Origin of the sequence: Variovorax sp. 3319 (assembly GCF_031456585.1) — a bacterium.
Lineage (GTDB): Bacteria > Pseudomonadota > Gammaproteobacteria > Burkholderiales > Burkholderiaceae_C > Variovorax > Variovorax paradoxus_P.
In genome coordinates, this window is record NZ_JAVDUZ010000009.1 from 1 (window position 1) to 55,205 (window position 55,205).

The 55,205-nt window shown below is 64.4% G+C and carries 52 protein-coding genes and 1 tRNA gene (1 of these 53 running past the window's edge); 21 read left to right on the forward strand and 32 right to left on the reverse strand.

Annotation, left to right across the window (positions count from 1 at the left end; genetic code table 11):
- Positions 1–537, reverse strand: a 537-nt coding sequence (locus J2X67_RS18215) for an ESPR domain-containing protein (protein ID WP_309955016.1), incomplete at its 3' end; no start/stop codon positions are given.
- A gap of 268 nt (positions 538–805) precedes the next feature.
- Between J2X67_RS18215 and J2X67_RS18220 the strand changes: the two genes are divergently transcribed.
- Positions 806–1,150, forward strand: a complete 345-nt coding sequence (locus tag J2X67_RS18220) for a hypothetical protein (RefSeq protein ID WP_309955017.1) — start codon at positions 806–808, stop codon at positions 1,148–1,150.
- Between the two features lie 45 nt (positions 1,151–1,195).
- On the opposite strand, the gene J2X67_RS18225 is transcribed toward J2X67_RS18220, so the two are convergent.
- A complete protein-coding gene (locus tag J2X67_RS18225; protein ID WP_309955018.1) occupies positions 1,196–1,657 on the reverse strand; it encodes a GNAT family N-acetyltransferase in 462 nt (153 codons plus the stop codon).
- A 16-nt stretch (positions 1,658–1,673) separates the two neighbouring features.
- Complete coding sequence (locus tag J2X67_RS18230) at positions 1,674–2,729, reverse strand: LysR family transcriptional regulator (RefSeq protein ID WP_309955020.1); 1,056 nt, start codon at positions 2,727–2,729, stop codon at positions 1,674–1,676.
- Between the two features lie 109 nt (positions 2,730–2,838).
- Between J2X67_RS18230 and J2X67_RS18235 the strand changes: the two genes are divergently transcribed.
- Genes J2X67_RS18235 through J2X67_RS18255 form a run of 5 tightly spaced genes read left to right on the forward strand, consistent with a single transcriptional unit; the run spans position 2,839 to position 6,325 of the window.
- Entirely contained in the window at positions 2,839–3,882 is a 1,044-nt protein-coding gene (locus J2X67_RS18235; protein WP_309955022.1) for a cyclopropane-fatty-acyl-phospholipid synthase family protein, read from the forward strand.
- Positions 3,879–4,430 (forward strand): DUF2878 domain-containing protein, encoded by a 552-nt coding sequence (locus J2X67_RS18240; protein ID WP_309955024.1) that lies wholly within the window; start codon positions 3,879–3,881, stop codon positions 4,428–4,430. Before J2X67_RS18235 ends, J2X67_RS18240 begins: the two co-directional genes overlap by 4 nt.
- Complete coding sequence (locus J2X67_RS18245) at positions 4,423–5,229, forward strand: DUF1295 domain-containing protein (RefSeq protein ID WP_309955026.1); 807 nt, start codon at positions 4,423–4,425, stop codon at positions 5,227–5,229. Before J2X67_RS18240 ends, J2X67_RS18245 begins: the two co-directional genes overlap by 8 nt.
- Complete coding sequence (locus J2X67_RS18250; RefSeq protein ID WP_309955027.1) at positions 5,226–5,870, forward strand: DUF6134 family protein; 645 nt, start codon at positions 5,226–5,228, stop codon at positions 5,868–5,870. The genes J2X67_RS18245 and J2X67_RS18250 overlap by 4 nt, the downstream gene beginning before the upstream one ends.
- 44 nt (positions 5,871–5,914) lie before the next feature.
- On the forward strand, positions 5,915–6,325 hold the full coding sequence (locus tag J2X67_RS18255; RefSeq protein WP_309955029.1) for a DUF2177 family protein: 411 nt from the start codon (positions 5,915–5,917) through the stop codon (positions 6,323–6,325).
- A gap of 9 nt (positions 6,326–6,334) precedes the next feature.
- Here the strand turns inward: J2X67_RS18255 and J2X67_RS18260 are convergent, their stop codons facing one another.
- Complete coding sequence (locus J2X67_RS18260) at positions 6,335–6,991, reverse strand: ChrR family anti-sigma-E factor (RefSeq protein ID WP_309955031.1); 657 nt, start codon at positions 6,989–6,991, stop codon at positions 6,335–6,337.
- Positions 6,988–7,548, reverse strand: coding sequence for a sigma-70 family RNA polymerase sigma factor (locus J2X67_RS18265; RefSeq protein WP_309955033.1), 561 nt, complete (start codon positions 7,546–7,548; stop codon positions 6,988–6,990). Before J2X67_RS18265 ends, J2X67_RS18260 begins: the two co-directional genes overlap by 4 nt.
- Positions 7,549–7,773: 225 nt before the next feature.
- On the opposite strand from J2X67_RS18265, the gene J2X67_RS18270 reads away from it, so the two are divergent.
- From J2X67_RS18270 to J2X67_RS18280, 3 genes are read left to right on the forward strand one after another with little or no spacing between them, the layout of a single operon-like run.
- The gene (locus tag J2X67_RS18270; protein WP_309955035.1) at positions 7,774–9,150 is read left to right on the forward strand and encodes an NAD(P)/FAD-dependent oxidoreductase; all 1,377 of its coding nucleotides are present in this window, start codon (positions 7,774–7,776) and stop codon (positions 9,148–9,150) included.
- Positions 9,147–9,941 (forward strand): DUF1365 family protein, encoded by a 795-nt coding sequence (locus J2X67_RS18275; protein ID WP_309955037.1) that lies wholly within the window; start codon positions 9,147–9,149, stop codon positions 9,939–9,941. The genes J2X67_RS18270 and J2X67_RS18275 overlap by 4 nt, the downstream gene beginning before the upstream one ends.
- Entirely contained in the window at positions 9,938–11,203 is a 1,266-nt protein-coding gene (locus J2X67_RS18280; protein WP_309955041.1) for a cyclopropane-fatty-acyl-phospholipid synthase family protein, read from the forward strand. Before J2X67_RS18275 ends, J2X67_RS18280 begins: the two co-directional genes overlap by 4 nt.
- 8 nt (positions 11,204–11,211) lie before the next feature.
- Here the strand turns inward: J2X67_RS18280 and J2X67_RS18285 are convergent, their stop codons facing one another.
- Both J2X67_RS18285 and J2X67_RS18290 read right to left on the reverse strand, forming a co-directional pair.
- Entirely contained in the window at positions 11,212–11,559 is a 348-nt protein-coding gene (locus tag J2X67_RS18285) for a GFA family protein (RefSeq protein ID WP_309955043.1), read from the reverse strand.
- 65 nt (positions 11,560–11,624) lie between these two features.
- The gene (locus tag J2X67_RS18290) at positions 11,625–12,389 is read right to left on the reverse strand and encodes an AraC family transcriptional regulator (protein WP_309955045.1); all 765 of its coding nucleotides are present in this window, start codon (positions 12,387–12,389) and stop codon (positions 11,625–11,627) included.
- Between the two features lie 75 nt (positions 12,390–12,464).
- Between J2X67_RS18290 and J2X67_RS18295 the strand changes: the two genes are divergently transcribed.
- Positions 12,465–13,016 carry a peroxiredoxin-like family protein gene (locus J2X67_RS18295; RefSeq protein WP_309955047.1) on the forward strand — a complete coding sequence of 184 codons (552 nt, stop codon included), beginning with the start codon at positions 12,465–12,467 and terminating at the stop codon, positions 13,014–13,016.
- A 14-nt stretch (positions 13,017–13,030) separates the two neighbouring features.
- Here the strand turns inward: J2X67_RS18295 and J2X67_RS18300 are convergent, their stop codons facing one another.
- Both J2X67_RS18300 and J2X67_RS18305 read right to left on the reverse strand, forming a co-directional pair.
- Positions 13,031–13,990 carry a tripartite tricarboxylate transporter substrate binding protein gene (locus tag J2X67_RS18300; protein ID WP_309955049.1) on the reverse strand — a complete coding sequence of 320 codons (960 nt, stop codon included), beginning with the start codon at positions 13,988–13,990 and terminating at the stop codon, positions 13,031–13,033.
- Between the two features lie 76 nt (positions 13,991–14,066).
- Positions 14,067–14,984 carry a dihydrodipicolinate synthase family protein gene (locus J2X67_RS18305; RefSeq protein WP_309955051.1) on the reverse strand — a complete coding sequence of 306 codons (918 nt, stop codon included), beginning with the start codon at positions 14,982–14,984 and terminating at the stop codon, positions 14,067–14,069.
- 109 nt (positions 14,985–15,093) lie between these two features.
- Between J2X67_RS18305 and J2X67_RS18310 the strand changes: the two genes are divergently transcribed.
- Positions 15,094–15,996 carry a LysR substrate-binding domain-containing protein gene (locus tag J2X67_RS18310; protein WP_309955053.1) on the forward strand — a complete coding sequence of 301 codons (903 nt, stop codon included), beginning with the start codon at positions 15,094–15,096 and terminating at the stop codon, positions 15,994–15,996.
- 52 nt (positions 15,997–16,048) lie between these two features.
- Positions 16,049–17,242 (forward strand): acetate/propionate family kinase, encoded by a 1,194-nt coding sequence (locus J2X67_RS18315; protein ID WP_309955055.1) that lies wholly within the window; start codon positions 16,049–16,051, stop codon positions 17,240–17,242.
- 49 nt (positions 17,243–17,291) lie between these two features.
- Here the strand turns inward: J2X67_RS18315 and J2X67_RS18320 are convergent, their stop codons facing one another.
- The 4 genes from J2X67_RS18320 to J2X67_RS18335 form a co-directional block, all read right to left on the reverse strand.
- Positions 17,292–18,788, reverse strand: coding sequence for an MFS transporter (locus tag J2X67_RS18320; protein WP_309955057.1), 1,497 nt, complete (start codon positions 18,786–18,788; stop codon positions 17,292–17,294).
- Between the two features lie 96 nt (positions 18,789–18,884).
- Positions 18,885–19,814, reverse strand: a complete 930-nt coding sequence (locus tag J2X67_RS18325; RefSeq protein WP_309955060.1) for an SMP-30/gluconolactonase/LRE family protein — start codon at positions 19,812–19,814, stop codon at positions 18,885–18,887.
- A 66-nt stretch (positions 19,815–19,880) separates the two neighbouring features.
- Positions 19,881–22,886, reverse strand: coding sequence for a transglycosylase domain-containing protein (locus J2X67_RS18330; RefSeq protein WP_309955062.1), 3,006 nt, complete (start codon positions 22,884–22,886; stop codon positions 19,881–19,883).
- Positions 22,887–23,055: 169 nt separating this feature from the next.
- On the reverse strand, positions 23,056–24,024 hold the full coding sequence (locus tag J2X67_RS18335) for a bifunctional enoyl-CoA hydratase/phosphate acetyltransferase (protein WP_309955064.1): 969 nt from the start codon (positions 24,022–24,024) through the stop codon (positions 23,056–23,058).
- A gap of 364 nt (positions 24,025–24,388) precedes the next feature.
- Here J2X67_RS18335 and J2X67_RS18340 point away from each other — a divergent pair, with 364 nt between their 5' ends.
- Positions 24,389–24,661: a hypothetical protein gene (locus tag J2X67_RS18340; RefSeq protein WP_309955066.1), complete on the forward strand. Its 273-nt coding sequence runs from the start codon at positions 24,389–24,391 to the stop codon at positions 24,659–24,661.
- A gap of 34 nt (positions 24,662–24,695) precedes the next feature.
- Here the strand turns inward: J2X67_RS18340 and J2X67_RS18345 are convergent, their stop codons facing one another.
- The 12 genes from J2X67_RS18345 to J2X67_RS18400 form a co-directional block, all read right to left on the reverse strand.
- Positions 24,696–25,880 carry a hypothetical protein gene (locus tag J2X67_RS18345; RefSeq protein WP_309955068.1) on the reverse strand — a complete coding sequence of 395 codons (1,185 nt, stop codon included), beginning with the start codon at positions 25,878–25,880 and terminating at the stop codon, positions 24,696–24,698.
- A 213-nt stretch (positions 25,881–26,093) separates the two neighbouring features.
- Positions 26,094–26,630: a hypothetical protein gene (locus J2X67_RS18350; RefSeq protein WP_309955070.1), complete on the reverse strand. Its 537-nt coding sequence runs from the start codon at positions 26,628–26,630 to the stop codon at positions 26,094–26,096.
- Positions 26,627–28,303 carry a DEAD/DEAH box helicase family protein gene (locus tag J2X67_RS18355; protein WP_309955072.1) on the reverse strand — a complete coding sequence of 559 codons (1,677 nt, stop codon included), beginning with the start codon at positions 28,301–28,303 and terminating at the stop codon, positions 26,627–26,629. Before J2X67_RS18355 ends, J2X67_RS18350 begins: the two co-directional genes overlap by 4 nt.
- Before the next feature lies 1 nt (position 28,304).
- Positions 28,305–30,650, reverse strand: coding sequence for an ATP-binding protein (locus tag J2X67_RS18360; RefSeq protein ID WP_309955075.1), 2,346 nt, complete (start codon positions 30,648–30,650; stop codon positions 28,305–28,307).
- Between the two features lie 28 nt (positions 30,651–30,678).
- On the reverse strand, positions 30,679–31,857 hold the full coding sequence (locus tag J2X67_RS18365; RefSeq protein ID WP_309955077.1) for a DNA cytosine methyltransferase: 1,179 nt from the start codon (positions 31,855–31,857) through the stop codon (positions 30,679–30,681).
- Entirely contained in the window at positions 31,850–32,257 is a 408-nt protein-coding gene (locus tag J2X67_RS18370; RefSeq protein ID WP_309955079.1) for a DNA mismatch endonuclease Vsr, read from the reverse strand. Before J2X67_RS18370 ends, J2X67_RS18365 begins: the two co-directional genes overlap by 8 nt.
- A gap of 235 nt (positions 32,258–32,492) precedes the next feature.
- Positions 32,493–32,568, reverse strand: a tRNA-Thr gene (locus tag J2X67_RS18375).
- A 25-nt stretch (positions 32,569–32,593) separates the two neighbouring features.
- The gene (locus J2X67_RS18380) at positions 32,594–33,613 is read right to left on the reverse strand and encodes a class 1 fructose-bisphosphatase (protein WP_309955081.1); all 1,020 of its coding nucleotides are present in this window, start codon (positions 33,611–33,613) and stop codon (positions 32,594–32,596) included.
- A gap of 37 nt (positions 33,614–33,650) precedes the next feature.
- Complete coding sequence (pepN, locus tag J2X67_RS18385; RefSeq protein WP_309955083.1) at positions 33,651–36,365, reverse strand: aminopeptidase N; 2,715 nt, start codon at positions 36,363–36,365, stop codon at positions 33,651–33,653.
- A complete protein-coding gene (locus tag J2X67_RS18390) occupies positions 36,349–37,038 on the reverse strand; it encodes an HAD family phosphatase (protein ID WP_309955085.1) in 690 nt (229 codons plus the stop codon). Before J2X67_RS18390 ends, pepN begins: the two co-directional genes overlap by 17 nt.
- A 3-nt stretch (positions 37,039–37,041) precedes the next feature.
- Positions 37,042–38,146, reverse strand: a protein-coding gene (gene prfB, locus J2X67_RS18395; RefSeq protein WP_125964635.1) for a peptide chain release factor 2 whose coding sequence is annotated in 2 segments (ribosomal slippage) — positions 37,042–38,064 and positions 38,066–38,146 — 1,104 coding nt in all. Because the reading frame shifts where the segments join, the coding sequence is not laid out codon by codon here.
- A gap of 191 nt (positions 38,147–38,337) precedes the next feature.
- The gene (locus J2X67_RS18400) at positions 38,338–39,165 is read right to left on the reverse strand and encodes a MetQ/NlpA family ABC transporter substrate-binding protein (protein ID WP_309955088.1); all 828 of its coding nucleotides are present in this window, start codon (positions 39,163–39,165) and stop codon (positions 38,338–38,340) included.
- Between the two features lie 238 nt (positions 39,166–39,403).
- Between J2X67_RS18400 and J2X67_RS18405 the strand changes: the two genes are divergently transcribed.
- The 3 genes from J2X67_RS18405 to J2X67_RS18415 are packed head-to-tail and all read left to right on the forward strand — an operon-like array spanning position 39,404 to position 41,805.
- Positions 39,404–40,276: an ATP-binding cassette domain-containing protein gene (locus tag J2X67_RS18405; protein ID WP_309955090.1), complete on the forward strand. Its 873-nt coding sequence runs from the start codon at positions 39,404–39,406 to the stop codon at positions 40,274–40,276.
- Positions 40,269–40,931 (forward strand): methionine ABC transporter permease, encoded by a 663-nt coding sequence (locus J2X67_RS18410; protein ID WP_047783086.1) that lies wholly within the window; start codon positions 40,269–40,271, stop codon positions 40,929–40,931. The genes J2X67_RS18405 and J2X67_RS18410 overlap by 8 nt, the downstream gene beginning before the upstream one ends.
- Positions 40,932–40,983: 52 nt before the next feature.
- Positions 40,984–41,805, forward strand: a complete 822-nt coding sequence (locus tag J2X67_RS18415; protein ID WP_309955092.1) for a MetQ/NlpA family ABC transporter substrate-binding protein — start codon at positions 40,984–40,986, stop codon at positions 41,803–41,805.
- A gap of 87 nt (positions 41,806–41,892) precedes the next feature.
- Here the strand turns inward: J2X67_RS18415 and J2X67_RS18420 are convergent, their stop codons facing one another.
- The 5 genes from J2X67_RS18420 to J2X67_RS18440 are packed head-to-tail and all read right to left on the reverse strand — an operon-like array spanning position 41,893 to position 50,038.
- Complete coding sequence (locus J2X67_RS18420; protein ID WP_309955094.1) at positions 41,893–42,705, reverse strand: methyltransferase domain-containing protein; 813 nt, start codon at positions 42,703–42,705, stop codon at positions 41,893–41,895.
- Positions 42,706–42,711: 6 nt separating this feature from the next.
- The gene (locus tag J2X67_RS18425) at positions 42,712–43,593 is read right to left on the reverse strand and encodes a WcbI family polysaccharide biosynthesis putative acetyltransferase (RefSeq protein ID WP_309955096.1); all 882 of its coding nucleotides are present in this window, start codon (positions 43,591–43,593) and stop codon (positions 42,712–42,714) included.
- A 13-nt stretch (positions 43,594–43,606) separates the two neighbouring features.
- The gene (locus tag J2X67_RS18430; protein WP_309955098.1) at positions 43,607–44,464 is read right to left on the reverse strand and encodes a class I SAM-dependent methyltransferase; all 858 of its coding nucleotides are present in this window, start codon (positions 44,462–44,464) and stop codon (positions 43,607–43,609) included.
- Between the two features lies 1 nt (position 44,465).
- Complete coding sequence (locus J2X67_RS18435; protein WP_309955101.1) at positions 44,466–49,229, reverse strand: class I SAM-dependent methyltransferase; 4,764 nt, start codon at positions 49,227–49,229, stop codon at positions 44,466–44,468.
- A 47-nt stretch (positions 49,230–49,276) separates the two neighbouring features.
- Positions 49,277–50,038, reverse strand: a complete 762-nt coding sequence (locus J2X67_RS18440; RefSeq protein WP_309955103.1) for a methyltransferase domain-containing protein — start codon at positions 50,036–50,038, stop codon at positions 49,277–49,279.
- A gap of 142 nt (positions 50,039–50,180) precedes the next feature.
- Between J2X67_RS18440 and J2X67_RS18445 the strand changes: the two genes are divergently transcribed.
- Positions 50,181–50,888, forward strand: coding sequence for an amino acid racemase (locus J2X67_RS18445; RefSeq protein ID WP_309955105.1), 708 nt, complete (start codon positions 50,181–50,183; stop codon positions 50,886–50,888).
- A 10-nt stretch (positions 50,889–50,898) separates the two neighbouring features.
- On the opposite strand, the gene J2X67_RS18450 is transcribed toward J2X67_RS18445, so the two are convergent.
- Positions 50,899–51,828, reverse strand: a complete 930-nt coding sequence (locus tag J2X67_RS18450) for an alpha/beta hydrolase (RefSeq protein ID WP_309955107.1) — start codon at positions 51,826–51,828, stop codon at positions 50,899–50,901.
- Between the two features lie 115 nt (positions 51,829–51,943).
- Between J2X67_RS18450 and J2X67_RS18455 the strand changes: the two genes are divergently transcribed.
- The 4 genes from J2X67_RS18455 to J2X67_RS18470 are packed head-to-tail and all read left to right on the forward strand — an operon-like array spanning position 51,944 to position 54,558.
- Entirely contained in the window at positions 51,944–53,005 is a 1,062-nt protein-coding gene (locus J2X67_RS18455) for an aldo/keto reductase (protein WP_309955109.1), read from the forward strand.
- A 22-nt stretch (positions 53,006–53,027) separates the two neighbouring features.
- A complete protein-coding gene (locus J2X67_RS18460) occupies positions 53,028–53,519 on the forward strand; it encodes an aminoacyl-tRNA deacylase (RefSeq protein WP_309955111.1) in 492 nt (163 codons plus the stop codon).
- Positions 53,520–53,560: 41 nt separating this feature from the next.
- Complete coding sequence (gene plsY / locus J2X67_RS18465; RefSeq protein WP_309955112.1) at positions 53,561–54,196, forward strand: glycerol-3-phosphate 1-O-acyltransferase PlsY; 636 nt, start codon at positions 53,561–53,563, stop codon at positions 54,194–54,196.
- Between the two features lie 8 nt (positions 54,197–54,204).
- On the forward strand, positions 54,205–54,558 hold the full coding sequence (locus J2X67_RS18470) for a RidA family protein (RefSeq protein WP_042582160.1): 354 nt from the start codon (positions 54,205–54,207) through the stop codon (positions 54,556–54,558).
- A 12-nt stretch (positions 54,559–54,570) separates the two neighbouring features.
- Here the strand turns inward: J2X67_RS18470 and J2X67_RS18475 are convergent, their stop codons facing one another.
- Positions 54,571–55,205 carry the 3' portion of a TIGR02281 family clan AA aspartic protease gene (locus J2X67_RS18475; protein WP_309955115.1) on the reverse strand. 7 nt of this gene lie beyond the right edge of the window, so 635 of the gene's 642 nt are visible here — the last part of the coding sequence; the start codon falls outside the window, past its right edge; the stop codon is at positions 54,571–54,573.

A 55,205-nucleotide genomic window follows, 5' to 3' on the forward strand; every position in this document is an offset into this window, starting at 1 on the left:
GCCATAGCCGTTGCCGTTGGCGAAGTCGCCGGTCTGCGATTGGCCGGCCGCACCGGCGTCGCCCTGCCAGGTGCCGGGGCCCACCAGGGTGGTGGTGGCTCCGGCGGCGCCGCCGGAGCCGGGGGTGGCGCCGGCAAAGCTGCCGATGTCGGCGCTGCTGCCTGCGCTGGCGCCGGTTTCGGTGGAGGCGCCGCCGTCGCCGCCGTGGGCGTTGACGGTGGTGTCGTTGAGCCCGCCGCTGCCGCCCTGGGTGTCGCTGCCGCCGCTGCCGGCGTGCAGGGAGGTGTCGCTCGTGGGCTGGCCGCCGGTGCCGCCGGCGGCGCCTGCGGGCAAGGCCAGGGCTGCGCCGAGCAGCAGCACGGACAGGGCGATGGCGTGCAGGGGCAGGTCGGCCCGGGTCAGGGTGCGACCGCGGTCCTCGTTATTGCTGGCGCCGTCGCTGCCGCTGACTGCCCTGGCGCGGCCGCGCGAGATTTCAGGAGTGGCAACCCAGGCACCGAGCGAAGGATTCCAGAGGCTTCGAAAAATTCTGTTCATGGCTTTACCCTTTTGGCGGCTTGTTCCCCCCGGTTGACCTGCCAACGAGGGCGTCGCCTGGTGTCCATGCCGGACCGCAAGCGTTCTTTTGCCGTGAAGCCAATGTAAAAATTCAGGCCTTTTCGGGCATGAGCGGTGCGCCCCTTTCCCGGGGAGACAAACGTCCCCGCGCGTCCTTGTGCAGGCCATGACAAATCGCCTGCCGATGCGGGCAGTGCTGCCTCTCGTCCTACAGGGAGTTCGCCGCCGAGCCCGCAGGATGGGGCCCATGAGCAAGTTGATCTTTGCAAGCGTGAGCGTGGCCGCGTGGTTTGTGGCTGCTACCGCAGCCGCCGAGCCCGTGCGGGTGCCTGTCGACAGCGACGAGAAGGGCACCATCTACGTGGCGCCGAACGTCAGTCCCACCGAAACCTCGGCCTATACCAAGGGCGCGACCATTGGCGTGGAGCGGCCCGATGGCAGCGGCACCTATATAGGCACCGACACCTCCACGCCGCGGCCAACCTACTCGCTGGGTGCGAGCACGGGTGGCAACGTGTCGCTCACGGGCGGTGTGCTGAGCGACGGCAAGAACAACAACGGTGTGAAAGCCGGCGTCACCATCAAGTACTGACGCGCACCCGCCGCGGGCCGCCGCGGCTTTCCGATATTCAACCGCTCAGACGAGCGTGCCGTACACGATGAATCCGTCGTGCGAGGCCACCTTGTCATAGAGCGTGCGCCCGGCGGTGTTGGTTACATGCGTTTGCCAGTACACGCGGTGGGCGCCCACGCGTTGCACATGCGCGTACACACCTTCGATCAACTGGCGCCCCACGCCCCGGCCCCGTTCGGATTCGAGCGTGAACAGGTCTTGCAGGTAGCAGGTCGGCTCGATGCGCGTGGTGCTGCGGTGAAAGAGATAGTGGGCCAGCCCCACAAGCCGGCCCTCGCGCTCGGCCACCAGCGCGTGCACCGGCTCGTAGGCATCGAAGAAGCGCTGCCATGTCGCCTGTGTGATCTCGTCGGGCAGCGCCGTGGGGCCCTCGCGCTTGTAGAAGGCGTTGTAGCCGTCCCATAGCGGCTTCCAGGTTGCATAGTCCTCCGGCGTCGGAGGGCGGATGAGAAGCGAAGAAGACAACACGGCTGCGCCCGGCTCAACGCCCGAAGAAGGGGTTCAGTGCTTCTTCTTCGGCAGGTGACTTTTGCTTGCGGCCCGCGGGTGCGGGCGCGGCAGCCGGAACAGGCGCAACGGCGGTCTTTCGCGGAGCAGAAAGTACACACGCTGCGGGTGTCACGCTCGGCATCGGCGGAAAGACCGGTGGCTCGCCGGCCGGGCCCATCGACTGTTCTAGAAAGTCGAGCATCGCTCGCATGGCGGCGCTGTTGTGCCGGCGCTGCGAATACGCGGCGTAAAGCCAGTGGTCCTTGGGCATGTGCTCGCGCAGCACCGGCACCAGCGCGCCTCGTTCCAGGTGCGACTGCGCCAGCGGCTCGGGCACATAGGCCACGCCCGCGCCGCGCAGTGCCAGCTCGATGAGCGCAACCGCGTCGTTGGCTTCCATTCGGCTGTGCACCTGCACCTCGACCGGCTTGCCCCCGGTTTCGAAGGGCAGGTGGGTGGTGGGCTTTGCCGAATAGCTCAGCACGTCGTGTCGGGCCATGTCTTCGGGCACCTTGGGAATGCCGCGTTGCGCCCAGTAGGCAGGGCTTGCGCACACCACCATGTCGAACGCCACCAGCCGGCGCACGATCAGGTTCATGTCGTCGATGCGGCCGCCCGTCAGGTGAATGTCGATGCCTTCCTCGATCAGGTCGATCTCGCTGTTGGTGAACACCAGGCTTACATACACGTCAGGGTACAGCTTGATGAATTCGGCAATCACGTCGGACAGCCAGCCCGCAATCAGCCCGTGCGGCGCGCTCATGCGAAGGCGCCCGCGCGGGTGCGAGCCGTGGGCCTGCAGGTCGTTCAGCGTGTTTTCGGCCATGGCCACCAGTTCGGTGCTGCGGTCCAGCAGCACCTGCCCCGCATCCGTCAGGCTCAGCGACCGGGTGGAGCGGTTGAGCAGGCGCACGCCGCTGCGCTCTTCGAGCTCGGCCACATAGCGGCTGACCGTGGCTTTCGACATGCCCAGCGAAATGGCCGCACGGGAGAAGCTGCGCCTGAACGCCACTTCACGGAATGTTTTGATGAGGTCGAGTCCGTCCATGGTGGCTGCATTGTTTCAGTTTCCGGGTGGGGCTGCAGATCCAACGGGCGGATTCCCGCGTATAGCCCCGGCAGGCTCCCTTCGGCGCCGCGAACAAGGATTCACGCGCATGCCGCAAACCACTGATGCAGCCATTCGCTCCGTTGAGCGGGGCCTGGTGCCCGACACCCTCGTGCGGCTGGGCATTCGGCGCCTGCTGAGGGCCAGGCTGGCCGAACTCGAAGGCGGCGCCGCGGAAGAAACCGCGGACCTCACCGAAGTTTTCTTGCAGGAGATGCGATCGGCCCCGCTCGCGCTGTTGCCGCAAAAAGCCAACGAACAGCACTATGAAGTGCCCGCCGGCTTCTTCGGTGCCGTGCTGGGGCAGCACCGCAAGTACAGCAGCTGCTACTGGCCCGACGGCACAAAAACGCTGATGCAGGCCGAGACGGCCGCGCTCGAGGCCACCTGCGAGCGCGCGGAGCTGCGCGACGGACAAGACGTGCTCGAGCTTGGCTGCGGCTGGGGTTCGCTCACGCTGTGGATGGCCGAGCGCTACCCCGCGAGCCGGATCACGGCGCTTTCCAATTCGCAGTCGCAGCGCGAATACATCGAGGTGGAGGCTACGCGCCGCGGGCTGCACAACGTGCGCGTCATTACGCGCGACTTCAACGACTTCTATACCTCCGACCGGTTCGACCGCATCGTGTCGGTCGAGATGTTCGAGCACCTGCGCAACTGGCCGCGCGCCTTTGCCAACGTGGCGCGTTGGCTGCGGCCCGAAGGCCGGTTCTTCATGCATGTGTTTGCGCACCGCGACGCGCCCTATGCCTTTGTCGAACGCGACGCGAGCGACTGGATGAGCCGCCATTTTTTCTCGGGCGGCATGATGCCGTCCGACAACCTGGCGCTGCGCTGCCAGGACGACCTGCGTGTGCTCAAGCAATGGCGCTGGGACGGCACTCATTACCAGCGCACCGCCGAAGCGTGGCTCACCAACATGGACGGGCGCCGCATGATGCTGTTTCCGCTCTTCAGGCGAACCTACGGCGCCGACGCCGAAGTGTGGTGGACGCGCTGGCGGCTCTTCTTCATGTCGGTGGCCGAGCTCTTCGGCTATGAGAGCGGCCAACGGTGGTGGGTGAGCCACTATCTGTTCGAGCGCCGCGCATGAGCCGGCCCACGCGCGCCGTCCAGCTGGCGAACCTGGTGGTGTTTCAGCTGGCATGGTTTGCGGCGGTGCTGGGCGCGGCGCACCAGTGGCCGCTTGCGGGCACCGCCTGCGTTGCCGCCGCTATCGGATGGCATCTGCTCGTCTCGGCCCGCCCGGCGCGCGAAGCACGGCTCGTGGCGCTGGCCTGTCTTGTGGGGTTCGTCATCGAGACGGCGGTCGTGCTGCAGGGCCACGTCGTCTATCCGTCCGGGCAGCCCGTGCCGTACCTGGCCCCTTATTGGCTGGTGTCGCTATGGGGGCTGTTCGCCATTGCGCTGAACGTGACGATGCGGTGGCTGCGCGAGCGGCTTTGGCTGGCATGCGTGCTCGGCGCCATCGTCGGCCCTTTGTCTTTCGCCTCGGGCGTGCGGCTTGGCGGCGCCGAGTTTGTGCATGCACAGCCGGCGCTGCTCACGCTGGCGGTGGTCTGGGCCGTGCTCGTGCCGGTGCTGGTGCGGCTTTCGATCCGCTTCGACGGCGTCGGCGTTCCGGAGTTGCGCCATGGGTGAGAACCCGGGTTTCATGACCGTGGCCCTGGCCGGGCTCGCGGCCACCGCCGTTCTTGCATTCGCGACCTGGCTCGCCAGCCTGGCACGGCGCGATGCCAGCCTGATCGACCGCGTATGGTCGCTTTGCATCCTTGCCGCGGCCGGAACCTACTTTTTCTTGCTGCCGCCGCAAGCGTCGGCGCGCGCGCTTTGCATGCTGCTGATCGCCGCCGCGTGGGCAGTGCGGCTCAGCGCTTTCATCAGCTGGCGCAACTGGGGCCACGGTGAAGACCGGCGCTACCGCCAGATCCGCGAACGCAACCAACCGAACTTCGGGCTCAAGAGCCTCTACCTGGTGTTCGGCCTGCAGGCCGTGCTGGCGTGGATTGTCTCGGCGCCTTTCCTGGCCGGCATGTCGGCGGGGGTGGCGATGAATGCGCTCGATGCCATTGGCATTGCGCTGGCGGTCTTCGGCATTGCATTCGAGAGCATCGGCGATGCGCAGATGGCGCGCTTCAAGGCCAACGTGGCGAACAAGGGGCAGGTGATGGACCGCGGCCTGTGGCGCTACACGCGGCATCCCAACTACTTCGGGGAGGCCTGCGTCTGGTGGGGGTTGTGGCTCATGGCCATGGCCGGAGCAAGTTGGAGCGGCGCGTGGGCTGCGGTGTCGCCAGTGCTCATGACGGTGCTTCTCCTGAAGGTGTCCGGCGTGAGCCTGCTGGAGAAAGACATTGCCGAACGACGCCCGGCCTACCGCGACTACATCGCGCGCACCAATGCCTTCTTGCCCGGCCCTTCGCGCGGAGAGCCACGATGAAAAAACCAGCTTGCTACCGGGCGGCGGCGTACCTTGCCATCGCATTGGCTGCTGCGCCCGCCGCAGCCGCACCGGCCGGCGAATCGACCTTCAGCGTGTTCCTGGACGAAAAGCCCATCGGCGAGCATCGCTTCAGCATAGGCGGCACCGAAGACGCGCGCAGCGTGGTGAGCGAGGCCAGCTTTACCGTCAAGCTGCTGGGCCTTACCGTGTACCGCTACCGCCACCGGGCCGTCGAAAAATGGCGCGGCGACTGCCTGAGCGAACTGAGCGCAACCACAGATGACGATGGCAAGGCCAGCCGCGTGCGCACCGAAGCCGAAGGCGACGGGCTCGCCGTTGTGACCGATGCGGGCCGGCAGGCGCTCAAGGGCTGCGTGATGAGCTTTGCCTACTGGAACCCCGCCATCCAGCGCCAGCCGCGCCTGCTCAATGCGCAGACCGGCCGCAGCGAGAGCGTGCAAGTCAGCCGCGCCGGCAGCGGCACGGTCGAGGTGCGCGGGCGGCAGGTAGCGGCAACGCGCTGGCGCATCGACGGCCCGGCGCAGCCCATCGACGTCTGGTACTCGGCGCAGGGCGAATGGCTCGGGCTCGACTCCATGGTCGACGGCGGGCGCAAACTGGTCTATCGGCTGAAGTGATCCGGCGGTCTTCCATCCAAACCAACTCAGAGAGAGAAACGTTCATGTCCATCCGGCAATTTGCCATCGCCTATGCGGCGTCGGCAGTGGTTTTTCTGGTGCTCGACGCCATCTGGCTCACCGTCATGGCCGACAGGCTCTATCGGCCCGCGCTGGGCCACTTGATGCTGGAGCGTTTTGCGCTGGGTCCGGCCGCAGCGTTCTATGCGATCTACCTTGCCGGTGCGGTGGTGTTTGCCGTGTCGCCTGCGCTCGGCAGCGGCCGTTGGCTCACTTCACTCGGCCTTGGCGCGCTGCTCGGCCTCATGGCCTACGCCACCTACGACCTGACCAACCAGGCCACGCTGAAAGACTGGTCCTGGACGGTGACCATCGCGGACCTTTGCTGGGGCACTTTCGTTACCGCGGTTTCGGCGGCAGTCGCCGCCAAGGTGACATTGGCTGTGAGCCGCTGACGCGGCCGGTTACATGCCGACCAGCGCGCCCAGGGTGCGTGCCACCACGCCGTTGAACAGCACCCGGCCGCGCACCGATGCAAGGCAGATGCATTCGCCGCCCGCCTGCACCACCGGCTGGTGGTGAAAGCTGCCGTCCGCTTCGTCGAAGTCACCCGGACCGAACAGGGCCCGCCCGTCATGAAAGGTGCCGTAGAGCACCTGCGTGAGCTCGGAGTCGCTGTGCGTGTGCATCGGCAGGTTCTTGCCCGCGCCGATGCGCAGCAGAAACACATTGGCTGCCGGATCGTCGGGCAAGGTCACGCGGCTCCAGCGCATGCCCGGCCCAAGCCAGCGCCAGCGGGTGGCGGGGCACCCGGCAAGCGAGCGCGGCCAGCTCATGCCGGGCGGAAGCACGGGGTGCGGTGCCTGCGCCGGCGTGGCAAGAGGCTTGGGCGATGCGTCGATGGCCGCCATCGTGCGCGCAAGCGCATCGGGTGCCATGGTTGCGGCCGGCAGCTCGTCCAGCATGGCGCCGCCCACGGCTTCGAAGACGCGCATGCGCTCCTGGCAATGGGCACAGTTTTCTACATGGCTCGCAACGACCACCGAATGGCCGCGCTCGAGGCTGCCCGCCGCATGGGCCAGCAGCAGGTCGTCGTCTGGGTGATGTTGAATCGTTGTCATGGTTCGAGTCCGTCGAGCAGCCGCCGCAAATGGCGAACGGCCAGGCGCACGCGCGACTTGACGGTGCCGAGCGGCAGGCCCAGCGCCTTTGCAATCTGCGAATGCGGTTGCTCCTCGTAAAAGGAAAGGCGCAGCACTTGCGCCTGTTCGTCCGGCAATTGCGCCATGGCCGCGCGCACGCCGGCTTCGCGCTGCCGCGTCAGCATGAGTTCGTCCGGCTGCGGGAGCGTGTCGGGCATGTCGTCGCCATCTAGTTCGTCCGCCTCGGCCGTGCGGTTGCCAATGCGCCTGAAATGGTCCACCCGCAGGTTGCGTGCAATGGTGAAGATCCAGGTCGAAACATTGGCGCGGGCCGGGTCGAAGCTCGGCGCCTTGCGCCAGACGCTCACCATGGCTTCTTGCGCCAGTTCCTCGGCCAGCCCGTCGGAGGTGCCCAGCCGTATGAGGTAAGACTTTACGCGTGGTGCGAAATGCTTGAAAAGCGCGGCAAAGGCCTGCCTGTCGCCGTTGAGCGCGACGGCCTGGGCCAGGTGATTAAGTTCTTCGCTTGTCGGCATCGCGTTCCGGCCTTGATGCAGTGTCACTATCGACAGCCAGGGCGCTCGCGCTCTGACGCGCGAGGAGACCGGTGCCTGGGTTTGTCGGACGGTGTTCATGCTGCTCTTACGCACCGCCGGCGGGATTAGATCACAGCGGTTCGTTTCAATGCGGCCAATCCACACCGGCAATCCAAACTGGCGACTCATGCGTACAAGTTGCCACACATTCTTTTCGGAGCCCCCATGACGATTGCCGCAGCCCCCCATGCGCCCGCACCGCCCGGCCTGGCTTCCGGCGGCCCGGCGCTCGATATTGCGGTAATCGGCAGCGGCATTTCGGGGCTTTCAGCCGCCTGGCTGCTGTCGCAGCGGCACCGGGTCACCCTGTACGAGGCCGACAACCGGCCCGGCGGCCACAGCAACACGGTACAGGTTGCAACCGGGGCGGGTGTAACCCCGGTCGACACGGGCTTCATCGTGTACAACGAATCGGCCTACCCGAACCTCACGGCATTTTTTGCGCACCTGGGCGTGGCAACCCAGGCGGCCGAGATGTCGTTTGCCGTGAGCCTCGACAACGGCGCACTCGAGTATTCGGGCAGCGGCCTGGGCGGCCTCTTTGCGCAGCGCGCCAACCTGGTGAGCCCGCGCTTCTGGTCGATGCTGTACGACCTGGTGCGTTTTTACCGGCAGGCCCCCGGCGATGCGGCGCAATACGGCTTGCTGCCCCTCGATTGCTACCTCGATGCGCGAGGCTACGGCCAGGCCTTCAGGCAAGACCACCTGTACCCGATGGCGGCGGCCATCTGGTCGACCCCTGCCGCACGCATCGGCGACTACCCCACAGAGGCCTTCGTGCGCTTTTGCGAAAACCACCACCTGCTCAACCTTGGCGGCCGGCCGATGTGGCGCACCGTGGCGGGCGGCAGCGTGCGCTATGTGCAGCGGCTCACCCACGGCATGGGCGACAGGTTGCGGCTGGACACCGCAGCCGTGCAGGTGCGGCGCGAGGCCGACTCCGTTCTTGTGCTCACCGAAGGTGGCGGGGCGCCAAGGCGTTTCGACCACGTGGTGCTGGCCACCCACGCCGACCAGGCGCTGCGCCTGCTGCCCGACGCAAGCAGCGCAGAAACGCGGCTGCTGGGCGCCTTTGGCTACAGCCGCAACCGCGCCGTGCTGCACAGCGACCCGAGCCTCATGCCCCAGCGCCGCACGGTATGGTCCAGCTGGAACTACCTGGCCGACCGCAGCCGCGGCGGGGCTTTGTGCGTTACCTACTGGATGAACAGGCTGCAGGGAATTCCGGAAAGCACGCCGCTTTTTCTTACGCTCAACCCCGTGCACGAGCCGGCGCGCGAGCACCTGATCGGCAGCGAGGTGTATGAGCACCCGGTGTTCAACTCGGCCGCCATGCGTGCGCAAGACGAGCTTTGGTCGCTGCAGGGGCAGCGCCGCACATGGTTCTGCGGGGCCTACTTCGGATCGGGCTTCCATGAAGACGGGCTGCAGGCGGGCCTGGCGGTGGCAGAGGCACTGGGCGGCGTGCGCCGGCCCTGGAGCGTGCCAAACGAATCGGGCCGCATCAAGCTGCGCCCCGCGACTGCGGCGGAGGCTGCTTGAAGCAGGACTCCGCCCTTTATCTCGGCCGGGTAACGCACCAGCGGCTGCGCCCGGCGCGCCACCGGCTGGGCTACCGCGTGTTCTCGCTGCTGGTCGATGTCGACGAGTTGCCGGCGCTTTCGCGCAGGCTGCGGTTGTTTTCATTCAACCGCTTCAACCTGTTCAGCCTGCATGAAAGCGACTACGGCGCGGGCGACGGCATGGCGCTGCGCGGCTATGTGGAGCGGCAGCTCGATGCCGCGGGCCTGCGCACGGGCGGCGCCATTCACCTGCTCAGCATGCCGCGCATCCTGGGCTATGCGTTCAATCCGCTCAGCGTGTATTTTTGCGGCCACCCCGACGGCGGCCTGCAGGCCGTGCTCTACGAGGTGAGCAACACATTCGGCCAGCGCCACAGCTACCTGATTCCGGTGAACGAAGCCGAGCGCCACGGCGACCGCATCGCGCAGCAATGCGCCAAGCACTTTCATGTGTCGCCGTTTCTCGATCTCGACATGCGCTACGACTTTCGTGTGGAGCCGCCCGAGGCCACTCGCAAGGGCCTTCGCATCAGCATTACCGCGTGCGACACCGAAGGCGCGGTGCTCACCGCGAACTTCGTTGCAAAGCGGCGCCCGCTGGGCGATGCGGCCCTTGCGCTGGCCTTTTTCTCGCACCCGCTGCTGACCTTCAAGGTGGTGGCCGCCATTCATTGGGAGGCGCTGCGGCTGTGGATGAAGGGCGCCCGCTTTCGCTCTTGCCCGCCCGCGCCCGCCAAGCCGGTCACCATTGCTGGAACCAAGGACTCATGAGCAATTCATCTTCTTCCACCTCCGGCGGCCTCGAAGCTGCTGCGCTCGTCGCGCCAGTGGGCCTTGCCCCGGCGTCATGGATTCGCCAGCCCCTGCGCAGGCTGCTGGTACGCCTGTTGCGCAGCGTGCGCTGCGGCGTCATTGCGGTGGAACTGCCCAATGGCCAGCGCGTGGAAGGCCGCGGCGCCGCCGAAGGCCCGCATGCCGCCATCCGGCTGCACCGCTGGCGTCCGCTCGCGCGCATGCTGCTGCGCGGCGACATCGGCCTTGCCGAGTCTTACCGCGACGGCGACTGGTCGAGCCATGACCTGGCGGCGCTGCTCGAATTCGGCATTCGCAACGAGGCCGGCTGGGGCCGGGTGTTCGAGGCCTCGCTGCCCGCAAAATGGTTCGGCCGCGCCGTGCACCGCATGCGCGCCAACACGCGCCGCGGCAGCCGGCAGAACATCTCCTTTCACTACGACATGGGCAATGCCTTCTACGCCCAGTGGCTCGATGCCGGCCTGATCTATTCGAGCGCGCTGTACGCAACGGGCAACGAATCGCTGGAAGAGGCGCAGGCGGCCAAGATCGACCGCATTGCCGAACTGCTTGCGCCGGCGCCCGACAGTTCGGTGCTCGAAATCGGCTGCGGCTGGGGCGCCCTTGCACTCGCGCTGGCGCAGCGGCACGGTGCGCGCGTAACGGGCCTCACGCTTTCGGCTGAACAGCTTGCGCATGCGCAGCAGCGCGTGCAGGAAGAAGGTTTGTCAGCGCAAGTCGACCTGCGCCTGCAGGACTACCGCGACGTGCAGGGCAGCTACGACCGCATCGTGTCGATTGAAATGCTGGAGGCGGTTGGCGAGCGCTACTGGCCGGTGTACTTCGACACGCTGCAGGGGCGCCTGGCGCCGGGCGGCACGGCGGTGGTGCAGGTCATTACCATCGCGGACCAGCACTTCGAACAGTACCGCCGCAGCCCCGACTTCATCCAGCGTTTCATTTTTCCGGGTGGCATGCTGCCGACGGTGCAGGCGCTGGAGGCACAAGCCAGCCGCGCCGGCCTTGTGCTGGAGCGCGCCGAGTCGTTCGGTGCCAGCTACGCGACCACGCTTGCCGAATGGCGCCGCCGCTTTCTGGCGGCATGGCCGGCCATAGAAGCGCAAGGGTTCGACGCCTCGTTCAAGCGGCTGTGGGAGTACTACCTTTGCTATTGCGAGGCTGGCTTTGTGTCGGGCCGGGTCGATGTCGGGCTCTTCACGTTGAAGCACGCGGCGGCCTAGGCCGGTGCCTACATCGACCGCCCATCGAACTGCGTGACCGGAATCGACTGCAGGTCGATGCCTTCGATGCAGCGGATGTTGATGGCCGCCATCGCTTCGCCCGAAGGCGTCTTGGCTTCACCGTAGGGATGAATGCCGCAATTGGGGCAGAAGCGGTGCTTGATGGCGTGCTTGTTGAAAAGGTAGACGCTCGTGTCTTCTTCGGGCGTGAGCAATTGCATGTTGCCGCGCGGCACAAACCACATCAGCGTGCCCTTGCGCTGGCACATGGAGCAATTGCACGACATGGCCGACGCGATCTCGCCCTCGGCCTCGAACTTGATGCGGCCGCAGTGGCAGCTTCCCTGGTATTTCATGCGCGGTGTCCTTTCGTTCAATAGTTAACCATCGGGTTGAGTATTGAGCGGATGCGGCGGCATTGTCAAGCGGCGGCGGCACGCTTCAACTCCGCCGGCGCATGCCCATAGGCCCTGGAGAACGCCCTTGAAAAAGCTGCGGCGCTGCCAAAGCCGGCTCGCCGCGCCGTCAGCTTGACGGCTTCTCCGGCCGCGAGATGCCGGCGCGCCAGCGTAAGCCGCCAGGAGCCCAGGTAGGCCATCGGCGTCATTCCCACCGTTGCGCGAAACGCGGACATGAATGCACTCCTGGACATGGCCGTTCGGTCCGCCAGGTCGTCCACCGTCCATTGCCGCGACGGCGCCTCGTGAATCGACACCAGCGCCCGATGCAACGCGGGGTGCGCAAGCCCCGCAAGCAAGCCCGGCTTCTGCGCACCGGTGTCTATCGCGCTCCTCAGCACCATCAGCATGAGCACTTCGGCCAAGCGGTTCAGCGCGGCGCTGCGGCCGCACCGGCTTTCGGTCGCCTCCAGGAGAAATGCCTTGGCAGTGGCCTCCAGTGCGAGTGATTCGTTCAAGGGCACCGATATTTCGTCGGGCATGGCGCTCATCAGGGGATTGGTGTCGTTGTCGAAATCGACATGCGCCGCAACGCGCACATCGGCCGGCAGCGCGCTGGAGCCGTGCAACCGAAAGACCACCCTCGCATCGGCCTTGCCATCCGCTCCCGCAAGCAGCAACACCGGCCCGGGGGAATGAGGCTCGGCAAGCACGGCAACCCGCAGCTTGAACACCTCGATGAACGCGGCAAGCCTGTCCGCCTTGGTGAGATTTGGACTTTGAATCATGGAATCTGGACTCTTCATGATCGCAAGCATGCGATCTTCGAGCCTCGTTTGCAACCACCTCAAAGGAACACCCACATGCTGATGCCACGCCAACAAGCCCCGGAACTCGTGGTCGATACCCTTGCGGCCGGCACCTTTCGCCTGGCCGACGAAGCACCCGAACGAATGACACTGCTGTGCTTCTACCGGGGCCTGCATTGCCCGATTTGCGCCACCTACCTGAAAGAGCTTGAGCGGCTGACGCCCTCATTTGCCGAGCGCGGCGTCAGCACCATTGCCATCAGCTCGGACGGCGAAGAACGCGCACGCGCCATGGCCGAGAAGATCGGCGCGGCCAACTTGCGGATCGGCTACGGGCTTTCGCTCGCAAAGGCCAGGGAGTGGGGCCTGTACGTTTCGGCGTCTCGCGGCAAGACGTCCATCGGCATCGAGGAGCCGGCGCTTTTTTCGGAGCCGGGCTTGTTTCTCGTCAGGCCCGACAACACCGTTTACTACCTCTCCGTGCAGTCGATGCCCTTTGTGCGCCCCAACTTTGCGGAGATGGTTCAGGCGCTGGATTTCGTCATCAAGAACGACTACCCGGCGCGCGGCGAGTACACAGGCCCGCTGCACGAGCAACCGGCCTGAGCAGGTAGCGCTGCTTATTCCGCGGCAATGCCCGCGGTCTTGATGATCTGCCCCCAGCGGTTCAGTTCGGCCAACTGGAACCGGGCGAGCTCTTCGGGTGTGGAAAGCGCGGCCTCCATGCCGGCTTGCTCGACCAGCTTTTGCACCGCAGGCGTCTGGATGGCACGGTGCATGAGCGCGTTCAACCGCTGCACCACCGGCGCCGGTGTGCCGGCAGGTGCATAGAGCGCGTTCCAGTAGCCGAACTCATAGCCCGGCAATGATTCGGCAATGGCAGGAACGCCCTGTACCAGTGGCAGGCGCTTGGGGCTGCTTACGCCCAGCGCGCGCAGTTTGCCCGCCTTGACGTGGGGCAGGGTGGTGGCAAGGTCGGCAATCATCAGCTCGGTTTGGCCCGCGACCAGGTCGAGCACTGCCGGCGGGTTGGCCTTGTAGGGCACGTAGTTGAAGCGGGTGCCCGTCATCTGCTGGAACAGCTCGGTGGCCACCTGCGCCGACGAACTGCCCGAGCCGTAGTTGAGCTTGCCCGGCGCGGCCTTGGCGGCGGCAATCAGCTCGGCCACGTTGTTGGCCTTGACCTGCGGATTGACCACCAGCAGCTGGTAGCCCTTGGTCAACAGCGACACCGGCGCGAAGTCCTTGATCGGGTCGTACGAAAGCTTTTTCTGCAGGTGCGGGTTGGCCGATTGCGTGGTGTTGGTGGTCATGAACACCGTGTAGCCGTCGGGCTGGGCCCGCGCGACAAACTGCGCCGCAATGCCGCCGAAGGCGCCGGCCCGGTTGTCGACGATCACGGGCTGGCCCGTTTCCTTGGTCAGCTCCAGCCCGATGGCGCGCGCCAATCCGTCGGTGGCGCTGCCGGCGCTGGAGCCCACCACGATGGTGATGGGCCGCGCAGGAAAGTTCTGCGCGCTGGCGGCGCCGCAGAGCGGAAGAAGCATGGCAAGTGCCAGGAGCGATCGGCGGTGGTTCATTGGTTTGTCCTTAATAGTTATGGAGAAAGAAAAGGAGGAGGGCGGCAACGGCAAGCCCTGCGTTGGCACGAGAAGATCAGCGCAACAAATTCCAGCCCGACATGAGCGCATGCAGCTGCCGGTGCTGGTGGTCCGTCAACGGCCAGGCCGAAGGCGGGCGCGTGGCGCCGCAGTCGTTGCCCATCAGCTGCAGCGCGGTCTTCACCACCGTTACGTTGGTGCCGTTGTTCTCTTGGGCGCGAAGCTCTTCGAAGGGCAGCATCTCGCCGATGAGGCGCATGGCCAGCGCATGGTCGGCGGCTTCGAGCGCGTTGTAGATGGCCACCGAGCGCTCCGGCAGCACGTTGATGAGGCCCGACGTAAACCCGCGCGCACCCACGGCGTAGAACGGCGGCGCCCACACTTCGGCCAGGCCGCCCACCCACGCCAGTTGGCGGTCGGCAGTGCGGCGCATGGCCTCGGCCAGCACCAGCGGCGTGGGCGAGGCCCACTTCACGCCCACGATCTCGGGTATGCGGCACAGCTCCTCGATGGCGGCCAGGCCGATGTTCTCGTTGCGCAGGTACAGCACCATCGGCAAGCCGTCGGCCGCGTCCGCAATCTTTCGGAGGTACGCCACCACGCCGCGCGGCGCAACGAAGGGGTCGGGCGGCTGGTGCACCATGAGCGCATCGGCACCGGCCTGGCGCGATGCGCGGGCCAGGGCGCAGGCCTCGTGAACGCTGCGGCCCACGCCGGCCAGCAGGGGCACGCGACCCGCTACGCATTCGGCTGCGGCATGCACCATGCGCTCGGCCTCGTGCGCCTGAAGGCCGTAGAACTCGCTGGTGTTGCCATTGGCAACCAGCACATGCACACCGGCCTGCACGGCGCGGTCGACCACCGGCTTGAGCGGCGCAACGCTGATTGCGTCGTCGGCGTCGAAGGGCGTCACCAGAATGCCGGAGATGCCGTTGAGTGCATCGCGCAACGCGCGGCCTTGGAAAGAACTCATGTCGAATACAGGATTGGAAATGGATGAAGCGCGGAGAACGGCTACTCTAGGAGCCACCGGCAACAGCGTCCAATCCATACATGGGATGCCGCCATTCAAGATTTGAATCGTGTTTCAGCTCACCCAACTCCGCTGCTTTGTGGCCGTTGCCACCGAACTGCATTTCGGCCGCGCCGCCGCATCGCTGAACATGACGCAGCCGCCGCTCACGCGGCAGATCCAGCTGCTGGAGCATGAAGTGGGCGTGCTGCTGCTCGAACGTGCGGGCGGCAGCGTGCGGCTCACGCCCGCCGGCGAGGTGTTTCTGCGAGAGGCCGAAGACATCTTGCGCCGCAGCCAGGCCGCTACCCTCGCCGCGCGCCGCGCCATGCGCGCCGATGCCGGCAGCGTGACCATGGGGTTCATTCCGGCGGCAAGCTTCACCATGCTCCCGCAACTGCTGGCGGCTGTGCGAGCCCGGTTGCCTGACGTGCAAGTGATGCTGCGCGAAATGCAGACCGCCGACCAGATCGAAGCGATTGGCGCCGACCGCATCGAGCTGGGCATCGTGCGGCCCTTCGCGCCGCGGGCCTTTACCGAATCGGCCCCGATATTCCGTGAGCCCTTTGTGCTGGCAATACCCGCGGAGCACCGGCTGGCGCAGCTTGAAACGGTTCCGCTCGGCGCGCTGGAGGGGCAGCCCTTCATCGAGTTCTGCCCCTCCGAGTCGCGCTACCTTTATGAGCTGGTGGCCGGGCGGCTGCGTGCCGAAGGCGTTGCGCCCGAGGTGGTGCAAACGCTGAGCCACACCCATTCGATACTGTCGCTGGTAGACGCGGGTGTGGGCGTGGCGGTGGTGCCGCACTCCGCGCACAGGCTGCGCTATGCCGGCGTGGTGTTCAGGCCGCTGCAAGATGCGGGCGGCTTCGACGTCGAGCTTCACCTGGCGTGGCGACGCGGCGGCAGGCATGGCGTTGCCGATACCCTGCGCATGCTCATCCAGCAGACCTACCCCGCCCCTGCAAGGCCGTAGGGCTTTCTTGTACGATCTTTCGAGGCAACGGGCCCGCTTCAACACTCTTTTCATGACCGATTCGCTGCTTACGCTGAATGCCGGCTCGTCATCGATCAAGGTCGCGCTGTTCGACGCGGCCGAGGGCGGCGGCTCGCTGCCGGCTGCGCGCTGGTCTGGCCAGGCCGATGGCCTTGGCGCGGGCCTCAAGCCCAGGCTGCGGGTGCACGATGCAAGCGGCGGCATGCTGCACGATGCCGCGCTCGAAGGAGACCAGGCTTCGCACCAGGGCGCGCTGGCCGCGCTGCTGGAGTGGCACGCCAAGCAGCACGATGCCAGCCGCATTGCCGCGGTGGGCCATCGCATCGTGCACGGCGGCGGCAGCTTCATGGAGCCGGTGCGCGCCAATGAGGCCGTGCTTGCAGAACTGGCCGCGCTGGAGCCGCTGGCGCCGCTGCACCAGCCGCACAACCTTGCAGGCGTGCGCGCCGCAATGCAGGCCTTCAGCGGCGTGCCGCAGGTGCTGTGCTTCGACACCGCCTTTCACGCCACGCAGCCCGATGTGAACCGCCGCTTTGCACTGCCGCGCGCGCTGCACGATGCGGGCGTGCGCCGCTACGGTTTTCACGGGCTGTCTTATGAATCGATCGTGGCGCAGTTTGCCGAGCATGCGCCGCACCTTGCGCAGCAACGCGTGATCGTCGCGCACCTGGGCAACGGGGCCTCGATGTGCGCCATGGCGCGGGGTCGCTCGGTCGCAACGACGATGAGTTTTTCTCCGCTCGACGGCCTCACCATGGGCACGCGCTGCGGCCGGCTCGACGCGGCCGTGGTGCTGTACCTGATGCGCTCGCGCGGCATGTCTGCGGACCAGGTCGAAAAGCTGCTGTTCCGCGAATCGGGCTTGCTGGGGCTTTCGGGTGTTTCAAGCGATATGCGCGAGCTTGAAGCTTCGAAGGTGCCAGCGGCTGCAGAGGCCATCGCGCACTTTGTGGAACAGGTACTTCAGCACATGGGCAGCCTTGCCGCGGCGCTGCGCGGTGTCGACGCAATTATCTTCACCGGAGGCATCGGCGAAAACGGCGCCGCGTTGCGCGAGCGTGTTCTTGAAGAATGCGGCTGGCTGGGCATGGAGTTCGATGCGGCAGCCAACGCGAAAGGCGCAACGCAGCTGACTACGCCCGCGAGCCCCGTGAGCGCCTGGGTGTTCAAGACCGACGAAGAGGCGGTGATTGCGCGGCACACCGCGCGCGTGTTGCGCCGGTAGAGGTGGAACGTCCGCTGCGCTGATGATCGGCGCCCGATCAGGGCTGCCTTCAAGAGGTGGCTTCGAGAGCACCGGCTTTCGCCAGCCCTTCGCGCGGTTGCTTCTTCATCAGCCAGTTTGTAGCAACCAGCGCAAGAAGCACGGCCGCGGCGGCGCAACCGAATACCGATTGCAGCCCGTGTGCCAGCGCCGCCGTTACCGCACCGGCCGGCGCAACGTGCGCCAATGTTGTGGCAAGTTCGCGCTTCATCAGATGCACCAGCAGCGCCGCCAGCAGGGCCACGCCGGCCGCGCCGCCCAGGCTGCGCAGCATGATGGGTGCCGCCGTGGCAATGCCCATGTGCTGAGCAGGCGATACGCGCTGTGCCACCACAGTGACGATCGGAAAGAGCAGCCCGAGCCCGAGTCCGAGCGGCAGCAGCGCGGCCGAAAGTGCCAGCGGCCTTGCGGGCAGCCATTGCAGCACGCCCGCCATCAGGCCGAAGGACAGCAGCATGAGCAAGCAGGCCGCGCGCGCTATTGAAGCGGCAGGCCTCTGTGCGCGCAACAGCTTGCCGCTGGTGATGGCCGCCAGGGTAATGCCGGCCATCAACGGCAGCAGATGCCAGGCGGAACCGGTGGGCGAAAGGTGCAAGCCAATCTGCAGGTACTGCGGCAAGAACACCACTGCGGCGTAGAGCGCAACGCCCGTCGCGGTTCCGATGAGGCTGACCGCCGCGTAGGCCGGGCGAGCGAACAGCGAAAGCGGCAGCAAGGGGTGCGCGGCTCGCTTCTGCCGCCACAGAAAACCCAGCGTGAATGTGGCGCCCAGCGCCAGCAGAAGCCATAGCGAAACCTGCTCGGGCAGGTGCAGCTGGCCATGCTGGGTGGCCAGCAAAAGCAGAACAAGAGCCGCGGTGAGCAGCGCCGCGCCAAGCCAGTCGATGGCCATGCGCTGCCGCCCTTGCGTGGCCGGCGCTTGTGCGGCGGTTGGGGTGCCCGGTTTCGATGGCAGGGTCGATGCCAGCACCCCCCAGGCCAGCGCCGCCGGCGGAACATTCATCCAGAAAGCCCAATGCCACGACAGGTGCTCCACCAGTGCGCCGCCCATCAGCGGCCCGAACATGGTCGAAACACCATAAGCCGCGCCGAGCAGCGCCTGGTAGCGCCCGCGCTGCTCGGGCGCGAACAGGTCGGGAACCGTGAGCATGGCCAGCGTCATCAAGCCGCCGCCGCCCGCGCCTTGCAGCGCCCGTGCAAGCACCAGTTGCTGCACGTTCTGGCTTGCCCCGCAGGCCAGCGACCCGGCCAGGAACAGGCCGATTGCCAGCAGCAGCATCGGCTTTTTGCCCAGCACGTCGGCCAGGCGCCCGTACAGCGCAATGACCACCGTCGCGGCCAGCAGGTAGGCCGAGAACACCCATGCCAGCGGCCAGCCGCCCGGCAGCTCGCGCGAAATGACCGGCACCGCGGTCGAAAGAATGGTCTGGTCGAGCGCCGCCAGGACGAGCGTCAGCACGAGCATGGCAAAGGGAAGCAGGGGCGAAGAGGTGCGCGGGGCTTTCATGGGCGCAGTGTCTGCAGTCGCAATCGTTTTGTGCCCTCCGTATCGTCGCTGACCGGCGCTGCGAAGAAGCGCGTGGTGTGACTGCGGCCGCGCGCGTCAGGCCTGAAAGTTGAGCCTGAGCCCCGGCGTGGGCCACTCATCGATGGCAATCAGCCGCCCGCTGCCTGACAGCGTGACGTAGGCCGTGCGCATGTCGCGCCCGCCAAAGCAGATGTTGGTGGTGTAGCGGTCTGGCAGCGGCACGTGGTCGCAGGTGCTGCCGTCTGGCGCGACGATGGTGATGCCGCCGTGCAGCAGCGTGGCCACGCACAGGTTGCCCAGCGCATCGGCCGCCATTGAATCGAAGCGTTGGTAGTGCCCGCCAGGCGATGCGCACAGCATGCGCCCGCCGTGCGGCGAAGGCCAGCCGTCTTTGCGGAGGCGCCCCGGCGCCGTGATGTCGAAGGCCCAGAGGCGCGCCCCTTCAGTCTCTGCGTAATACAGCGTGCGGCCGTCCGGCGAAAGCGCAATGCCGTTCGGCGTCATGGCCGGCCGCACAAGCGCGTGCGCGCCGCTGCCGTCGCTGTGGCCGTAGAACACGCCGCCCCTGTCCATGTCCCGCTCGCGCGTCTTGCCCAGGTCGGTAAAGTAGAAGCCGCCTTGCGCGTCGAACACGATGTCGTTCGGCCCGCGCAGTGCAAAGCCATCGACCGTGTCGTACAGCCGCTCGGCGTGTCCGGTGGCAAGGTTTACGCGCTCGATGCGGCCGCCCGAATAGTCTTCGGCCTGGCCCACGGGGCGGTGGCAACCGTCGGCCTCGGTGTGCCAGCGAAAGCCGCCGTTGTTGCACACGTATACCGCGCCATCGGGCCCCATGGCGGCGCCGTTGGGGCCGCCGCCCAGGTCGGCCACCACCTGCACCAGCCCGTCGTGCCGCACCCGCGTGAGCGTGCCGCGCGCAATTTCGACCAGCAGCACAGAGCCGTCGTCCATGGCAATGGGCCCTTCGGGAAACTGCAGGCCGGTAGCTAGTTCGCGGATTTGCATCGGGGGCCCTTTCTCTTGCTGGGGCCGCCTTTTTACACCCGCTGCAAGCGCGGGCTGCGCATCAGATCAGTCGCCGCCGCAGCCGTTGCGCTCCAGCACCGGCAGCAGCTGCGGCCCCAGCGACTTGAGCAGCTGCGTCGGCAGCGCGCTGGTGAACTTGTAGCGCGCGGCATACGGCTCGCCCACATAGGCCATGATGGTGCCGAAGTAGCGGTCGCCAATGGTGAACACGAACGTGGCCGAGCGGCTGATCTTGCGCTCTGAATTCTTGCTGCCGCCACCGCCTACATGCCCGTAGCGGTGGTCGCCGGTGCCGGTCTTGCCGCCCACTTCGAGCACGCGGCCGTTCGCATCCACCAGCACGCCCTTCAGGCGGCGGGCCGTGCCGTCTTGCACCACCTCTACCAGCGCGCGGCGCACGGTGGCGGCAACCTCGGTGGGCAGCACTTGCTCTGTGCTTGCGTTGCGCTGCTCCAGCCGTGTCTCGTAGGGCGTTTCGCGCGCAAAGTGCAGCGCACCCACACGCTGCACCGGGCGGCGCATGCCGTCGTTGGCAATGATGCCCATCAGCTCCGCCAGCGCGGCTGGCCGGTCGCCCGATGCGCCGATGGCGCTTGCATAAGACGGCGTGAGCGATTCGAACGGGTAGCCCAGCCGTTGCCACGAGCGGTGGATCTGCGCGAAGGCATCGAGCTCGATCAACTCGCGCAGGCGCGTGTCTTGCGCGCTCTTGTGCCGCGTCTTGAAAAGCCAGGCGTACACCTCTTGCCGTTCGTTCGCGCTTGCGTTCAGCACTTCGGTCAGCGTTGCGCCGGGGTGGCGCCGCAAAAAGCCCACCAGCCACAGCTCCAGCGGATGCACGCGCGCCACGTAGCCCCTGTCAGCCAGCGACAGGCCCGCATAGGTGGTGCGCAGCGCCCGCAGCGTGCGTGGCGAGCCGGTGTAACTGCGGCCCAGCTTTTGCGCCAGCAACTCGTCGAGCCGCTCGTCGGTGGCTTCCGGCTCTATGGTGAACAGCACGCTCGCCAGGCGCGGTGCAGAGGCCCCCGTGCGGCGCAGCAGCAGCGCCTCGGCATCGGCGGCCGGCAGGCGCTGGTACTTGCGATAGAAGCGCATCAGGTAGGCCGAGCCCTCGCGGTCGGCAAAGCGTGCCAGCAGTTCGCGCCGGCGCGGATCAGCCGGGTCTTTCAGCAACACCTCGGCATCTGATTCGCCGCCGAACATGCGGTGGCGCACCACGTCGCGCATCAGGCGAATGAACACCAGGTTGACCGAATGCTTGAAGCCTTCGCGCACCGTCATGAATTCGCTGTTGCGCGAGCGCTCGAAGTTTTCGAATTGATGCAGGCCGCCGCCGGTAAAAAACGCTTCTCCCGGGTTGGCCGAATACTTGCGCTCCATGGCCGCCTCGAGCATTGGCGCCAGGCGCTTGTCTTTGGTGCGCTGCAGGTATTGCCGCGCCCACGCGCCCAGCGGGTCCCGCGGGCTCGGCGCCAGTGCAGAAAGCTGCGCCGGGCTCAGCCCCGCCCAGCGGCCGTGCAGCTCGGCCACCAGCTCCAGGTAGCTCACCAGCGTGCGCAGCTTGGCGGTGGAGCCCAGGTCGAGCCGCGCGCCCTGGTTCACGTCGAAGGGCTGGTCGATGTTGTCTGCCTGAACCCGCAGCAGATTGGCCTGCGGGCCGCGCTCGAACAGCGTAAAGCTGTAGATCAGCGGGCTCGGGTCTGCGCCCGCATCCAGCAGGTGCGGGCCGTAAAGCCCCGCCGCCTTGGCCGCGGCCGGCGTGCGCATGCTGGTCAGCACGCGCGCAGCCAGCGCTTGCGCCTCGCCGTCGAGGCTGGTTTCGGCCTCCAGGTCTAGCCGCTCCAGGTCGTAGGCGCGCGGCACGTCGAGCAGGGTGGATATGTGGGTGCGCAGCGCGATCGTGGCCTTGCGCTGAACAAAGTCTGGCCGCGCGGTGGCGGGCAGCTCTGGCCGCAGGCGCAGGGGCGCAGCAAGCGCCGCATCGCGCAGCGCCGGCTGGATTACGCCCGCATCGGCCATCAGCCGCAGGTAGCTGTCGGTGAGCCGCGCCAGGCCTGCGCCGTCGCTCAGCAGGTGCTGCGACGGGCGGCGCTGCGCAATCATCAGCGACAGCGCCTGCTTGAAGGCCCCGGCCTGCCGCTGCAGCGCATCGGGCGTGTTGGCGGCGCCTTCCGCGTGGTCGGCGAGCAGGCGGTTCACCTCGCGGAAGTCGCGGCCGTACCAAGCCCACAGCCCATCGCCCATGCCGTGCACCTCGCCCATGCCCTGTCGCGCGGCCAGCGGCACCGTGTCGAGGTAGTCGACCACGATCTGCCGGCGTCGCGCCAGCGTGTCGTCGCCGTCTTGATAGGCCCGCACCGATGCAGACGCCATCTGCCGCAGCTTTTCGCGCACAGATGCGGTGCGCCCATGCGGCGAATGGCGGTACTTTTCGATTTGCGTGGCCAGCGTGCTGCCGCCTGTAGCCATTTGGCCCGGGCTGAACACCCGCAGCGCCTGCTCCAGCGCGGCCTTGGCAAAGCGTTCGGGGTCTAGCGCCGGGTTGCGCTGCGGCGGCTCCGCATCGAGCAGATGGCGGTCTTCGACAAACAGCAGGCTGCTTACCAAAAGCGGCGGCACCTCTTCAAACCGCTCGTAAGCACGCTGCGGAGAGCGCGTGTGCAGCAGCGCCGCGGCGCGGCAGTCGCGCACCGTAAGGCCGGCCTGGTTCTTCTCGCGATAGGGGGTAAACAGCCCGTGCTCTTGCAGCTCGATGAGCCGGGGCGACATGCGTGCCTGCCGGGTAACGGTGTAGCCCTGCGGCCCGAGCCGCTCGATGAAACGGGGCAGATCGTGATAGCCCAGCCGCTCGTCGTAAGGGCCGGTTTGCGGAAAGCGAATGGCGTTGCTCGCGCCCGCATCGACGCTGAAGGTGGCACCGGCGGCAAAGTCGCGCCACATGGCCGATTGCAGCCGCGAAGTCTTCAGTTCGTTAACGGCCAAGAACGCTGCAAGCGCACCCAGCACGGCGAGCCCAGTGCCGATCCAGAAGACCTTCTTGAACCTTGTCATGCTCTGCCTCGCACACAGTCTGCAACGCGGGTTCGCCCAGGGCGATGATGCGCCTTTGGCAGCAGTTTGGGTGGTGCGCGGCAGCCTGAAACGAGGGAGAACTACCTATTGGGAGTTAGCGGTGTGTCGGCGTACAAATGCGGGTTGCCGCAGGGTTAAAAAATAAGCGTCAACCCACCGCCTTGATGAGTCGCTCGCGCCCCGCCTTGGCCAGCATCGACGCCACCGCGCAAGAGGCCAGGCGCGCCGGCTCCGAGTCGGCCCGGCTGGTCAGGATGACCGGCACCCTCGTGCCCAGCACAATGCCCGCCGCAAACGCCCCGCCCAGAAAGGTGAGGCTCTTTGCCAGCATGTTGCCCGCGTCCAGGCTGGGCACGATCAGCACATTGGCCCGGCCCGCCACCGGCGACACAATGCCCTTGATGCGCGCCGCCTCCGCGTCAATGGCGTTGTCCATGGCCAACGGCCCGTCGACCTCTGCGCCGGTAATCTGCCCGCGGTCGGCCATCTTGCACAGCACCGCCGCATCCAGCGTGGAAGGCACCTTGGTGCTCACCGTTTCAGTGGCCGAGAGAATTGCCACCCGCACCGTAGGCATCTGCAGCGCATGCGCAAGGTCGATCGCGTTCTGCACGATGTCGACCTTTTCATCGAGCGTGGGCGCAATGTTGATGGCCGCGTCAGAAATGATGAGCGGCTGCGGGTGCCCCGGAACGTCCATCACAAAGCAGTGACTGATGCGCCGCGACGTGCGCAGCCCGCCCTCGCGCCGCACCACCGCGCCCATCAACTCATCAGTGTGCAGGCTGCCCTTCATCAACGCATCGACCTCGCCGCGCAACGCCATGGCCACGGCCGCGTCGGCTGCGGCGTGGCTGTGGGGAGCGTCGACGATGGGGATGTTGGAAAGGTCTGCATTCGCCTCGCGTGCCGCGGCTTCGATTTTTGCGCGCGGGCCGATGAGCGTGGGGGCGATGAGGCCGAGTGCGGCTGAAGCGAGGGCTGCTTCGAGGGAGACGGCGTTGGCTGGGTGGACGACTGCGACGCGCAGGGGTGGGAGGGCGCGGGCTGCGGTGATTAGGCGATCGTAGTGGGGGTTGGTGGTGGAGGGCGAGGGAGGCGGGGAAGAGGGCGGCATGCGGGCTCCGAGCTTGTGCGGTTCAGGGAGTTTGCAGCAGCTGGATGAAAGCCGGTTGATCGTCGCTGATCACCAAAACGTTTCGATCAACTGCGCCGTGGCGGATGAGATTTTTTGTTTTGCCCTGCCGACGTGGGAAAAGTTGGGCCGATGCTCGATTTGTTCACTGCATCCGCTGCACCGGGGCTCCCATCGGGGCGCTTCTCTCCATACATTTGAAGGACTGCCGCGCCTCACGGCAAGAGATCGCAATGCACACCGCAGCGATGTCGATGTGAGGCACAAAAGGCGACGGCCATGGTGCGCTAACACCATGACCGTCTGACCAATCAACGTGCAACACCTCGGAAAGGACGCACACCAAATGGCTGATCGAATTATCGCCGGGCAAACCACGCCCTCGTCTCCCCACGCAATCCATCAGCAGGATGCGGCGGACGTTCTTGAGAACAAGTTGTCCCAATTGCAATCTCTGCTGAGCTGCTGCTATGGGGACGGGGCTGAGTGGTTCGATGCGATTGGGATGAGGCATCGGGACAACATCATGTGGATTGCGGCGGATCTGGCGGGCGATATCACCCGACTCGCACAGGAACTGCTGAAAAGAGTCAACGCGATCTCGCCATCTAAGACTTGAGACCGATGAGCACCAGTGCTGTCGTCGGGCCGAACTAAGCGGGAAGTACGAAGCGGCTCAGATCGATCTGTTCTTCGCCCTTTGATCGCCGAAGGATGTAGCTGTTCTCTCTGCGAAAGATCGTAATGTGCCAATACATACGGGTGTCGTTCGTCGTGGTACCCATTCCATCGAGCCACTTCTCGAACTCGATGAATGGGATGAGCAATAGGCGTTGACTGCTTCCGCAACCCAGAGCCACGTAAGACTGGGAATGCTCCTTCAAGAAGGTCCGTTGGTGGGGATGAAACGCGAACCAGTAGTTCGGATTGGTCTCTGGGTTGTGCTCCTTTGATGCGGAGCAACTGAGCGCGACGAGCCTGTCGGCAGAAACGTACCCGGTGCGGCTCTGGCGAACAAACGACAGGCTCAAACTGGACTGAACTCGTTGAACGCACGCCTCTTGAAAGGCAACGGGGATGAATTTGCGTCCGTCCTTTGCGCTCGGGATCGTCTTAGTCTCTTCGATGTTTGCGGCCGCGCCATCTTCCTGCCGAATATCTTCTGCTGCCGAGAAAAGGATGTCGGCGATAGCGTCTAGACGGGTGAATTCGTGCGGGATGAGAATGTTGTGTATCCGTTGAACGATCGAAGGATCCTCGACTTCCTCCTTGATCGATGCGAGTCGAGCTAGTGCATCGACCGAAATGATCCGAATGTCCCAAGCGTGCCGTGACCCACGTATCTGTGCTTCAAGATCGCCTGTGTCTTGGCGACCGACGATGAGAAGCATGGAGGATCTTGTTTCGACCACCGCATCTTTGGCAATCAACGCTCTTCGATAATTTGCGATCGTATTGAGGTCGATCCGATACGTATCTGTCGTTTTCACTTCCGCGACGATTGCATGCCCACTCGGAAAGACCCAAAGACCGTCAAACCCGGTGTGCTTCGTCGTTCCCCTATAGCGGCCGTTTGTGATTTTTGCGCCGAGCCGAGCCCCAACTTCGTTCACGATGTCTTGCAGTGCTAAACCGGAATCTTGGAACGACTGCTCCAAGCACTGATCCGCGTACATCAACAAATTCGCCGATGGCACGGTAGCCAAAAACGCTCGGAACTCCGCCGAACATTGGCTGTCGTCAAGTAAGCGCCCGCCGCCAGCGAACGCAATCAGTTGCTGAACTTGCTTGTCTTTGAGCTGGTCTGGTGCTGATGTCCAGAGATCGAGGAGAGGCATGAAACAGCGAATCCACTATGAGGGGCTGACGTTTGTTAAAGAACGTTAACAGACTATCCGAGTGGCGTCACTGGCCGCGTTGTTTCGCGTACGCAAAATTCGCAGAGATCTTTGGAGAGGGTGGCTTACGTTCTGAGGAGCCCTGCTCGGGCTTGGCGGCCACAGGGTCGTGCCATCGAGTGATGGCACATGCACTTGGAAATGGAGGCTAACTTATTCGATCCATGCAACGTGCTTGATTCCGAGTTTGCGCCCAACGTCCTTGATCATCTCGCGGACCCCGCCGTTCGCTGTATTCCCGGTTTCGATCAGCACCGCTGCATAGGGGATCCCAGCATCTAGCCGATACGCTCGTTCGAAGACGGAGATAACGATTGATTTCCAGTCCCGGCTGTTACCCCAGCAGATGATCTGCCCATCAATAAGAAGACGGCCATGTGGTTTGTCATAGGTCTTTTTCACCACAATGACTTCTTGACTCAGCCCAACGGCAAGCATCGCGTGGGCAGCCCCGTCTTCAAGCTGTCTGCGCAAATATGGCTTGAGCAAGGAGTCCTTGATGTACACCCGAACCTTTCGAGGGTCCATGAAGTGCGCCAGCGCGCCACCTACATCCTTCTCCTTGGACCAGTTCTCGTACCAAGTTGTGCGGTCGAGATCTGAAAGTTTTGACCACTCTAATTCGTCGGCCTTGTCCCAGATCTTCTGTCTGATTCGATCTCTAATTTCCTGCGGAACCGCAATGCTCATTGAACCGCTCCAGGAGAGGGAGGTAAAGGGAAGTTGAACTCTGGAAGCTCCAACTTCGCGTCGCCTTCGCGATTGAATAGATCTGCTTGATCGAGCAACCACTCGAACATGAAGTGGCCCGCGCCTTGATCCGAAAACTGGACCACACGTTCCACCATGTCCAGCCGTTCAACATCGCCCGATATGGATCGCTGTAGATCGATCACTTCAGAGATCCGACGAAGGTCGCTCACAAAGTCTAGAACGACGACCTTGTCCTTGTTCGGCGCAAGCCGTAGGCCTCTTCCGAGCTGTTGTACAAATATTCTGCGACTATGTGTGACTCGCATGAACGCGAGCATATCTACGTCGGGTACATCGACGCCTTCATTGAAGATATCAACAGTCGTTACCGCGTTGATTGTTCCGCGACGCAATCCCGCCATCGTTTTTTCTCGCTCGCGAGGATCCATTTCGCCTGTGATATATGCGGACTTGAAACCGTAGAGTTTCAGCATGGCGGAGAAGGTCTTCGCGTGCTCCACGCCAGCGCAGAACACGATCACACTGCGGCGGGCCTCTTTTTTGAAGGTGTCGGCGATTACACGCGCGGCTTCCTCGTCGCGCGTAGGAATCAGGAGTCGCGTATTGAGCTCCTTGATTGAGTACTCGTGGCGTGACTGCTTTCTAACGAACTCCCAATCAATGTTGTCAGCGAGAAGGCGATAGTCGGCTTCGCAGAGGAAGCCGCGCCGCAGTCCTTCGTCAATCCCAATTTTGGCTACCGGCTGCCCAAGTATGGTGTCGATATCGAAACGATCGCCCCGCCACGGGGTCGCAGTGGCACCTCCGACCATCGGCGCTCCAAGATCGTCAATCACTCGTCGAAAGCTCTCTGATCCGATGTGATGAGCCTCATCTACCCAGACAAGGCCAAACTCGGGCAGGCTGCCAAGCCTTGGCAAAATGCTTTGAACTGTCGCGAAAGTGATGCCGTCCCAAAACGTGGGCTGTTCCCCGCCAACGAGTAAATGAGTGGGGATGCTCTTAGGCAATTGCTGCCAAAACTCTCGCTGTAACTGCTCAACTAACTCACGTTTATCGGCAAGCACCAACACTCGGCCGGAGTCGATGACCCCATCTCTGAGAAGTTGTGCCGTGGTCTCAGCCATCACCACGGTTTTCCCCAAGCCAGTTGCGAGCACTAGTTGGCCCCGACCGGTCTCGCGAAGCGCGGCACCTAGACGCTGGACGCAGTCGTCTTGATAGTCACGAAGCTCACGGCGAGCCCGGGGGTACTCCGGGCTGCGTTGCATCATTTGCACTAGCGTCCCCGGAGGTAAGGATTCGATACGAATACCGAGTCGACCCCATCGATCTATGGCGGCGTTAAGCGCTGGACCAAATGCACGTGACGTAGCGATAGCCAAACGGTCTGCTTCATAAAAGCGCGAGGCTTCCACTACTTCATCTACTGCGTGCGGATCGGGATAGCTATCACTAGTGAACTTGCACTGAACAACCCAAAGATTTCCACTCTTTACACCGATAACGTCCGCGCCTCGATCCCCAGAACCGCCGACAATGCGGACATCCTCGAAGGCGTTTTGCACTAATAGTCGCGCTACGTCGCGTTCGAAGGCCCGCCAAGATCCATTCAGTAAGCGTCGAGAGTCTAAAAAGTAGCCCTCCATTTCACGTGCTTCCGTCCGAGTCTAGAAGTCGCACGGAAAGAGTAGCGCGGATCAACTCATCTCTATCGCAGCGATCGAGATCTCGAGGACTCTGTGATGCGAGCCACACCGCGTCCGCGAGGTAAGCGTCATAGCGCTCCATGACTCGCTCGCGTGCTTCTGCATTCACTGCCGCATCGCCGTATTCAAGGGATGAATATGGCTGGGCCCAAAACTTCCCGTCGAAAAACAATTCGGGGTGCGTCCGCACAAACCGCCTGATATCTGAGACGTCTGCGTAGGAGAGAAACTCACCTGAATCGATAACTACTTGCGCGCCACTCATGCCGGTCGAAGCAATCTTGCGTCGAACTTTTTCTTGAGCAGGTTGGGGAAGCCCCGCGAAGAGAGCATTGAACAATGCCGCGTCACCAGCGGGCCCTATGGATTGAGCTATTTCGCGGAGCGCCTTGTCGGCAAAGGCGATGATGCTCTTTGGATCGAGTTTGGCGTCTTCCGCGTACTCTCCGCGTAGATCAGAGAGGATGGTGGCAAACACGGCCGAGTTGGGGCTCACCTCCTTGAGAAATTCGTACGTTTTGAAAGCTAGCTCGGACAGCACCGCGTCCGTAGGAGTCATTGTGACCGAGTGAAAAACAGGGTGATCGGGATCAAAAAGAAAAAGGAAAGTCCGAGTGCCTGGATCCTCGATCTTCAAGGTCCATGGTGCTTTGGGGGGCAGATCAGGATCGTTGGCTGCCACCATGAATGCTTCAACGGTAAATTCGACCTTCAGCAGGGGATGTTTGTAGACGCGTGATAACTCATGCAATTTTTGTCGAGTCGGGGCGATGGGCGCTTGCGCTGGATCCGCTTCCTTTGCCACCGGAGGTGAGGTCGTTGTACCGTTGACGGGCGGCGTACCGCCTTCGTCAAGAAAACCGTCGGGGACAGCAGGTGAAGCGGAACCTGGCCCTGTAGCGTTTGGTGTCGAGCCGACGATGCCGCGATCTTCCTCTTCCACAAGCTCGTACCATTTTTCGTCCGATTGATACTCCGCGTCGCCTTTATGAAAAAGGTCGGCCATCTCAATGGCACGCTCGTTGTTTTTGACTGCCAGTATTCTGGACCAGCGCCCTGTTTTGCCTTGTGGGCTGCTGCGGCGGAAGGCTTGAAATAGCCGGTAGAGCGGCGCGTCATGTGGGTCGAATCCCAGGGCCTTCGCCTTTTGCGGTTGCAGTGGTCCTTCACCTCTGATCAAGCTCACCATTTCTGCCCAGGAAGTGTCGTCGCGCTCAAAGCGATCTTTCGTGTAGCTCACACGGCAATGGTCTAGATGGATTTCACCGATGAAGCGGCCGCGATTGCGCTGGTCATCAATTGGATATTCGCGTTCCGGCCGGTCGCCTCCGCTCCACACAAATAGATCCTTGTTCTGAACCTCGATCACTCGCCCGTTCCGAATGATGTCCAGGCCAAAATCCTCTTCATGCATGTAGCGCTGCAGCCCCACCCAGCCATGGAGCCTTCGCTTGACCTCGACGGTTTTGCATTCGGGTCCAGCTGTTGGGCAGCCTTGATTCCCAGGGAATGAAAGCATGCAAGTTAGGCAATGATGTCGTGCCGGCAGCTCGACATCGAACATCTCGACGGCGTGAACGGGTTTGCCGTCGCCACCCAACACGGAACGATCAGGGTCCCAATGGCACGGCCGCTTTGCCTGGATATTTTGGCTGTTTATCTGCAGAGAGAACGCCGCATCCTTTGACAGTAACAAAGGGGCGTACACACGGGCCAACTGCCGCCGAATCTTATTGTGATTGGCACTTTTAGAGAAGTAGACACGCTGGTCTGCTTTGAGCCGAAGAATCTTTATCTCTGTGCCGTGCGAGGACGAATCGTTCTTCGGGCGCGTCAGACGTGGTGTTTGATAGGTGCGCGTTCGGCGCAGTTCATTGAGGTCAATGCGAAGCCCTGTCCATTCTTTGTCCCCGGCTCGCGTGGTGTAGACCTCCGTGACCATGCCGAGGCGCGCCGTAGCAATGTTGAAGCCCATCCCGAACAAACCAAGGTTGTCGAGCGGATTGTTGCCGCTCCATCCTGCCCTAACGGCGCGCTCTAGCTGCTCCAGAGTCATCCCGGGACCGTTGTCGCGAATAGTCACGCTAGCGTCTTCTTTGTCCTGGGTTGGCAGGCTAATCACAACCGAGGGAGAGTCCACATGCGCATCATTGCGTCGTGCATTTATGAAGGCATCAACACTGTTGTCAATCAATTCGGCCAGGCACTTCCACTGATCGAGATTTATCTCGCCAAGAATTTGCAAGACGCGAGGATCGGGGGTTAGGTCGAAATCAGTGTTGGTCATGCAAATTTCCCTCCTGCTCAGATGTTCTTTAGTTTGATTTGCTGTCACATGCCGCAAGACTAGCCGCAACGGACCGAGCCACCACTTCGGCTAATTTCACCGGGACGGCATTTCCGAGTTGCCGCATGGTCTGGCTCCAGGATCCATGGAACTCGTATTCATCAGGAAACGTTTGTAACCTCGCCGCCTCGCGGACTGTGAAGTATCGAACGGAGCCATCGTCCTTGACGAACATGTTCTCCCCGCCAGGAACGCCGTGATACCCGGCTTTTAGCGTTTTTGCAGGCTCATCCAGCGCACTCCCTGTGTGGCCGACGTAGGTCCTCGCACCGGCAGTGAAGATGTGATTGGCAAAGTTGTTGTTGCGATGAATTTCCGGGTCTGGAAGATTGCGTAAGGCATCGCGGGTGGTTTGCCACCTTTTGATCTCAAGCAGCGCCGAAGTTGAGCGTAACCGCTCCACCCGCTTCACACGTCGAAGAGGCTGAGCGGGGCGCTGCTTTTGACTGACTTCGTGCTCCTCCCAGTACGTGCCATCGATCCACTTAGAAACTAGCAATGCATCCTCGGAGTGAGTCTTCTCTGGGAAGGACCAACGGGCCCCGAGGTCCGATCGGAATCCGACGAAGAAGACACGTTCACGTTTTTGCGGCACGCCGTAATCTGCTGCGTTCAATATGTCGAAGAGCACGTTGTAGGTCGCAGCACCTTTGTTTGCCGAATGGTGTTGTTCGAGCCGCGATCTGTGCTGCATCCAGTTCTCGCCTTTGCGCTTAGACAGCTCTGGGTGCTGTAACTGCAGATGTATGTATGAGAAGTACGAGGCGAAGCTCTCTCGTGTCAGCCCTTTTACGTTTTCGAAGATGAACGCCTTTGGCATCAACTCTCGAACCGCGCGGACAGCTTCAGGAAACATGTTTCGATCGTCGCGCTGCGCCTGATGTTTTCCGCCCATTGAGAAGGGCTGACACGGCGGACCTCCCGAAACAACCGAAATGTCGGACGTGAGTGCTTTGAAGTTGAATCCGCGCGCATCAACTTCATGCACTGGCCAGCCTTCTACCGCGTGTGCGTGATGACGCTGGTTCTCTCGGAAAGTTTCGCAAGCGTCGTGGTCCCACTCGACCACTGCTGCGTGTTGGAAGCCGGCATTCGCCATGCCAATCGCGAGTCCCCCCGCACCCGCGAAAAGCTCTACGCTATTCATCGAGAAATTCCTTTATCTTGTTTTTTAGTTCGGGAAGCTTCCCAAGCTCGCATTCCCAAAGTACGAGGACTGCCCACTTGCTGTCATGAAGTGATTGCTCAATTTTGATATCGCGCTGCCGATTAGCCTCAAGCTTTGGCAACCAAAAATCTTCGCGTGATTTTGGTAGGCGCGCTAATGAACAATCTCTGTGTCTATGCCAAAAACATCCGTGTACAAAGATTACTTTGCGGCGTGACCGAAAAACTAGGTCCGGTTTGCCGGGTAGATCTTTCGCGTGAAGACGATACCTATATCCCATCGAATGAACTAGTCGTCGCACCAGCAGTTCCGGCTTGGTATCTTGAGAGCGAACGCGCCCCATAATTTCTGAACGCCGGAGTGGGCTGACGCTATCCATGGCATCACTTAAGCAAATCAGCGAAGGTATTGATCTGGTTGATCTGCAGCGGAGGCGGAAAATGTTGCGAGCGCCCAGTCTAATCGCCAAATCTCCTGAGAGAGCCGATCTTGTGTGGCAAGCAACGACCCTCTTGCACGAGCAGCACTTTACACCTGTGGCTGGGTAACGGGCACGAACTCAATTGCAGGCGCGAAAAAAAGCCCGCTATCTTTTGGATAGCGGGCTTTTAATTTGGTGCCGGAGAGATGAATCGAACACCCGACCTTCTCATTACGAATGAGCTGCTCTACCGACTGAGCTACACCGGCGAAGCCTCGGATTATAGCAACACCGTCAGGCCTTTTCGGCGTGGTACTGCGTCAAACGCTCGACTTCGTTACGCGAACCCAACATCACGCTCACGCGCTCGTGCAGTTTGGTGGGCTTCAGGTCCAGGATGCGCTGCTTGCCGTTGGTGGCGGCGCCGCCGGCCTGCTCCACCAGCCAGCTCATGGGGTTTGCCTCGTACATCAGGCGCAGCTTGCCGGCCTTTTCGGGCTCGCGCTTGTCCCATGGGTACATGAACACGCCGCCGCGCATCAAGATGCGGTGCACGTCGGCCACCATGCTGGCAATCCAGCGCATGTTGAAGTCTTTGCCGCGCGGGCCTTCCTTGCCGGCCAGGCACTCGTCTATGTAGCGCTTCATGGGCTCGTCCCAGTGGCGCATGTTGCTCATGTTGATGGCAAATTCTCTCGTATCGGCCGGAATCTGGATGTCTTCTTGCGTGAGCACAAAGCTGCCTTGCTCGCGGTCTAGCGTGAACATGGCCACGCCGTTGCCCACGGTGAGCACCAGGGTGGTCTGTGGGCCGTAGATGCAGTAGCCGGCGGCCACTTGCTGCGTGCCGGGCTGCAAAAAGTCGGCTTCCTGCACGCCGGGGGTGTCGTCGGGCTTTTTCAGCACGCTGAAGATGGTGCCAATGCTGACGTTCACGTCGATGTTGCTGCTGCCGTCGAGCGGGTCGAACATCAGCAGGTATTCGCCCTGCGGGTAGCGGTTGGGCACCACGTAGATGCTGTCCATTTCTTCGCTGGCCATGGCCGCCAGGTGGCCGCCCCATTCGTTGGCCTCAATCAGCACTTCGTTGGCGATGATGTCCAGCTTCTTCTGGATTTCGCCCTGCACGTTTTCGCTTTCGGCAGTGCCGAGCACTCCACCCAGCGCGCCCTTGTTAACGGCCTGGCTGATGCTCTTGCAGGCGCGGGCCACCACTTCGAGCAGCAGGCGCAGCTGGCCGGGAATGAGGCCGTCGGCGCGCTGTTGTTCAACAAGGTAGCGGGTGAGGGAGATCTTCTGTTGTTGATAAGCCATGTGCTTCTGTGTGTTCGTTGCTTGCTTGCTTGCTGGGTTAGTTACCGGCCAGGGCGCGGGTCACCACTTCATGCGTGTCCTTGCTCAGGTCGGGCTTGGCGGCCACGCGGGCAATGGCTTCGCGCGCGGCGCTGCGGTAGGGCTCGGCCAGCTTGCTCCAGCGGTCGAGCGCGCGGGCAAGGCGGGCGGCCACCTGGGGGTTGATGGCGTCCAGCTCTATGACGCGCTCGCACCAGAACACGTAGCCGGCCGCGTCGGGGCGGTGGAACGCGCCGGGGTTGGCGCTGCAATAGCTGAAGATCACGCTGCGGGCGCGGTTGGGGTTCTTGATGGAGAAGTCCGGGTGCTTCATCAGCTGCTTTACCAGCGGCAAGATGTCGCCGCCGCGGTCGGGCGCGCCGGCCTGCAGCGAAAACCACTTGTCGATGACCAGCGCTTCGTCCTTGAACAGGGCATGAAAGCGTGCGAGCGCCTGCGCGGCCAGGGTGTGGCCCGACGACACCAGCGCATTGAGCGCGTTGAAGCGGTCGGTCATGTTGCCGGCGTCTTTGAAACGCTGCAGCGTTTTGCCAGGCCACACGGTGTCGCCCGACGAACGCGCCGCCAGGCACAAGAAGTTGAGCGCCATGCCAGCCAGCGCGCGGCGGCCCGAAGAGGTCGGGTCGGGCGTGTAGGCGCCGGTGTCGTGGTTTTCTTCGTAGACCTGTTGCCAGTCTTGGAAGAGGGCGGTGGCCAGCTGGGCGCGCATGGCTTCGCGCACCAGGTGCACGCGCTGCGGGTCGACAACGTCGAGCTGCTCGGAAATGTAGGTTTCCGAAGGCAGGGTGAGCACCAGCTCTTTAAAGGCGGCGTCGAGCTTGGGGTTGCGCAGCACGCTGCGCATGGCGTCCAGGTAGGCGTCGTTCAGCACCGGGGTTGTGTCGGTTGCCAGCGCGGCAATGCCCTGCAGCGCGGCGCGCAGGCCCAGGCGCTGGCCGGCTTCCCAGCGGTTGAACGGGTCGGGGTCGTTGGCCAGCAACGTCAGCAGCTGGGCGTCGGTGTATTCAAAGTCCAGAATCACCGGCGCGCTGAAGCCGCGCAAGATCGAAGGCACGGGCTCCGAGTCGAGCCCCACAAAGGTAATTTGCTCACCGGCGCGCGAGAGCACCACGGTGCGCGTGCACGGGGTGCCGGGCGCGCCGCGGGTTACTTCGCTTTCGCCTTCGAGCTGCAGCGGCAGTTCGCGCCCGCTGGCGTCGAGCAGGCCAATGTTCACCGGAATGACAAACGGTTCTTTGGTGGGCTGGCCGGGCGTGGGCGGGCAGCTTTGCACGATGCTCAGGGTGTAGCTGCGCGCTTGCGCGTCGTACACGCCGTGGGCGGCAAGGCGCGGCGTGCCGGCCTGGCTGTACCACCGCTTGAACTGGGGCAGCAGGCGGGCCAGTTCTGAATCGGGGTTGGCGTCGGCAATGGCCTGGGCAAAGTCGTCGCAGGTTACGGCCTGTCCGTCGTGGCGCTCGAAGTAAAGGGTCATGCCCTTTTCAAAGCCCTTGCGGCCGACCAGCGTCTGCATCATGCGCACTACCTCGGCACCCTTTTCATAAATGGTGACGGTGTAGAAGTTGCTGATTTCGATGTAGCTGTCTGGCCGCACCGGGTGGGCCATGGGGCCGGCGTCTTCAGGAAACTGCGCGGTGCGCAGCACGCGAACGTCTTCGATGCGCTTTACCGCGCGGGCCGAGGCATCGGCGCACAGGTCCTGGCTGAACTCCTGGTCGCGGAAGACGGTAAGGCCTTCTTTGAGCGACAGCTGGAACCAGTCGCGGCAGGTTACGCGGTCGCCGCTCCAGTTGTGAAAGTACTCGTGGCCGACCACGCTTTCGATGTTGCTGTAGTCGGCGTCGGTGGCGGTGGCCTGGTTGGCCAGAACGTACTTCGTGTTGAAGATGTTGAGGCCCTTGTTTTCCATGGCGCCCATGTTGAAGTCGCTGGTGGCAACAATCATGAAGCGGTCCAGGTCGAGCGGCAGGCCAAAGCGGGCTTCGTCCCACAGCACCGAGTTGACCAGCGAGTTCATCGCATGCTCGGTCTTGTCCAAGTCTCCGGCGCGCACGTACACCTGCAGCAAATGCTCCTTGCCGTTGCGGGCGGTAATGCGCTGCTCGCGTGCCACCAGCTTGCCGGCCACCAGCGCAAATAGGTAGCTGGGCTTCTTGAAGGGGTCGACCCACTTGGCAAAGTGGCGGCCCTCGGGCAGGTCGCCCTGTTCGACCAGGTTGCCGTTCGACAGCAGCACGGGGTAGGCGGCCTTGGCGGCGCGCAGCGTTACCGTGTACATGGCCATCACGTCAGGCCGGTCCAAGAAGTACGTGATGCGGCGGAAGCCTTCGGCCTCGCACTGCGTGAAGAAGGTGTCTTCACTCACGAACAGGCCCATCAGCTTGGTGTTCTTGATGGGGCAGCAGGTGGTGAAAATCTCCAGCTCGAAGGCGTCGGGCAAGCCGTCGATCACCAGCTGCTCGCCTTCCATGCGGAAGGACGCGCCCTGGCCGTTCACCAGCACGCGGGCCAGGTTCAGTTCGTCGCCGTCCAGGCGCAGCGGCTGGGCCGGCACGTCCGGGTTGCGGCGCAGTTGCATGCGGTTGAGCACGCGGGTCTTTGCGGGGTCGAGGTCGAAGGTCAGGTCGACGGTGTCGATCCAGAATGCCGGAGCGGCATAGTCTTCGCGGCGAATGGCAATCGGTTGCCCTTGGGCGTCACGCTGCAGCAGCATCGAGTGTCTCCAGAAAATTCGAATGGGCGAGTTCGTCGTAGTCGCGAACGGCGGCAATCACATGGGGGCCGGCAAGCTCGGCGGCGGTATGGGTGCTGCACACGGCCACGGCACGCATGCCGCCGCGGCGCGCAGCCTCTATGCCGAAGGGCGCATCTTCAAACACAACACAGCGCTCGGGCGCCACGCCAATGCGGCGCGCGGCTTCCAGGAAAATCTCGGGCGTGGGCTTGCCGGCAAAGCCTTCGTCGCCGCCCACAATGGCCAGCGGCAGCGGGTCCATCTTCAGGCGCGACATCGCAAATTCAATGTTGTGCTTGTCGCCCGCCGTGCCCACGGCCACCTTCAGGCCACGCGCCACGGAGGCCTTGGCAAAGGCGGTAAAGCCGGCAACCTCGGTGAAGTTGTCGCTGAACATGGCGCGGTAGATTTCTTCTTTTTCGTGCACCAGGGCCTGGCATTCGGCGTCTGAAAGCTCGCGCTCGAACAGCTCGCGCATGCACTCGGTGCCGGTGCGGCCCGTGGTGCGCGCAAGAATGTCGCTCACGTCGAGCTTGAGCCCGTGGCGCGCCACAAACTCGACCCACGACCGCGCATGCCACGGCATGGAGTCGATCATGGTGCCGTCCATGTCGAAGATGAAGGCTTCGACCTTGTCGTGGGTCAGGCTCATCGATTACACGCCTTGCTTCAGCGAGGCTTCGATGAACACGTCCAGGTCTCCGTCGAGCACCTTTTGCGTGGCCGAGACTTCAACGTTGGTGCGCAGGTCTTTGATGCGGCTGTTGTCCAGCACGTAGCTGCGAATCTGGTGGCCCCAGCCCACGTCGGTCTTGCTGTCCTCGAGCTTTTGCTGCTCTTCCTGGCGCTTGCGCATTTCGTGGTCGTACAGGCGCGAGCGCAGGCGCTTCCACGCCACGTCGCGGTTGCTGTGCTGGCTGCGGCCGTCCTGGCACTGCACCACAATGCCCGTGGGGATGTGCGTCAGGCGCACGGCCGAGTCGGTCTTGTTGATGTGCTGACCGCCCGCGCCGCTTGCGCGGAAGGTGTCGGTGCGCACGTCGGCCGGGTTGATCTCGATCTCGATGGAGTCGTCGATTTCGGGGTAGACAAAGATCGAGGCAAAGCTGGTGTGGCGCCCGCCCGACGAGTCGAACGGCGACTTGCGCACCAGGCGGTGCACGCCGGTTTCGGTGCGCAAGAGGCCAAAGGCGTAGTCGCCTTCCACCTTGATGGTCGCGCCCTTGATGCCGGCGGTGTCGCCCGGCGTTTCGTCTTCGATCTGCGTCTTGAAGCCCTTGCGCTCGGCGTACTTCAGGTACTGGCGCAGCAGCATGCTGGCCCAGTCGCAGGCCTCGGTGCCGCCCGCGCCGGCCTGAATGTCGACAAAGGCGTTGAGCGGATCGGCCGGGTTGTTGAACATCCGGCGGAATTCAAGCTGCTTGATGTCGGCTTCGAGCGCGGCGGCGTCGTCGGCAATGGACTGCAAGCCGTCCATGTCGCCGTCTTCCTTCGACATTTCATACAGCTCGGTGTTGTCCGACAGGCCGCTGGTGAGGCGGTCGAGCGTTACGACCACGTCGTCGAGCGACTTTTTCTCGCGGCCGAGTTCCTGGGCCTTCTTGGGGTCGTTCCAGACGTTCGGATCTTCGAGCGATGCGTTGACCGTCCTCAGACGTTCGGCTTTGGCATCGTAGTCAAAGATACCTCCGTAAATCGGCCGTCCGGGCGCTCAGGTCCGCGAGGGTTGCGCCGATTTGGTTGATTTGTTCTGCGTCCATGGGGTGTCCTGACTGTGTTCGGGGGAAACCGGACATTTTCTCATGGACCGATAACCCGCCCGGGAACTGCGCCGTATTGCTCCTTCCCCCTCTGGGGGAAGGCTGGGATGGGGGCGGGCAGGGCGCCCATTGCGAGCGCCGCCGTGCCCCCACCCCAACCCTCCCCCGGGAGGGGAGGGAGTAAGGCAAAGTCAGAAGGCGGGGACCAGCGAGCCCTTGAACTGGGTCTCGATAAAGCTCTTCACCTCCGCCGACTGGTAAGCCGCCACCAGCCGCTTGGCCCACGGCTTGTCCTTGTCGGCGCGGCGCACGGCAATCAGGTTGGCGTAGGGGCTTTTCGGGGCTTCCTTGATTACCGCGTCTTTGGCGAGCGAAAGGCCCGCCTTTTCGGCGTAGTCGTTGTTGATGGCGGCAATGGCCAGGTCGTCGAGCGAGCGCGGCAGTTGGGCGGCGTCCAGCGCCACCAACTTCAGCTTCTTGGGGTTGCTCACCACGTCGAGCGGTGTGGCGTTGTTGTTCTTCACCGCGTCGGGCTTCAGCGTAATGAGGCCGGCCGTTTGCAGCAGCAGCAACGCGCGGTTGCCGTTCGACGGATCGTTCTGGATGCCGACCGAGGCGCCGTCCGGCAGCTGGTCGATGGACTTGATCTTGCGCGAGTAGAAGCCCAGCGGCGCCGTGATGGTGAGGCCCACGGGCACGATGTCGAAGCCGCGCGCCTTGTTCTGGTTGTCCAGGAAGGGCTGGTGCTGAAAGGCGTTGGCGTCCAGGTCGCCCGAGGCCAGCGCGGCGTTGGGCAGCTGGTAATCGTTGAACACCACCACCTGGATGTTCAGGCCGTCCTTGGCGGCCACCTTCTTCACCACTTCGAAGATCTGCTCGCCGTTGCCGACGGACACGCCCACCTTGATGGCGGTTTTGTTGTTGTCTTGCGCGAAGGCGGCGCTGCCGGTGAAGAAAAGTGCGCCCGCAACGGTTGCAAGGGCGAGGGCGAGGGTGCGGCGGCGAAGGGTGCTGTGCATGTTGTTGTGCGAAATCAAAAAAAGTAAGGGCGCGAATGTGGCATTGCCCCGCCGCTTTGGGAACGAACCAATGCGCATATCGATATGGCGTTGCTCGCCGGGCTTCTTCAATGCTTATGCGTTTTCATGCATAAGCAAGCGCCGATTTGTTCGTTCCCTTTTGACGATTTTGTTTTCATACTCGGCCCCTTTTCGCGAACTCCGCGGCCCGCTTTAGCGCAGGCCGTGCCTCCTCTCCATGACCAACCATTCGCCTGATGCGGCCCGCGGCAACGCGGCGCCGGTCATCCGACTTCAATCGGTACAGAAGTCTTTCGCCTTGCCCAGCGGCGAGGTGTTCGACGCCGTGCAGTCGCTTTCGCTCGACATTCAACAGGGCGACGTGTTCGGCCTGATCGGCAAGAGCGGTGCGGGCAAGTCGACCTTGCTGCGCCTCATCAACCTGCTGGAGCGGCCCGATGCGGGCAAGGTCTTTGTGGGTGGGCGCGACCTGACGACGCTTTCGCGCCGCGAACTGCGCGACATGCGCCAGAACATCGGCATGATCTTTCAGCAGTTCAACCTGCTGCAGAACGCCACGGTGTTCGACAACGTGGCGTTTCCGCTGAAGATCCACGGCCGGCATTCAAAGGCCGAGATCGACGCACGCGTGCGCGAATGCCTGGCCTTGGTGGGCCTGGCCGAAAAGATCGACACCTACCCGGCGCAGCTTTCGGGCGGGCAGAAGCAGCGCGTGGCCATTGCGCGTGCGCTGGCGCCGCGGCCGCAGGTGTTGCTGTGCGACGAGCCCACCTCGGCGCTCGACACCGAAACCACCCGCGCGCTGCTCGAAACGCTGCGCGACATCAACCAGAAGATCGGCGTAACCATCGTCATCGTCACGCACGAGCTCTCGGTGGTCGAGGTGCTGTGCCGCAACGTTGCCATTCTGGAGAAGGGCCGGCTGGTGGAGCAGTTTGCCGTGCTCGATGCGCCGACCCAAGAGCGCAAGACGGCACTGGGCCGCGAAATCGACGAGCTGGTGCGCCGCCGCGAACGCGAGGCGCGCGAGCCGATCACGCCGCGCCCCTTGCCTGTGCAGCGCAGCGCGCAGGAGGTGGCCTATGTTTGAAAACATCGCGCCCATCCTTCCCGAGCTGTGGGTGGCCACGGGGCAGACCTTTCTGATGCTGGCCATCGGCCTTTCTGCGGCGGTGCTGATCGGCGGGCCGCTGGGCATTCTGTTGTTCTTGCTCGGGCCGGGGCAGTCGCTCGAAAACAAGCCGGCGTTCCTCGTCCTGAACTGGATCGTGAACACCGTGCGCTCGTTTCCTTTCATCATCTTGCTGGTGGCGCTGGTGCCTTTCACGCGGGTGATTGCGGGCACCTCGATCGGGCCACTGGCGGCTGCGGTGCCGCTGTCGTTTGCGGCCATTCCGTACTTTGCGCGGCTGGTGGACCAGTGCCTGCGCGAAGTGCCGCGCGGCGTGATCGAGGCGGCGCATGCCATGGGCGCATCGGAGCTGCAGATTGTGTGGCGCGTGCTGGTGGTGGAGGCGCGCTCGGGCCTTGTGCTGGCGCTGACGGTGCTGGCGGTGAGCTTTCTCTCGTACTCGGCCATTGCCGGCGTGGTGGGCGGCGGCGGCATTGGCGACCTGGCCATTCGCTACGGCTACTACCGCTTTCAAACCGACGTGATGGTGCTTACCGTGGCGCTGCTCGTGGTGCTGGTGCAGATACTGCAGTTTGTGGGCAACACCACGGCGCGCAGGCTGGACAAGCGTTGATCTTTTGTTTTTCCCTTTCCTTTTTCTTTTTTCTCTCTCTTCTGCTCATTCCATGAAAACCGCACTGCTGCGCCGTTCCGTCCTTGCCCTGTCGCTTGTCGCCCTTTCGTTCGGCGGCCTTTCGCTGGCGCAGGCGCAAGAAGCCAAGAAGAACCTCGTCATCGGCGGCACCGCCGGCTCGAACATCGACCAGTTGAAGGCCGGCATCGTGCCCATCCTCGAGAAGAAGGGCTACAAGGTAAAGCTGGTCGAGTTCAACGACTATGTACAGCCCAACCTCGCGCTGGCACAGGGCTCGCTCGATGCCAACTTCTTTCAGCACCAGGTCTACCTGAAGAAATTCTCGGCCGACCAGAAGCTGGACCTTGCCGAATTGGTGCAGGGCCCCATTGCACCGCTGGGCGTGTATTCGACCAAGCGCAAGACCCTGGCCGAATTGAAGGAGGGCGACCGCTTCACGCTGCCCAACGACCCGAGCAACCTGGCCCGCGCGCTGGTGCTGCTGGAGCAGAACAAGCTCATCACCATCAAGCCTGGTGTCGATCCGCTGCGTGCGTCTGAAAAAGACGTGGCCGACAACCCGAAGAAGCTGAAGTTCATTCCGCTCGAGGCCGCGCAGTTGCCGCGCTCGCTGGGCGACACCGAATACGCCATCGTCAACGGCAACTTCGCAATCTCGTCGGGCCTGAAGCTCACCGAGGCCGTGGTGCTCGAAAAGACGCCCGACTACTACCTGAACGTGGTGGCAGTGAAGAGCGCGGACAAGAACGCGCCCTGGGCGAAAGACATTGCCGACGCCTACCGCTCCAAGGAGTTCAAGGCCGTGGTGGACGCGAAGTTCCAGGGCTACGCCAAGCCCAGCTTCCTGCAGTAACCGCAGTTGGCACGCCTCGACTCAAGGGCGCCCGTTGCCCGTGACCGCCGCACTTCGATGCGTTGGTCGAAGAGATACTGATGCGTGCTAGGCGCCAGGCCCTGCTGCCCCGCGGGACAATTGCAACTCGCGGCGCAGGGCATCGGCCTCCTGCTTGAGGGCGAGGATGGCCTCGTAGGCCTTGCCGAGCTCCCCGGCCGCACTGCCGACCCGGGCGCGGAGCTCGTCGCGCTCGCGTTCGCAGTCGTGCAGTTGCTGCCGTGCCTGCGCCAGTGCGCTCATGTCGAAGGTGTCGGTGCGCTCGCGCAGCAGGCCGGCGGATTCGACATCGAATCCGTTGTGGGTGTCGCTCAGGTCCGCAATGCGCCCTCGGCGTACCAGCGGCGGCCCGGGCTTGCGAAAAACCGCGACAAAGTCGGACCAGCCCTCCGCAGCCGGCCTGGCGACGAAGGACTCGACCAGCTCGACCTCGGTGCCGCGGCGACGCGACCACGTGACCAGCGCCGTGCCGGCGTCGGGGTAGAAGCGCCAGCAATCGACCGGATAGCGGTGGAACGCATGGTTGCTCGGCGCATTGATATAGAGCAGGCCACCGGGCCGCAGCAGGCGCACCAGGTCGAGAAAGGTCTCCCAGAAGCAGGGGTCGTGTTCCAGCGCCGAGCTCGTCACGACCACGTCGGCGCAGGCATCGGGCAGTGGCAGGGGGGCGCCGGGCACTACCACCCGGTCCACGCCGCGGGCCGGTGCGGCATCGAGGCCCAGGTAGTTTGCCGTGGCCGGGGCGTGGTCTCTCAGGGTGCCGTTGACGTCCTGGCTGCCCAGCTCGACCACGTCCCTGAAATGCGGTTGCCAGTACAGCGCGAAGAAGCGGCGGCCGTGTTCGTAGGCGGTGTCATGCATGGTGCGTTACCAATTGGCATCCAGCCCGATGTAGCGGGCCATGTACTCGCGAAAGGTCCAGCGCTGGTCGAACCAGCGGTAGCGCATGTCGGGCGAATGAAAGCGCAGCTCGAAGTGCTCGGCCACCAGCGGATGGATGGGCTGTTGGATGTGGCCCATGCCGCCCAGGACTTCGGCCGCCTCACGGATCTTGGCGGGCGCGGTGGCGGGGTTGCCGCCCACTTCGGCGGCCGCCACCCGCCACAGCCGGCATGTGAGCTCGGCCATGCCCTGCGCCGAGATGTGGCCGAAGTTCCAGAACAGGTGCTGCGTGCGGAAGTTCGCGCGCACGTAGTCGCAGATGGCGACGTCGCAGATGCGGTCACGGGTTTCCATGAACGCCATGTCGACGTCGAAGCGGCGGTTGAGGTTGGGCATGCCGGAGGCCGAGCGCGCGAGGTAGGCATCGACCGCCGCATCGCCGCGCAAGCCCGAGGCCCGCACCTTCAGGCCGACGCGGTCTCCTTCGGAATAGCGCCCGAACAGATACCGCGCATCGCACAGGGGCGTTGGCTCGGCCACCCTGAACGGCCAGAGGAAGCGGGCCACGTAGCTGGGGAACAGCACCGTCGGGCAGGCCTTTGGAATGCCGTCGCGAACCTCTTCGCGTAAGCGGACGAAGATCTCGCTGTCGTACTGCTCGAGGTACAGCTTGCAGCGCGCGAGGTCGCGGCGCGACGGCACCGCGGGCGATTGGCCCATCGGCGCGTGGTTCAGCACGCACAGATAGCCGCGCTGGCCGCCGCTGCCGTCCACCGCGGCAAGCAGCTGCGCGATCCACGGCACCTGGCAGTTGCCGTAGAGGATGACCAGTTCGGCGTCCGGGTCGGTGTTGCCGTGGAGGATCAAGGCGCCCGCTCCTTCACTTGCGCCGCAGCCAGAGCGATCCGCCCGAGTTGTGCAGGAAGCTGGCGAAGGTCGCCTGGATGAGCGGGCGTTCGTGCCGCGCAAAGTAGTCGTTGAAGAACAGGATTTCCCATTCGTGGTTGTGCGTGAGGAACGCGCGCACCGCATACAGCTCGTTCCACGAACGGTTCTCGTCGACCGCCCATGCCTGCGGATACTCGAAAGGCCAGAAGATATCGTGCAGGTGCACGACCACGCCGGGCGCCAGCCGAGGCAGCACTTCGAACAGTTCAAAGCACACATCGCTGCCGGTGCGCAGCACGTGCGTCGAGTCTATGAACAGGATGTCCCCGGCCTCGAGCAGCGCATAGATTTCGAGCGGCACATCCTGCACGGGCTTGGGCAATATGCTGTGCGGCGCGCGGACGGTGCCGAGCAGGCTCTGCGCAAGCTCGGGAAACGGGTCGATCAGGATCGATTCGCAGGCGTCGTCCAGAAAGCCTTCGATGGTGTCCAGTGCGCAGGCCGACGACCAGCCGCAGCCGATCTCGATATATGTGCGCGGCCGCAGATGCCGCAGCATTGCGTGCAGCACGCTCGCATCCGCCCAGGAGAAGCTCGGGTTGTCGAACGCAAAGCGCCAGCCCGCTGTCTTGTGCGGCGCAAAGGGCATGGTTCGAAAGAATGGCAGCAGTTCGCCCCACAGCCGGCGCATGGCGTCGGGGTCGGTGGCTATTCCGTTCAGTTTCCGCGGTACTTCCGCAGCCGCCAGGCGCGCGAAGTGTTCGCGTGCCTGCGCGGGGTCTACAACGGGGGAGTAGTGGTGGCCGGGTGGCACGAAGAGCGGGGCGGTGCCCCGAGCGGTGTCGCTCACGTCAGTCCCGGAAAGCGGTAATCACTGCAAAGTCGGAACCGATGCGGCCTTCGGCCATCCATTGGTCTTCCATGTCGAAGAAGCGCTGCAGGTGTGCCGCATCTTCGGGATCGGCGGGATCGAAGTTCTGCGCAATGCCGCTGAGCCCGGTCTGCAGCAGCGCACCGCCAAGGTGCCGGCAATCCTGCACCCGGAAGTGGCGGCCGAGCGCATCGATGATCTGCGACGAGCACACGGCTTCCGACGGATCGACCGCGACCACGTCCGCCACGCTGGGACGGCCCAGCACCCCGCGTTCCATGCCCGAAGGCAGGCGCCGGTATTTCAGCGGCAGCGTCTCCATGAACTCGTTGATGCCTTGCAGCTGCGCGTCCGTCCACTGGAAGCGGTCGGGGCCGACGTACTCCTGCAGGTGGAACACGCCGCCCGGGCGCAGTGCACGGCGCACCGAGGCAAAGAGACCGTCCAGGTCGGCGATGTGGTGCACCGAATGGCTCGCGAACACCATGTCGAAGGCGCCCTCCGGCAGCGACTCCTGCTCCAGGTCGGCCACCTGGTAGTGCAGGCCCTGCAGGCCAAGCTCGGCGGCAAGCCGCCGCGCCTCGGCCACGGCGGCTGGTGCAAGGTCGTAGCCGTCGATGCGTTCGGCAATCCCCAGTCCGGCCAGGCCGCGCTCCAGTGCACCGAAGCCGCAGCCCAGGCTGGCGACGCGACGCACCGGAAAATTCCATCCTGCTTCCTGCAGGCAATTCATCAGGTGGCCGTGGGTGGTGGTCTGGCTGTCGCCCGTAGACAGCCGATGCAGCCGCGGCACCACCTGCGGATGCGCCATCCAGAACAGGCCCTGGGTTTCGACGCGATCGGCCGGGAGCACGCTCCATTCCTTCACGGTGCGCGTAGATCTCGCACCGGCGGCTCCGTCGGGCTCGGGCTCGGGCGCTTGCTGCTGCGGCATCGACGGCGGACGCGGCATTTCGTCGAGCAGCGTCTGCACGGTGCGAGTGAAGTGCGCAGGGTCGCAGTCTTTCGTCACGTGCGCCAGGCCGCTGTTGCGCACGCGGTCCCATAGCCCCCGGTCCTGGTAGAGGCTGGCGCACGCCGCTGCAAAATCTTCGGGACTGTCGGCGCTCAGCAAAGCCTCGCCAGCCGGCCACTCCAGTTGCGCGGCAATCAGGCGGGTCACGACGCTCGGCAGCCCGTGGGCGGCCGCCTCGTGCACCTTGTGCGGAATGCCCGCGGCAAAACGCGTGGGCGCGATGAAGACGCGTGCATGGTCATAGTGGTTGCGGACGCTCTCGACGCGGCCATGAAAGCGCACGCGGCGCGAACCGAGCAGATCGCGCAGGGCGGGCGCGCACCCGCCGACAATGTCCACGGCGTAGGCGGTTCCCACCAGCCTGTCGAGGCGCGGCATGACTTCACGGACGAACCATCGGATCGAATCCGAGTTGGGCGAGTCTTCCTCGTCGAGACGCCCGACGAAAAGAAAGTTCTGGCGGCCTTCGAAGCCGATGTCCGCCGGGGCCGGTTCAAGGCTGTGGCCAAGCACGAGCACGTCCTGGCAGCCGGCATCCCGGAAACTGCGCGCATCGGCTTCGCTCACGGCAAACACCACGGCGGCGCCGCGGGCCAGTTTCAGTTCGATTGCCGGCGTCATGGCGTCGGCGGACTGCGTGCCCTCGCGGCCGAGTTTCAGCACGTTGCGCCGCAAGGCTTCGCGGGCGGAGAAGATGGCTTCGGCGTCGTACACCACCCGGACGCCGGCAAGAAACGCGGGCACGGCTTCGCAGCAGCTCAGGAAGGTACGCATGTTGTGCGGCCGGCTGATCACCACCATATCGAAAAGGCCTGCGCGGCTGCGCAGAAAGTCGGTCAATGCGGGGCGTTGCGGCCCGGTCACGCATTCCAGTTCCGCCGGCAGGAGCCGGCTTGCCGCCGCGGCATCGCAGGTTGGCGAGGCCGTGGGATAGTGGCTGATGACTGCCCCCGCACGGTGCAGTGCATTGACCAGATCGCATGCGCGCGGGTTGCCAGCGCCCAGGCTGGGAATCGGCACCTGGTCGTCGATGACCAGCACGCTGGCGCGCGCGCCTTTGCGCATGCGCGCCAACAGCTCGCCGTCGAGCCGGGACCGATGGCCGTCGACCAGCGCCTGTGCGTGCCGCTTCGCGAACAGCATGCGATGGCGCTCCATCAGGTGCGCGGCGCTGTCCGACGACGGCGCGCTGCCGAACTCGAAATGCGTGACTTGCACCGCGGGCTCGTACACGACGCGATAACCCGCGCCGCGTATGCGCATGCACAGGTCGGTGTCTTCGTAGTACGCAGGTGCGAACAACGGATCGAACCCCGCCAGCGACTCGAACAGCGAGCGGCGGACCATGAGGAACGCGCCCGAACAGTAGTCGACATCGCGCCGGAACTGGAAGCTCGCATCGGCCGGGTCTTGCCCGCGGCCGTAGCCGGCACAACTGCCGTCGCGCCAGATGATCGATCCAGCTTCCTGGAGCGTGCCGTCGAGCAGCACGATCTTGCCGCCGACCGCGCCGGCATCGGCCTGGGTGTCCAGCAAGCGGCATGCGGCCTCGAGCGATCCGCGCGCGAGCATGGCGTCGTTGTTGAGAAAGAGAACATGGCGCCCTTGCGCCTCGCGCGCACCCGCATTGGCGCCGCGCAGGAAATGCAGGTTCTCGGTTTGTGCGAGCACGCGGCACCCGCTCACGCGGGAGAGCAGCTCGGTGGTGAGGTCGGTGGAGGCGTTGTCCACCACAATCACTTCAGCGGGCACGTCGATCGCCTGCGCCAGGGCCTGCAGGCAGCGAAAGGTAAGGCCCGCCTGGTTGTGCAGGACCAGCACGATGGAGACGGCGGGCTGCGCAGCAACGGGCAGCTCGATTCGTGCGCCCGGTGCCGCGAGAAAGTCACTCAGCGCCGCTTCGCTTGCGACGCGGAAGGACTGCTTCAGGTCGTCAGGCCGCGCTGCAGGGGAAGCGGTTTGTGCGTTGGGTGCCGGTGTCGATGCGGGTGCCTGTGTCGATACGGGCCCGGCAGGCGGCTGAAGCGCGGCAACGCCGGGCGTGAAGGGCCGCTCCTTGTGGCGCCCGTAGGTTTCGTAGTGATAAAGCGCGTTGGTGCCGGCCTGGGCGACGTCCGGGTTCTCGCGCAAGTAGACGCCGGTGGAGAACCAGGGGCTCGGGTCGCGCCCCTCGCGGGCTCCGAAAACGGTGTAGTGGTAGGCCGGATCGATACCCGAGGCTTTCACGTCGGCATAGGTGTCGGTGTACCAGCGCGCATCGAACAGCATCGACCGCCGCACGGCGTGCGCCACGGTATGGCGCGCCACCCGGTACCGTTGCACCGCCGGAGCCAGCCAACGCAGCGTGGCCGGTACTGTCTTCGGACGCCAGCGGCGCAGAAAGCCCGGGCTGCCGGGCAGCGTACTGCGCAGCGCGCTGCCAACCTTGGGCTCGATGCCGATCACCTCGCTGTGCCGCCGCAGCAGGTCGGCCACCATGCGGCCCACCGCTGCGGCATATAGCGCCAGGTGCTCGCGCATCCGGTCGTTTGCGGCAAGCAATGCGCTGCGCTCTTTCTGGGCGTCGTCCAGCCAGCGCGCAGCCACCGCGTGATGCCGTGTCGATTGCTCGAGTTCTTCCGCGAGGGCCTGGCGCGCCCGTTCGGCGTGGCCCAACTGCTCGGCCCCGGCTGCCAACTGCGCTTGCAGAAGCGCTAGGTCTTCGGAATGGTCCGGAAGCACGGCAGGCGGCGTGGCACGAGCGGCTTCTTCGAGCCGCGCTTGCAGCAAATAGACGCGGCCGAGTGCCACGTCTCGTTCGCGCTCGGCACGCATTGCACTTCGCGTCTGTGCAGCGGCTTCGTCGCGTTCCCGAAGGGCCTGCGCCAGCCCGGCCTGCGCTGCAGCCCGCTCGGCTTCGGCTGCGCGGCGGTGCTCCTGGAGTGCCTCTACCTGAAGCCGGAAGGAGGTCTGTGCCTCCTGTTCGCGCGCCAGGCCGGCCCACACAGCGCCGAGCATGGCGAACCGGTCGCGTATGGGCAGCGTGGCAGTGCCTTGGGAGGCGGCGCACAGCTGGCGGATGGCCGCGGGCACCTGCGAGCCGTGGGCGATTATTCCGAGGCCGTGTCCGTGCAGAAACTCGAAGTGAGGCAACTCGGCCGAGAGCTCCGCGAACAGCCGGTAGACCCCGAATTCGCCATGCCTGACGTTGGTGTCGTGAAAGAGCACGACGGCCCGGGGCGACAGCTTGCGCCGCCAGGTCTCGTAGTCGTGCCGCACTGCCTCGTAGGTATGAAAACCGTCGATGTGCAGCAGATCGATCGAGCCGTCCTCGAACCTGCCGGCCGCGTCGTCGAACGGCATGCGCACCAGCTCGGAGAACGCCGCGTAGTGCTGTTCGTTGAAGGTCCGCAAGTCTTCGTAGACCTCGTCCCCGAACCGCCCCGCATGCGCGTCGCCCTGCCAGTGGTCGACGGCGTAGCAGCGCGTGGGCAACCCGCCGTGGAGAACGGCTTCGCAGAACGCCGCGTACGACACGCCGTGGTGCGCGCCAAGCTCTACCAGCACGCGCGGTTCGCAGGCTTCCATGACCCATGACGCAAAGGGCACGTGAGCCCACCAGCCGCTCGGCTTGCCGATGCGCTGCGGCCGCCTGAAGACCGGCGACAGCGTCGGGGATGCGAGATCACCCAGCGAAGCCGAGGCGGGCAGCCAGTCCTTGGCGATGTCCCGTTGTTGCGGGTTGATCATGCGGTTCTCCTTGGCTGCCGGGCACCCGTCTTCGCGGGGGCTTTGCGTCACCGGCTGGCGACGACCGTGAACATGGGAATAAGAAGCCCGTCGACTTCCCGTTTGTGATGATGCGTGCTGACGCGCGCATGCGGGAAGCCCAGCAACGCCAGTGCGTTCACCACGAAAGCGGGCGTGAGCGCCCACCATGTATCTACCTGCTGGATGTGCGGACGCGGCAGCAGATGGCAGACCGGCAGTTCGCCGAGCGTCTGGTCGTAGAGCTCCGTCACGATGATGGTGCTGCGCACGTGCCGCGCGCAGCCCTCGAGCACCGAGATGGGGGAGCGGCAATGCAGCAGCACTGCCGCGAACAGGCCGACGTCAAAATGCCCGGCCTCCGGCGGCAGGTGTTCGGGGTCGGCCTCCACCAGCCGCACCGACGAACGGTAGAGGTGATGGAGATACCAGAACGAATTGCGCACGCCCGCAATGGAAGCATGGAACTCCCTGCGCCAGGTTGCAACGTCGAAATCGGGCATGGGCACCACGTCCCACAGGCGGGCCATCGGCGGCTCGATGGCCGTTACATCGGCGCCGGCGCGCTCCATGTGAAAAGACAGGAAACCGCTGGCCGGTCCGACTTCGAGCACCGACTTGGCAGCAAAGTCGAACCCGCCCAGATAGGCTTCGACAGTTGGGCGAAGGTCCCAGTGCCCGCGTACCAGGCCGCGTTGCGGCAGGCCGACCGAGTGATAGAAGTTGCACGCCTCGAAAGCGGGCGCGTCACGCCGGATTTCTTCCCAGGCCGGCGCGTTGGCGGAACTCATCCAGCCAGGCGGTGCCGGGGCACTGCGAGCGAATGGGCGAAACGAGGTGTGCAGGCCGACGGCATGGTAAACACTTGTAACCTGAGGAGGAGCGATGCTAGCAAATTGATGCTCCGGCGTCACGCTCGCACAGAATGCAGGCATGACCCAGCACATCGGAATCGTCGGATGCTCCGCTGAAGGCGCGGCGCTCTGCTACCAGACCATCTGCGTGGAGGGGGCCCAACTCCTCGGCCCCCATGCGCATCCTGAAGTGTCGATGCACACGCCGTCGCTTGCCGACTACATGCAGCACATCTACCGCAACGACTGGCACGGCGTGGGCGAGGTGATGCTGGCTTCGGCCAACAAGCTCGCAAAGATTGGCGCCAGCTTTCTGGTGTGCCCGGACAACACCATTCATCAGGCGCTGCCGTTCATCGAGGCGCGCTCGCCGCTGCCATGGCTGCACATTGCCGAATGCGTGGCCGAGGAGGCCGCGCAGCGCGGGTTCAAGCGCCTGGCCATTACCGGCACGCGCTGGCTGGTAGAGAGCGAGGTCTACCCCGAGAAGCTCTCTGCCAAGGGGCTCGAACACGTTCGGCCTACGCTCGATGAGCGCGAAGAAATCAACCGCATCATCATGGAAGAACTGGTCTGCGGTGTTTTCACGCCCGATGCGGTCACGGCGTTCCGGCGCGTCATACAGCGCATGAAGGACGAGGACGGCTGCGATGCGGTGGTGCTCGGCTGCACCGAGATTCCGCTGATCATGAACGACGTGAACTCGCCGCTGCCCACGCTCGATTCGACGCGGCTGCTGGCCCGCGCGGCGTTGCAGCGCACCGTGCAGGGCCGCGCCGCAAGTTGAACCCTGGCGGTCAGCCGGCCAGGAACTGCTCGATCAGCCCGGCCACGCGCTGCGGCTGGTCGTGGTGCAGCATGTGGCCGGCATTGGCCACCTGCTCGATGCGCACCGAGGGCACGGACTTCAGGCGCTCGTGAAACTCTTCGAGCGTGTAGCGGTTTTTCCACCAGCCGTGCAGGCTGTCGTCCGCGGCTTCGACCATGAGGGTGGGCGCCGAGATCCTCGAATAGAGCGCGAGTGTTTCATCGACGCGAAAGATGTTGGCATTGACGATCTTGTGCGCCGCATCGCCAAGAATCTGCCAGCGCTCGCTGCCGTCGGGCTGTGTCTGCACGGTCGACCAATGGCTGGCAAGCCAGTTGGCCTTGTCGGGCGTGAGGCGCGGGTTGGTCTTCATGAGCCGGCGCGCCACGCCGTCGACCGACGAATAACCGGCAAGTGCCATTTCACCGCGGTGCAGGCGCTTGAGTTCATCGATCCACTGCCCGTAGCGTGCGGGCGCTTCCTCGGGTTTTCGCGCCGGCATTCCGAAGCCTTCGCAATTGACCAGGCGGCGAATGCGCCCGGGCCTTGCGCCCGCATAGTGCATGGCAACGTTGCCGCCCATGCTGTGGCCCACCAGGTCGATGGGCTGTGCCGCATCGCCTTCGCCCGCGTAGTGATCGAGCAGCCACTCGAGGTCAGCCAGGTAGTCGGGCAGCCAGTAGTTGTCGACGCCGCCGCCTTCGGTCAGGCCAAAGCCGCGCCAGTCGGGCGCGATGATGAAACGCTCTTCGGCCATTGCATCGACCACGAACTGCCAGGAGGCGGCCACGTCCATCCAGCCGTGCACCAGCACAAGAGGTGGCCGCGTCGCTGAGGGCTCGCCCCACACGCGCACGTGGTAGCGGAGGTTGCGCACGGGCACGAATTCGCTGCGCGAGGGACGAAGGGCTTGGTACATGGGCGTCGATGATACGGAGGCGGCAGCCGCCGCGCAGTCCGCCACAAGACAGCGCGTGCCCGGGTTTTGGGCCCGCGGCCAGCGCACGGCGGAGGAGGGCGGTAGCATTCCGCGCATGAAAAAAATCCAACTCGGCCAGAGCAGCCTGCAGGTCACTCCGATCTGCCTGGGCACCATGACATTCGGCGAACAGGTGGACGAGCCCACCTCGCATGCCATCTTGAGCCGCTCGCTGGAGCGCGGTGTCGACTTTATCGACACGGCCGAGATGTACGCAGTGCCCACGCGCAAGGAAACCTACGGCGCCACTGAAACCATCATCGGCAACTGGTTTGCGGCCAATCCCGGCGTGCGCCAGAAGATCACGCTGGCCACCAAGGTGGCCGGCCCGGTGCGCGCCACGCCCTGGGTGCGCGAAGGCACGGGCATGACGGCCGCCGACATTGTTGCGTCGTGCAACGCCAGCCTGAAGCGGCTGAAGACAGACGTCATCGACCTGTACCAGATCCACTGGCCCGAGCGCCATGTGCCGGCCTTTGGCGCCCTTTACTACGACCCGGCCAAGGAAACCTCGCAAACGCCGATTCACGAGCAGCTCGAGGCGCTCGGCGGACTGGTCAAGGCTGGCAAGGTGCGCGAGATCGGCCTTTCGAACGAAACCCCTTACGGCGTTCACGAGTTCGTGCGCCTGGCCGAGCAGCACGGCCTGCCGCGCGTGGCCTCGGTGCAGAACGTCTATAACCTGGTGAGCCGCGGGCTCGAGAACGGGCTCGACGAGACGATGCACCGGCTCGGCGTTTCGCTCTTGGCGTATTCGCCGCTGGCCTTTGGCCTGTTGACCGGCAAGTACGACCAGGGCGGCATCGAGGGGCCTGAAGCCCCGAAGGGCGCGCGCATTTCGAGCTACGAATCGGTGCGCAAGCAGCGCTGGGGCCGGCCCGATGCGTTGAAGGCGGCGCGCCGCTACAACCAGCTGGCGCGCGACAACGGCCTGACGCCGGTGCAGCTGGCGCTGGCCTTCTGCTACACCAAGTGGCAGGTGGCAAGCACCATCATCGGAGTGACCACGGTGGCGCAGCTCGACGAAGACCTTGACGTGTGGGGCACCACGCTGTCGCCGGAAGTCCTGGCCGAGATCGACCAGATCCGCTGGGAAATTCGCGACCCGGCAACGTGAACGCAACACCAGGGGTGCACCGGTGAGCAAGAAGGCGCACGTTTCGGAAACCCCCGCCACGCAACTGCTGCGCGAGCAAAAGGTCGTCTTTAGCGAGCATCCGTACGAATACCTCGAGCACGGCGGCGCGCAGCACAGCGCCGAGGTGCTGGGCCTGGACCCCTTCACGGTGGTGAAGACGCTGGTGATGCAGGACCAGGACGCCAAGCCGCTCATCGTGCTGATGCACGGCAACCGCACGGTGTCGACCAAGAACCTGGCGCGGCAGATCGGCGCCAAGTCGGTGGAGCCCTGCAAGCCAGAGGTTGCGCAGCGCCACAGCGGCTACATGGTGGGCGGCACCTCGCCCTTCGGCACGCGGCGGCAGATGCCGGTGTATATCGAGTCGAGCATCCTGGAGCTGCCGAAGATCGCGATCAACGGCGGGCGGCGCGGCTACCTGGTGGGGATCGACCCAGAGGTGTGCGTAACGTTGCTCGGCGCCAAGCCGGTGCAGTGCGCGCTGGCAGAATAGCCGGCCCGAATAAGAACATCCATCCTTCGTGGAGCGCCGCCTTGAGCTTTCATTTGCCTTCCCTCCTTGCCATCGTGGCTTCGTACCTGATCGGCTCGCTGTCGTTCGCGGTCATCGTGAGCAAAGCGCTCGGCATGGCCGACCCGCGCAGCTACGGCAGCGGCAACCCCGGCGCCACCAACGTGCTGCGCTCGGGCAACAAGGGCGCGGCGCTGGCCACCTTGCTGCTCGACGCGCTGAAGGGCTGGCTGCCGGTGTTCGTCATTCGCCATTTCGGCGCCCAGTGGGGCCTGGGCGAGGGCGTGGCTGCGCTGGCGGGCTTGGCGGCCTTCCTGGGCCATCTGTACCCGGTGTTCTTCGGCTTCCAGGGCGGCAAGGGCGTGGCCACGGCTGCCGGCGTGCTGGTGGGCATTGCGCCCTGGCTGGGGCTGGCCACCGGTGCCACCTGGCTGATCATTGCGGTGTTCTTCCGCTATTCGTCGCTGTCGTCGCTGGTGGCGGCCTTTTTTGCGCCGGCGTACTACCTGATTGGCGGCAACATTGCGTGGCCGCTCGACCGCACGGTGCTGATTGCGATCATCATCATGAGTCTGCTGCTCGTCTGGCGGCACCGCGAAAACATCCGCCGGCTCGCGGCTGGCACGGAGTCGAAACTCGGCTCGAAGAAAAAGGCTTGAAAGAAACCATGGCAACCATTACCCGCTTCCACGTCGGCCCGCGTTTGTCTGAAACGGCGGTGCACAACGGCACCATCTACCTCGCGGGTCAGGTACCCGACGACACCTCGCAAGATATCCGCGGCCAGACCACGCAGGTGCTGGCCATGGTCGACCGCCTGCTGGCGGAGGCCGGCAGCGACAAGTCGCGCATTCTCATGACGCAGATCTTCCTGGCCGACATCACCGACATCACGGCCATGAACGAGGTGTGGGACGCGTGGATTCCCGCCGGCAACACGCCGCCGCGCGCCACCGTGCAGGCCAAGATGGCCAATGCGGCGTACAAGATCGAGATCGTGGTCACGGCCGCGCAGGCCTGACACTCACAGGCTTCAGTAGCGCTTTTCCAGGACCATCTGGTCCGCGTCCCGGCGCATGGAAAAGCGGTTGATGAAGCTGTTGCCCAGCAACACAAAAGGCATGGGCTGCGGCGACACGATGGCGTCGATGTCGTACACCTCCACGTCGCCCACGCGCACCGACTGCAGCCGCAGCTTGTAGCCGCTGGACACGCCGTTGGCGGTGTTCATCTGCACGCGCTGCCCCTTGCTGTAGTCGAGCCCGATGCGCTGCGCATCGGCGGCCGAAAGGGCGATGGACGTGGCGCCGGTGTCGAGCATGAAGGTAACCGTGCGGCCGTTGATGGCGCCCTGCGTCATGAAATGGCCGCGGCTGTCCGCAGGCAGCACGATGCGGCTACCGCCGCCCGTACCCGTGCCGCCGCCAATGCTCACCGGCGTGTCCATGCGCAGGTTGACGCGCTTGCCCTCGAGCTCGACCACGGCCTGCTCGGCCTGCAGCGACACGAGCTTGACGCCCTGGAAGGTTTCGCCCACCGCCACCGTCTTGGGCGGCGCGCCGTTCACGATGAGGATGGCGCGGCTGCCGATGGTGCCGGTCAGCATGACCGAGCTTGCCGCGTGCGCCCCGGCAGCGGCAGCCAGCAACTGCGCCGCAACGACGAGGG

Bases quoted from the DNA above. Each gene is read 5' to 3' on its own strand.
- J2X67_RS18400 (WP_309955088.1), bottom strand. From the start codon at position 39,165: ATGCACAGCACCCTTCGCCGCCGCACCCTCGCCCTCGCCCTTGCAACC.
- J2X67_RS18265 (WP_309955033.1), bottom strand. From the start codon at position 7,548: ATGCCGACAAGCGAAGAACTTAATCACCTGGCCCAGGCCGTCGCGCTC.
- J2X67_RS18240 (WP_309955024.1), top strand. From the start codon at position 3,879: ATGAGCCGGCCCACGCGCGCCGTCCAGCTGGCGAACCTGGTGGTGTTT.
- J2X67_RS18365 (WP_309955077.1), bottom strand. From the start codon at position 31,857: ATGAATAGCGTAGAGCTTTTCGCGGGTGCGGGGGGACTCGCGATTGGC.
- J2X67_RS18390 (WP_309955085.1), bottom strand. From the start codon at position 37,038: ATGAGCCTGACCCACGACAAGGTCGAAGCCTTCATCTTCGACATGGAC.
- J2X67_RS18315 (WP_309955055.1), top strand. From the start codon at position 16,049: ATGACCGATTCGCTGCTTACGCTGAATGCCGGCTCGTCATCGATCAAG.
- J2X67_RS18235 (WP_309955022.1), top strand. From the start codon at position 2,839: ATGCCGCAAACCACTGATGCAGCCATTCGCTCCGTTGAGCGGGGCCTG.
- J2X67_RS18345 (WP_309955068.1), bottom strand. From the start codon at position 25,880: ATGCCTCTCCTCGATCTCTGGACATCAGCACCAGACCAGCTCAAAGAC.
- J2X67_RS18285 (WP_309955043.1), bottom strand. From the start codon at position 11,559: ATGAAATACCAGGGAAGCTGCCACTGCGGCCGCATCAAGTTCGAGGCC.
- J2X67_RS18370 (WP_309955079.1), bottom strand. From the start codon at position 32,257: ATGGATAGCGTCAGCCCACTCCGGCGTTCAGAAATTATGGGGCGCGTT.
- J2X67_RS18470 (WP_042582160.1), top strand. From the start codon at position 54,205: ATGGCAACCATTACCCGCTTCCACGTCGGCCCGCGTTTGTCTGAAACG.
- J2X67_RS18245 (WP_309955026.1), top strand. From the start codon at position 4,423: ATGGGTGAGAACCCGGGTTTCATGACCGTGGCCCTGGCCGGGCTCGCG.
- J2X67_RS18250 (WP_309955027.1), top strand. From the start codon at position 5,226: ATGAAAAAACCAGCTTGCTACCGGGCGGCGGCGTACCTTGCCATCGCA.
- J2X67_RS18270 (WP_309955035.1), top strand. From the start codon at position 7,774: ATGACGATTGCCGCAGCCCCCCATGCGCCCGCACCGCCCGGCCTGGCT.
- J2X67_RS18335 (WP_309955064.1), bottom strand. From the start codon at position 24,024: ATGCCGCCCTCTTCCCCGCCTCCCTCGCCCTCCACCACCAACCCCCAC.
- J2X67_RS18220 (WP_309955017.1), top strand. From the start codon at position 806: ATGAGCAAGTTGATCTTTGCAAGCGTGAGCGTGGCCGCGTGGTTTGTG.
- J2X67_RS18320 (WP_309955057.1), bottom strand. From the start codon at position 18,788: ATGAAAGCCCCGCGCACCTCTTCGCCCCTGCTTCCCTTTGCCATGCTC.
- J2X67_RS18380 (WP_309955081.1), bottom strand. From the start codon at position 33,613: ATGGCTTATCAACAACAGAAGATCTCCCTCACCCGCTACCTTGTTGAA.
- J2X67_RS18420 (WP_309955094.1), bottom strand. From the start codon at position 42,705: ATGCATGACACCGCCTACGAACACGGCCGCCGCTTCTTCGCGCTGTAC.
- J2X67_RS18415 (WP_309955092.1), top strand. From the start codon at position 40,984: ATGAAAACCGCACTGCTGCGCCGTTCCGTCCTTGCCCTGTCGCTTGTC.
- J2X67_RS18280 (WP_309955041.1), top strand. From the start codon at position 9,938: ATGAGCAATTCATCTTCTTCCACCTCCGGCGGCCTCGAAGCTGCTGCG.
- J2X67_RS18405 (WP_309955090.1), top strand. From the start codon at position 39,404: ATGACCAACCATTCGCCTGATGCGGCCCGCGGCAACGCGGCGCCGGTC.
- J2X67_RS18455 (WP_309955109.1), top strand. From the start codon at position 51,944: ATGAAAAAAATCCAACTCGGCCAGAGCAGCCTGCAGGTCACTCCGATC.
- J2X67_RS18445 (WP_309955105.1), top strand. From the start codon at position 50,181: ATGACCCAGCACATCGGAATCGTCGGATGCTCCGCTGAAGGCGCGGCG.
- J2X67_RS18290 (WP_309955045.1), bottom strand. From the start codon at position 12,389: ATGATTCAAAGTCCAAATCTCACCAAGGCGGACAGGCTTGCCGCGTTC.
- J2X67_RS18230 (WP_309955020.1), bottom strand. From the start codon at position 2,729: ATGGACGGACTCGACCTCATCAAAACATTCCGTGAAGTGGCGTTCAGG.
- J2X67_RS18360 (WP_309955075.1), bottom strand. From the start codon at position 30,650: ATGACCAACACTGATTTCGACCTAACCCCCGATCCTCGCGTCTTGCAA.
- J2X67_RS18340 (WP_309955066.1), top strand. From the start codon at position 24,389: ATGGCTGATCGAATTATCGCCGGGCAAACCACGCCCTCGTCTCCCCAC.
- J2X67_RS18300 (WP_309955049.1), bottom strand. From the start codon at position 13,990: ATGAACCACCGCCGATCGCTCCTGGCACTTGCCATGCTTCTTCCGCTC.
- J2X67_RS18305 (WP_309955051.1), bottom strand. From the start codon at position 14,984: ATGAGTTCTTTCCAAGGCCGCGCGTTGCGCGATGCACTCAACGGCATC.
- J2X67_RS18440 (WP_309955103.1), bottom strand. From the start codon at position 50,038: ATGAGTTCCGCCAACGCGCCGGCCTGGGAAGAAATCCGGCGTGACGCG.
- J2X67_RS18350 (WP_309955070.1), bottom strand. From the start codon at position 26,630: ATGAGCATTGCGGTTCCGCAGGAAATTAGAGATCGAATCAGACAGAAG.
- J2X67_RS18295 (WP_309955047.1), top strand. From the start codon at position 12,465: ATGCTGATGCCACGCCAACAAGCCCCGGAACTCGTGGTCGATACCCTT.
- J2X67_RS18355 (WP_309955072.1), bottom strand. From the start codon at position 28,303: ATGGAGGGCTACTTTTTAGACTCTCGACGCTTACTGAATGGATCTTGG.
- pepN (WP_309955083.1), bottom strand. From the start codon at position 36,365: ATGCTGCTGCAGCGTGACGCCCAAGGGCAACCGATTGCCATTCGCCGC.
- J2X67_RS18450 (WP_309955107.1), bottom strand. From the start codon at position 51,828: ATGTACCAAGCCCTTCGTCCCTCGCGCAGCGAATTCGTGCCCGTGCGC.
- J2X67_RS18325 (WP_309955060.1), bottom strand. From the start codon at position 19,814: ATGCAAATCCGCGAACTAGCTACCGGCCTGCAGTTTCCCGAAGGGCCC.
- J2X67_RS18255 (WP_309955029.1), top strand. From the start codon at position 5,915: ATGTCCATCCGGCAATTTGCCATCGCCTATGCGGCGTCGGCAGTGGTT.
- J2X67_RS18260 (WP_309955031.1), bottom strand. From the start codon at position 6,991: ATGACAACGATTCAACATCACCCAGACGACGACCTGCTGCTGGCCCAT.
- J2X67_RS18435 (WP_309955101.1), bottom strand. From the start codon at position 49,229: ATGATCAACCCGCAACAACGGGACATCGCCAAGGACTGGCTGCCCGCC.
- J2X67_RS18330 (WP_309955062.1), bottom strand. From the start codon at position 22,886: ATGACAAGGTTCAAGAAGGTCTTCTGGATCGGCACTGGGCTCGCCGTG.
- J2X67_RS18410 (WP_047783086.1), top strand. From the start codon at position 40,269: ATGTTTGAAAACATCGCGCCCATCCTTCCCGAGCTGTGGGTGGCCACG.